Source organism: Desulfurivibrio modestus (assembly GCF_044068625.1).
GTDB lineage: Bacteria > Desulfobacterota > Desulfobulbia > Desulfobulbales > Desulfurivibrionaceae > Desulfurivibrio.
In genome coordinates this window covers 1-57,096 of record NZ_JBIPKH010000007.1, presented here as the reverse complement: position 1 = coordinate 57,096, position 57,096 = coordinate 1, and the positions used below count along the sequence as shown (strand labels likewise).

Here is a 57,096-nt window from a genome sequence, read left to right as displayed (position 1 = left end):
GCCATGATCCGGACTTGGGCTGCGCCGGTGCTGGTCCAACTTATTCTGGCCAGATCGCCTGGCGCGATAAACGGCGGGTCGACCTGCAACTCCATAGTGGGCCGAGGCAGGTAAGGCGACCAACTGATGCCCCAGACGAGATAGCCCGGTTCGGCTATCTTTCTCAGGGTACCGGGATCTCCATCGCTGCTTACCGTGAAAATGTTGCTGAGGTTGGTAAAGGCGATGGTTTGGCCATCCGGAGAAAATTTCGGTTCCAGGCAGCTTGCCGGTGAGCAATCCAGGATTTTCTCAAGATTGTTGCCGTTTTTGTCCATGATCCAGAGATCCAGCAATGCCATCCCGTCCGCTGCTGCGCCGCGGTCGCGGTTGGAACTGAAAATGATCCATTCCCCATCGGGCGACCAGTCCGGTAAGGTGTTGACGAAATCGTCATCCGTCAGGCGGATTTTGCCGGTTCCATCGGGGTTGATGCGAAAGAGGTCGAACTGACCTTCAATTTTCCCCGTGGCCTGGCTGTATTGCCGATCAAGATAGTAAACGATCTGGTTACCCTGCGGTGACCAGGCGGGCGAGCTGCCATCGTACCAGGTGCGAACCGGATCGTCGCCGGTATCGATAATCCAGCTATGGTCATTGATAAGATCGAAAACCACCAGGTTGCCATAGTTGCCGTAGCCGGTGGTCATTTTTTTCAATGCGACGATTCTATTGCCTTCCGGAGCAAACGCGGGAGCGGCAACGGGCGCGCCGTTGTAATTGAGTTGATGGATGATACTACCGGGAAACGGTTGATCGGAGAAGAGATCCATGACCATAATGTCCCGGCTGTAACCTGAAACACAAAAACCGTCATGGTCGCTCACGCTGCAGCTATGCTGTTCGAAGGCGAGCAGGGTGCCGCTTTTGTTCCATGTTGCATTAAAATACCGACTCGTCCGCAGAATTTGTGGGTATAGCTCTTTGAAAACAATCAGCTCCAGAACCTGAGCCCTGCCGGAGGCGAGGGCGGCAAAGCCGCTCCTTCGCCGTCGCCACCTTCAGGTTGAGCATGGAGGGCCGGGGCCGTCAAGGCTGCGCGCAGCGCACCCCCGCCAGGGGGCTTGGCCTTGACGGCCCCGGTTCTCCATGCTACGGCATCGGCAACTTCCGCTTCACAAAAAAAGCATCCTGTTTTACCCTGCCGGGAAAAGTTTCCACCACGAAACGGACCCAAACAAGGAGAAACAGGATGCTGATTCAAACTATCTTGAACCGGATCGAAAAACAACCCGGTTTTGTGTACGAGCGATGTAAATTGCGTCAAGATGGCCGTTTGACTCTGGAGATCACCCTGCGGCCCAAGCGCGGCAGCCGGCCGATTTGTTCGGGTTGCGGCAGAAAAGGACCGGGCTACGACACCCTGGCCCAGCGGCGCTTCGAGTTTGTCCCCTTGTGGGGGATTCTGGTCTTTTTCCTCTACCGTCCGCGCCGGGTTGATTGCCCGCGCTGCGGCAAGGCCAAGGTGGAAAAAATGCCGTGGGCCAGGGGCAAGAATCGGCTGACCACCACTTATGCCTGGTTTCTGGCTACCTGGGCCAAGCGAATGAGCTGGAAAGAGGTGGCGGTCTCTTTTATGACCAGTTGGGATTCGGTGGTCCGCTCGGTGAAAATGGCCGTTGAATGGGGTCTTGCCAACCGTGACCTGGAGGGCGTCACCGCCATCGGCACCGACGAAATCTGTTGGCGCAAGCGAACCAAAAACAAGTTCGTCACCCTGGTCTACCAGCTGGACGCCGGCAAAAAGCGCCTGCTGTGGATCGGCCCCAACCGGACCACCAAGGTGTTCCGGAGCTTCTTCGACTGGTTCGGACCGGAACGAAGTGGAAAACTGAAGTTTGTTTGCAGCGATATGTGGAAACCGTATCTGCGGGTGATTGCCGAGAAGGCCGTCAATGCGGTCAACGTCCTCGACCGCTTCCACGTGGCGAGCCACATGAGCAAGGCCATTGACCAGGTCAGGGCCGAAGAGACTCGGGAACTCAAGGCCAAAGGCAAAGAACCGGTGCTGACCAAAAGCCGCTGGTGCCTGCTCAAAAGGCCGGAGAATCTCACCGACAACCAGGTGGACAAGTTGAAAGATCTGCTGGCCTGCAACCTCAAAACCATCCGGGCCTACCTGCTCAAGGAGGACTTCCAGCGCTTCTGGGACTACGTCCACCCCGGCTGGGCCGGTTTTTTTCTCGACAAATGGTGCACCAGGACCATGCGTTCCCGGCTCAAGCCGATGAAAAAGGTGGCGAAGATGCTGAGGGCTCACCGGCCACTCCTGCTCAACTGGTTTCAGGCCCAAGGCGAGATCGACCTCGGCTGTGTCGAGGGGTTCAACAACAAAGCCAAGGTGATTACGAAACGAGCCTACGGCTTCAGGACTTATGATATGCTGAAAATCGCCTTGTATCATTCGCTTGGAGATCTACCCATGCCGAAGTTTACCCACAGATTTTGCTGAGGAACCAAAATACCAAGGGTTGGGAGTGGTTGCGTCGGTGACCGGGTAGGGGTGGGCTCCAGACGGCGAGATGACCATGATATTGCTGGTGTTGGGTTGCCCGCCCGGTTGGTGGAAGTATGCCAGCCGGGTATTGTCGAATTGGTAAACCTGAGCGGCGACCGCGCCGGCCTCGTTGCCCAGCGTGCCATTGAAAACCACGGTGAATGTAAAGTCGTAAGCATTGGCCGGTACGTTTTCCGGCAGGTTAACGGTGACAGGCACGTAGCCGTAATTGATGGCGTCCGCCGGCCCCGAAATTACGTAAATTGCTTGCCCAACCCGCCGGAAAAAGGGATCCCGATGGTCGGGCAGCTTGTAGCTGTAAGCCAGTTCGATTTTTCCTTCCGTCATCGGCTCCACGTTCCAGCCCGCTTCGATGGGGGCGGTACTGTTCTTCATGGCAAAACTAAGGCCGGTAATAGAGGAATCGGGGCCGATCAACTGTAATGGGCTTTTAATGTCGATACGGCCGCGGAAGAAATAATCGAGCAGGGAAGCTGAATAGCCGATGGCGCGCGGGATGAGTCGTTTGGCATATTCAAGGTAACACTGGTCGTCCAGGGTAAAGGCAAGGCGATATAGCGGCGGGTTGTCGGGCCAGCCGCCGCCGAATTTGAGATAGCGCGGTTTCAAAAATTTATCGATCTTTTCGCCGTGGTTGTTTTTTGCCACGTATATAACCTGGTCCAGTTGATCGTCCCGGGCCCAGACCTGATGCAGCCGGTAGTCGGCCAGTTCCGGATAGGCGGGATCAGCAACGCTTTCCCGATTGGGATATGGAAAGTAGTGATTCGTGTTTGATTCATCCTGGAATATGGTGGAATGACTGACAAAGTTGGTGTTGCTGTACTCGGCCAGACCGATGTCGAATCCGGTCTGGTAAGAGTTGGAACTGCGGACCGAACCGGTGTCCCAGAAGTTGGTCAGAACCCTTTCGCCGGTGAAGGGTTTGCTGATGATGGAAATCTCTTCATCGATCAGATCGAAATTATCCCGAACATATCCTTCGAAGGGATTGCCAATCCAGCCGGACAGACAGAACCCTCCGGGACAGCCAATAACCTGTATATGTCCTTGCGAAAAATCATTCCTGGTATGGGCCGGGACCGCCATGTCCTGAAGGAGGTGGAGTACGTGGCCTAAGGTCAAAAAGGTTCCGGCCAGGTAGTGTTCACGTTCGACTTGGCTGGAACTGGTTAGGGCGTGGTAAAACAGATCCCGGGCTACCGACCAGTTCCGGCCATTGTTAATATTGGAATCATTGTTCACGGGGGGATGCAGCGGTGTCTGATTCTCATCCACCATGCCGGTAGCCCAGACCAGGTTGGAATATCTTGAAGTTCCACAGTAAAGATTGAGATACCAGGTGGAATCCGTCAACATGGCCTCGGGCCAGGGTTTGGTCGGGTCATGGAAATGATTGCTGGCGCGGCAGCGCGGGTCGTCTTCTAGCTCGGCACCTCTCTTAAGCCAATCTATGATTGCAAATGTATCTATTCTATCAGACAATCTAGTACCAATGCCTCTCTCAATGCCGAGGTTTGCGATGAGAGTATCTTCGAGGATTGAGTGCCCAACAGCTGTTTCGGTAAAGGAAGGATGCGAACGTTTGTCGTCAAAGGCAAAGGCCAGAGAAGAGGAGATTAAGAACACTATGGCGAAACAAGAAAATATTTTTTTCATGGCTTACCTCTTCTTCCGAAAAGTTTCTCTTTCTTTAAAGCGAAACGCAACTTCATAATCTATAGCATTCCAATACTTCGATTCTTTCAGTCCAGCTTCCCGAAGATCCAAAGCCGGCCCGATGAAAGACCCATGACTTACAAAAGAATATTCCTCTTTCCAGGGCTCAAGATACAACTTCTGGCTCTTCATCCTGAAATTTTCTCGTCTTTGATATCGAGCCCTTGTTTTATCATCTTTTCTGCAACCCAGATAAATCAACTTGGAATCCCACCCCACGTAACCGGGCTTGTAAATCTTGAGATGGGGTTTATCCAGGGCAAACGTGCCGAAGCGCATGGGTATTCTCAGGAAGCCGTCGGCATCCGATTCCGCCTCCACGGCCTTGGCGGTATAAGTGGAAGATAGCCCGGGCAGACCCTTGGTTCGGTACCACATTGCTAAAGCCACCGCTCCCTCTATGGGCTCCTTGGTTTCGGCATCGAGCACTTGGAAGGTGGTCGGCCCAGCGCAGCCGTTTAAAAGTAATGCGCTGACCAAAAGGCTGACGCAGATAATAAATTTACGGCCCGTTCCCATCCCGTTAAAATGTCGAGCTATCTGGCTTAAAAATCCCTGATCCGCCATATTCCATCGTCCCCTTTTTTAGAGAAAGTAGTGCTTAGTGTTTGATTCATGCTGGAATATGGTGGAATAACTTACAAAGTTGGTGTTGCTGTACTCGGCCAGACCGATGTCGAATCCGGTCTGGTAAGAGTTGGAACTGCGGACCGACCCGGTGTCCCAGTAATTGGTCAGAACCTTTTCGCCGGTGAAGGGTTTACTGATGATGGAAATCTCTTCATCGATCAGATCGAAATTATCCCGCACATATCCTTCGAAGGGATTGCCAATCCAGTCGAGCCCGCACCGCCACCCCTCGGGACAGCCAATGTTTTGAGTATGTCCTTGCGAAAAATCATTCCTGGTATGGGCCGGGACCGCCATGTCCTGGAGGAGGTGGAGTACGTGGCCCAGGGTCAGAAAGGTTCCGGCCAGGTAGTGTTCACGTTCGACTTGGCTGGAACTGGTCAGGGCGTGGTAAAACAGATCCCGGGCTACTGACCAGTTCCGGCCATTGTTAATGTTGGGGTCATTGTTCACTGGGGGGTGCAGTGGTGTCTGGTTCTCGTCCACCATGCCGGTGGCCCAGACCAGGTTGGAATATCTTGAAGTTCCACAGCGAAGATTAAGATACCAGGTGGAATCCGTCAACATGGCCTCGGGCCAGGGTTTGGTGGGATCATGGAAATGATTGCTGGCGCGGCAGCGCGGGTCGTCTTCAAGGAAGGCACCTTCCCGAAGCCATTGTGTTGCAGTTCGGCTTGTAGAGCCAATTTTCAGGGCACTATTGTATCCGCCAGATAATGCTAATTGATTATCGAGAAAAAGCTCGAGTGATGAATGCTCAATTGCTAGTACAGTGAGTTCCCGATGGGTTTTCTTGTCGTCAAAGGGAAGTGCAATTGATGGAGGCAAACACAAAAAAAATGCAATAGAATAGCTGAATATCCTGTTCATCATTTCATCCTCTCCCTGCGCAATTTTCTCTCACTCTGGCTGCGCGGTGCCTCGTAATCATGAATTTTTGTAAGGTACTTCGAAGTGCTCAGGTCGATTTTGTCTCCTGGTATACTTAAGAAAAGTTCATGACTAACATGAGTATATTCCTCCCTCCAAGGCTCCAGATAAAGATCTTGGTCTTTCATCGCGAACGTCTCTCTTCTTTCGTAAACAGGGATCGTTGGGTTTTTTTCGCTGCGCCCCAGATAAATTAGTTTTGAGTCCCATCCAACATACCCTGGCTTGTAGACCTTGAGGTGGGGCTTCTGCAGGGCCAGGGTGCCGGCGACCCCGGGAATTCTGAAGAAGCCGTCGGCATCCGATTCCGCCTCCACGACCTTGGCGGTATAAGTGGAAGATAGCCCGGGGAGACCCTTGGTTCGGTACCACATTGCTATAGCCACTGCCCCCTCGATAGGCTCCTTGGTTTCGGCGTCGAGTACTCGGATGGTGGTTGGCCCAGCGCAGCCGTTTAAAAGTAATGCGCTGTGCAAAAGACTGGCGCAGATAATAAATTTACGGCCCGTTCCCATCCTGTTAAAATACCGGACTAACCGGTTTAAAAATCCCTGATCCGCCATATCCCGTCGACCCCTTTTTCAAAGTAGATATAGAAGGTAACAATCTCCGGCTCTCCCCTGAAGACCACCTCTCTTCTTATCCGATACTCGGCGGTGTTGTTTTTCTGGTGGATCATTTCAATATCCTGCATCTCCTGAGCAATCTGCGGCAACTCGGCTTTCATGATCGTAAAGATTTCCCGGAAGGTGTCCTGCTGCCACAGGGAGAAATGCTCAACCGCCGTGTCGATATCTCCGGCAATCAGTGCCTGCTTCATTCCTTCCCATTTGGCTTGAAGATTATGGTTGAGGGCCGTCCGGTCAATTGCCAGAACGGCCACCTGGTCGCTGAAAAAAGCGCCCTGTTCGTCTTGGACCGTAACGGTGAACTCATAGATGCCCGGTGCGTTCAATCTGAGTTCCCAGCCATCCGTTGAAGAGGAGACGATGTCGACCACTCCCGGTCCCAGGTAGGAAAGTTGCGGTTGTCCGGACCAGGAGAAACCGGCTTCCACCCCGAGCTTGATCTCCAGAGGGGCGGGGCCGGATTCCGCATTCGCATTCACGGTGATGTAGCGGGCAGCGGGGCTCGAGGTAAGATAAAGCGATTTCGCGGCATATTGGCCTTTGATGTCGATCGCTCCGACAATCAGGGTGTTGTCACCGGGCTGCAAGGGTACATCGGCGACAAAGGATCCGTTATGGACCAGGGCGGTTACTCCGTTGACCACGATCCCGGTTTCAAGCCCTTCGTTGTGGCTGATGGTTCCCTTGACCAGGACATTGGAACGGGGGATTGTTTCGTGCTGCTGGGGCGACAAGATTTGCAGGTTAAACAGGGCGATGGTCTCAAAGTTGTGGTTGCCCGAGGTTGTGGTCTGCCCCTCCTGGTTGCTGGATGAGACCCGGAAGTGGTGTTGCTGCCCGGAGTTAAGATCTGTCAGGGTAAAGCGATGGCTGGTGGTCGGTTCCGTGCTGCCAACGGTAAGTCCGTAAGCCGTGGTTTCGCCATACTCCACTTTACCGGTGGCCGGCTGATCCGTGCTCCAGGTAATGGTCGCCGAGTTGGCGGTAATATTCTCCACGGCGATGTTGCTGATTGTCGGAGAATCGTTGGTGCGGAACGTCAGGTCATCGCTTGATTGGCTGTCGCCATCGCTGTTGGTTGAGGTAATCCGAAAATGGTAATTCGACCCTGGTGCAAGGCCGGTTATGGTCAGGGTGTGAATGGTGGTAGGGTGGTCTTTAGATACAGTTTGCCCATAAGACTGGCTGGTCCCGTATTCCACCACGCTGTCTGCCGGTTGGTCGGTGATCCAGGCGATTGTGGCTGAGGTGCCAGTGATGTCCACCACCTCGATATTGCTGATTTCGGGAGGGTTAGATGATGTCTCGGTTTGCAAGGTCTGGTTGCTGGTTGACCGGCTGCTGCCGTCGCTGTTGGTTGAGATAAGCCGGAAGTGGTACGTCGTGCCCGGTTTGAGGTCGGCAAGTTCCATACTGTGGTTGAGTACCAGAGTGGCGTCGGCCACCGAGCTTCCATATGCGGAGGTTTCGCCATACTCCACCATACTGTCCGCCGGTTGATTGGTGGTCCAGATAACGGTGGCGGAGTTGGTGGTTATCTCGGTGATCCCGATGTTGCTTATAACCGGGGCAACCATTTTCAAGGCCATGTCGTGAACGAGGCTTTGGCCGCCGGCAATCTCCCCGGAAAAGGAGACCGGAAGATAATCGTGTCTGGACGCTGTAAGATAATAGGAGCCGGGGGGCAACCCCATCAACTCATAGCTTCCGTCCGGTCCCGAGTACACGGTCTGGTAAACAGGTGAAGACTGGGAAGCTCGCAACTGGATTGTCGTGCCCTGGATGGGCTGCCCGGTCGCCGTGGCGGTGACGACGCCGGTAATTTGCCCCATATCCAGCAGTACCTCAATAGTTGCCGTTCGGCTCTGCCCATACTGGTCGACAGCGGTCACGTTTATTACATATTCGCCATAACCCGCAGGATATAGGTTTGCCCGGTAATTTTCTCCATTTAGGGTCGCTGTTTGACCGTTTACCGTTACCTCCGCTTCATTGGTCACCGTTCCGGTGATCAGGAGAGGCCATCCAGTTACCTTTGCGCCATCATCGGGCGAGGTTATGGTTATCATGAGGGGCGGAGCCGGCTGGAGTTGGAAATCGCGTCGATGCGTTTCGCCGGCAATTATAGCGCCTGCGGTGTTCTCCGGATGATACCCTGCCTTATCGGCGGTAGCGTCGTAACTCCCGCTCTGGAGCCCGCTTATGCTGTATTGACCGCTTGCGTCGGTCTCGCCGCTATGGGTTGAGAGAAAATCAATGGCAAGATAGTCGGTGGCCAGAAACGGCATTGGGTGCTGCATGCTGGGAGTGTAGGTGATTCTGGTCTCGATCCAACCGTCGGAATCGTAGTAATCGGCGGAATTGTCGAGGATCAAGCCTGCCAGGGTAACATCGTCATAACCGAGTTCGTGTTGAGCGGTCTGCAGGTGATCCCACCGCTCGAGTTTATGGTTGTATGCATGCAGCTGCATCCTTCGGACGACAGATCCCTGGTTGGAAATCCCCGGACAGGATGAGCATTCGGCGACCTGGGCCTGATCCTCTTTCCCGTCAATAAAGGTTCTGAAGGCGAAGCTGCCCGATATGGGCTCCCATATGCCTTGTTTTCGCTGAAATCCCTCACCCCCCTTGTACGGGTCCGGTGTCTGGTAACGCCAGTAGACTCTGAACAGAACGTCGTCGAAAAAATCTTTCCTGTAAGTATCGCCGGCAAGTTCCAGCACATAATTTTGGCCCTTGATGAGCGCAGCAGGTTCCGAGAAAGAGAAATCCTCCCAAGCGCCGGATGTATCAAGATCCCTGGCAGCCACGGAGTTGCTCTCCGCGAGAACCGCATCCGAGTCCCCACCTGTCTGCGACTTCAGGAAGACCTTCACGTTGCCGAAAATGCGATCCTCAGCCCCGACCTCCCGTGCAAGCTTGAGGCTGACGCCGGTAAGCAAGCCGTTGTCGCCGGCGATGAAGCTCTGTCCCAGGACTTGATCGCGAGAGTCGCATCCCAGCCCGTTCCAGGTGATGCTGATTGGGTCGGGCGAAACAAAAGGATTTCTTGTTCTGAATATTTTTGAGGTGGAACCGGAATCGACCGCCTTGACATCGTTATTTTCACGGATCGCCTCAAATTCGGCGGGCCCCCAATTAGCAATATCATAATCCCCGGGGCTGAGGTGGATATCCCTGGCGTGTAATACGGAAACCAGGGCGCCGGCCAGCGGCTCACTGGTTTCCCTGCTGCTGACTGTGCCGGTGATAGCCGTATGGGGCCCGGATTCCGATTTGCCGACCAGGGAGACTTTGGTCAAGGGGCTGTCCGGGTCGTTCGAAGGGATAATGAGTTTTGCGCTATGGACTCCTTCAGCGGCAGGAGTGAAACCCAGCATGATAGTACATGTTGGGCCATGGGTATAAAGCACGGCGCCGGAACAATTGTCCTTACTTACCGAAAAAGGCGCTTCGAGAGAAGGTATGGCTCCCAGATCCAGCAGCCCGGTTCCATTGTTGGCGATCTCAAGGGACGCCCAATGGTAGCCGCCGGTATTGATCGTGCCGAAATCAACGGTATCTGATGACAAGGAGAGTTGGCCGTAGTAGGGGGTACCATCTGAGTCAACGCCTACTTGAATGTAGTTTTCCCGGAGCGCTGTGCCGGTATTGCCGAATGAGTCGGTTACGTTGAGGCGGACCGAGTAAAGCCCGATTTCGGTATAGGTATGGGTGGGGTTTTGCTCATAGGAATCGATCTGGCCGTTATTGTCGAAATCCCATGCCCATCCGATTATTGAAGCGCCGATGGCAGGGTAGCCATGGCCGGTAAACTGCACGGTCAAGGGAGCGCCCAGGCTCTGGGTAGGATGGGCACTGAACGAAGCCGAGGCAGTGGGATTGAGACTGGCATGCCAGTAGTGGTTTCCGGTGTTGGGCGCACCCCACGAGCTCAGCCAGGATCTCGACCCAAAGTCGATGATGTCTGGTCGGTGGTGGTTATAGAAACTCCAGCGCGCAACAAAGGAGCTGAGGTTGCCGTAGCCGTCCGGAATCCTGGCAATCAGCATTGGCTGGTCGAACCCCTTGCGCACCCAGAACTCATTATCGGTGACCCAGGTTGCATAAGCGGTATCCTCGAGCAGTACCAACCTGCTGTTTTGGCCGCCCTGCAACCCGGAATCGAGCAGTTCCCATCCCTGGCTCCAGGACTGAGTCGCATCGTGCAGATAATTTATGTAATTGCCGTTTAAGTCTGCAGCCACCCGGACATTGCCATTTTGGTGAATGACGAAGGAATGTCCGGTGCCTGTGCCGGTATAAGTGTCGAAAAAAGAAGGATTATTAGCGTTCCCCTTCAGCATTTGATTCCCTGCCAGGATGTAGGGGATGTTGTCTGGTCCGATGGCGATATCCGCGGGCGTGGCTTGACTTTGAGCTTCTACGGGTATCAGTGTGATCGTGCGCCATACGCCTTCAACGCGGTTCGCATAATGCAACGATGTATAGTAACTGCCCCGGTATTGCTCGCGAAGTTGATACAGCACATGCGGGACATCATTGGCGTCTATTGCTATGGAAGTGAGGCTGCCTGACGCCCCGGTCCGCAAGTCGAGTTGTTCGACGGCTCCCCAGGAATGAGACCCCGCAACGCTGTCAACTGTATTCAGTTGACGATAATATGGCCGCTGATTCCAGTTATAGGAGATCACATGGATTACATTTGTGCTGTCAATGGCCGCCGAGATACCATGGTGCCAATACCATTCATCTTGGGCACTGACCTTTTGCCACGAGTATCCCGTTTCGGAGGTATGCACCTCTATCCAGCCATCCCAGAAGCCAGTGTGTCCCGCGTTGCCATTCAGGTAATAAAGGCGTCCGGTAGAAGTGCGGACTATCTGTTTGGAACCGATGAACCCTGTATTCACATTGGCTCGGGTGACCCTGGCGGCAGAAGCAACCGGCGGAGGGTCTGAGGCCAGAATTATCGTAACGCTGTCCGAGGCGGAGCCTCCCGGTCCGCTGGCGGATATGGTGTAGGTTGTGGTTTCGGCCGGCGAGACGAGCAGGGAGCCGGTGATTTCTACTTCGCCGATGCCGTGATCGATGGAAACAGTATGGGCGTTGGTTGCCTCCCAACTCAGGGTGGCGGTATCGCCTTGGTCGATGGTTGCGGGCTGGGCCTCGATGAAGACGGTCGGCGGTTCTACAGGCAGCGGCTCGACGGTGATCTTGACGCTGTCGGAGGCGGAGCCTCCCGGTCCGCTGGCGGATATGGTGTAGGTTGTGGTTTCGGCCGGCGAGACGAGCAGGGAGCCGGTGATTTCTACTTCGCCGATGCCGTGATCGATGGAAACGGTATGGGCGTTGGCTGCCTCCCAGCTCAGAGTGGCGGTATCGCCCTGACTGATGGTTGCGGGCTGGGCCTCGATAAAGACGGTCGGCGGATCCCGCGGCTCTTGGCTGGTGCCTATGATCGCTATCGTAAGGAAGCTGCCCGGGGCGCCGAAGATGCGCACGGAAAAGGTGTTTGAGGAGCCCAGGGTGACTTCACGTGTAAGGTGCGCCACCTGTTGGCTAAGGTCGGACGGCTTGACGACATCTATCCCATTGATGGTGACAATGGCGCTTGAAACCCGATCTCCTCCCTCATTATTTCCATTGCGTATTTCCAGAAGATGCCCAAGTCCGGTTGTCAGACTCGGAAAAATTGTTGAATGGGTGTGGGGTCGCCCGTCATTCCTCTCGTATGTATGTGGTCCGAAGATGTGATCCCCTGCGAGGAGCCCCTGGGGACTTAAGAACAGAAGCAGAATAAAGATGAATAACCAGCGTGCTAAGGGATATTCGATTTGGTCGGATTTATCGGTTGATTTTGCCCGCTCCAGCGTACCATCGGTCATCGCAACTCCTCGCCTGATAGGATTTACTTATTGCGAAAATTACATAGTAGTTAAATCGCAAACAGTTTATGTTTTTTCGGCAAGGAAGGACGACGGTCGATCACAATTAAACCGTAATTTCGACTGGTTATGCAATTGATGAAATGAGGTCCGCCAGTTCTGCATCCTTCTGTTGCCTTGTATTACGGGGCACACTATCTAATAGTAGGAGCTGAATTTAAGTGATGTTTAACGTCAATTGTTTTTAAATGTCAACAGCAAATTTTGTCGACGTTGTCAAATTTTCATTCTCAAAAAGAGAATTACTGTCAGGCGTGGGGGGGGCGGCGGGCATGGTGTGGGGCGTTGCGTTAAGCGGTGGGCGGCGCTTTGATTCGTTCGTTTTGATTCTAATCAAAAAACCAAGTGGCGGGATCGGGGTAGGGCGCTCCCCGGTCCAGGTATTTTATCCCCTTGGCGCAACGGATGATCAGCCAGGCGGCCCAGAAGATGATGATCAGCCAGCCGATCCCCACCCCCGAGAGCAAAATTCCGCAAAAGAGATAGAGCAGGCCGATCCAGAAGGTTCTGATCTGGAAGCGATAGTGGCTGGCCAGCCAGGCCGGGGCGTCGCTTCTGTTGATGTAGGCGATGATCACTCCGATCAGGCCGGTCAGGCCGATCAGGATGGAGGCCAGGTAGAGGATGTAAACCACTTTGGCGGTGGTGGCCCCCGAGGTGCCGCCGCTAACCGATTCCGGCTGGTGGGGCATGGCTTCAACCATGGTTCGTCTCACTTGCCGCCTGCAATTCCGGCAGCGCGTTCTGTTCGGCCAGAATAAAGTTTTGGGTGAGAGCGCCCAGCACTTTGTAAAATTCAGCCCGGGCTTCCTCGATCACCAGTTCGGTGAAGGGCTCCACCCAGCGGCCCGGATGGCGGTTGAGGAAGGCTCGCTGCCGCAGCATGAACTGGCTGGCCGTTCCGGGATCCGCAGTCTGCAACTGGCAGTGGATCAGGAAAAACATGAACTCCAGCTCGGTGGCGATGAAGTCCGGGGGGTGTTTGAACTCGCCGCCGGGTTTCAGGCCCACCACCTGGTAATGCTGCTGGGCCTCCAGGGTGGTGGGCCCCATGGTGCGGCCCCCGTCCAGATAAAAAGAGCCGTAGGGGGCGGCCGCCAGGGGGCCGGGCCCCAGGAAGAGCCGGGTGTAATCATCCCGCAGTTCGCCGAGGTCCGCTTGCTCGCGGTATTCGGCCAGGAGGTCGTCGGCGTAGGGGGCCAGCTCGGGATAGCACCCCTCCAGGCCGCCCTTAAGGAGGGTCAGCACCTTCTCCAACGTTGCGGCGGGCGGATGGTAGAGGGCTGAAAGTCCCTGATAGGCCCGGCCCCGGGCGTCATGCCGGTTGAGGTCGTCGTTGCTGTTCACGGTGGGTTAACGGACGCTGATCGGATAACGTTTGTTTTGCCAGGCGGGAAATCCCGCCCGAAAGGTAAAGACGTTTTTGTGGCCGGCTTGTTGCGCCGCGACCGCGGCAGCGGGGGCCAGGCCTCAGTCATAGCCCCGACAGTAGAAAACCAGGGGGATATCCTTGTTTTCCGGCAGCAGGTGGGCCATCCGTTGAAACTGGTCGCTCTCCGGGGAAGAGATGTTGATGGCGCCGCTGATATGGCCCTGGCGGTACTCCTGGGCGGTTCTGGTATCCACCACCACGATCCGGCGAGGCTGATCCAGCCGCTGCTTCAGCTCATCGACGCTGAGGTCCCTGATCCCCTGGGCCATGGCCGCGGCGGCGGTGGTCATCAGCAACAGGCAGAGGCCCAGCCCCATGGCAACAATTTTGTGATACATCTTTTTCTCCTTGGTTCTTTGAAGGTTGAACGGTTACAAAGTGGGAATGCTATTCAATAGGGGGCCCGGTGTCAATGGGAAAGGGCGAAAACCATGGGCAAGCGGGCCAGGGTGCGGCGGGAGCGGCTGATGTGGCGATGGTTTAAAAACTGGCGGCGGCAAAGGCTGTTGCGGCGGGCGGCCCTGCCCGATAGCCTCTGGAGCCGGGCCCTGGTCCATCCCAAGGAGCTGTTCGCCGGGCTCGATGAGCGACAACGGCAGCGGCTGCGGGAGTTGGCCACCCTCTTTCTGGCCCGGAAGGAGTTCTACGGGGCCCACGGTTTCCAGATCACCCCCTTCATGCGGGTGGCCATCGCCGCCCAGGCCTGCGTGCCGATCCTCAACCTCGGTCTGGAATCCTATGCCGGCTGGACTTCGATGGTGATCTACCGGGACAGCTTTGTCGCCCCTCGGGAGGAGACCGATGAGGACGGTATCGTCCACAGCGGCCAAGAGGTGTTGGCCGGAGAATCGTGGGCCGGCGGGCCGGTGGTGCTCTCCTGGGCCGATTGCGCCCCGGGGGCCTATCCCCACGGTCCGGCCGGCAATGTGATCATTCATGAGTTCGCCCACAAGCTCGATATGGGCAGCGGCACGGTCAACGGCACTCCGCCGCTGCCCCGCGACATGGATGGGGGGGAGTGGGACGAGGTCATGGAGCAGGCTTATCAGGGGCTGCGGGCCGATCTGGATGATGGGGTCGAGCCCCCGCTGGACCCCTACGCCGCCCAGGACCCCGGTGAATTTTTCGCGGTTTGCAGTGAATATTTTTTCATGGCCCCGAGCCACCTGCGCCGAATTCTGCCCGAAGTTTACCGCCAGTTGACCCTCTATTACCGGCGGGACCCCGCCGGATTTAGAGCTTTTCCGCGGCCAGACAGAGGGCCAGATAGATCTTGACGGCGGTGAGAACCTCGCTCAGGGAGGTATGCTCCTCGGGGGTGTGGGCCACCTCCAGGGCGCCGGGGCCCAGAATCAGGGGATTGACCCCGGCCTGGCGGAAAAGGTTGCCGTCGGAATGGGAGCGGAAGGAGTCCTGGCTCCAGGGGATCTGGAGCTGGCCATAGGTTTGACGCAGTTGCTCGGTGAGGGGATTGTCCAGCTCCAGGCGGTAGCCCGGCGCGGAAAAATTGCACTCAAAATCCAGGTCCAACTCGGGAATCAGGGCCGGCGCCCCGGCCACCCGATTGCGGATCGCCGCTTCCACCAAGTCCGGATCCAACTGGGGAGGCAGATGCAGGTCGATCCAGGTTTCACAGCGGTCGGGGACCACGAAACCGGCCCGGGACGAGCTCATTTCCCGAATTGAATAGACGATCTGGGAGTTGCTGCGGTCGAAGAGGGGATCGCGCCCCAGATGGAGCAGGACCCGCAACATCGATTCCACCGCGTTGTGGCCCAGTTCCGGCAGGGAGGAGTGGGTCTGGCGGCCGCGCGTGGTGAACACCGCCTCCAGGTAGCCGTAGTGGGCGAAGTTGGGGACCAGGCCGGTGGGTTCGCCGATCACCACCCAGGGGGGGCGATAGCTCTCCAGAAAGGCGGCGCTGCCGTCGCCGTTCTCCTCCTCACCCACCACCAGAAGCAGGCCCACCGGCGGGCGCTGCTCCTGGGGCAGCACCTTGGCCAGGGTAAGGAAGGCGGCCACCATGGCCGCGCAACCGCCCTTCATGTCGGCGCTGCCCAGTCCGTAAAGACGATCGTTTTCCCACCGGGCCCCGTACTCCTCGAGGTCCCAGGCGGCGATGGTGTCGACGTGGCCCACCAGGTAGAGCTTGGGCTCCCGCCAGCCCAGGGGGACCACCAGATTACAGCGTTTCTCCTCCACCTCCTGCCGGTGAACGGCGAAGCCGCCGGCCTGCAGGGTCTCCTCCAGATAGAGTTGGATATCCTCCTCCTTGCCGGAGGGGGAATAGATGTCGATCATCTCCACCAGCAGCCGGCGCAGGCTCTCCTGGTCGATGGACTCCCACAGCTGACGCGGATCAGGGGTTGGCGGCATCCGGCTTCTCTTCCTTCTTTTTCTTTTTTTTCTTGGCCCGGCGATCCAAATTCAAGGTCATGTAAACATGTTCCTGGATGTTGCCGAAGCCCAGCTTGGTGAAAAAATCGATCCCCGCCCGGTTGTCGGCGTCGGTATCAACGATGATCATCCGCACCCCCTGGGCCCGCATCCGTCGTTTCATCTCCTTGAACAGATTCTGTCCCACCCGCAGTTTTTGGGCCTTGGGGCAGACCCCTAGCCAGACCAGGTAGCCGTATTTCCAGGCGGAATGATGTTTGTCCACCGTGGTGCCCAGGGCGAAGCCGACGATTCGGTCGCCGCTTTCCGCCACCAGGCAGAGTTCCGAGTCACTGTTGAACATGGAGATAACTTCATACTCGTCCCAGGTGCGGTAGAGGCTGGGGGAATATTCGGCGGTGAAGATCAATTCGCCGATGTGGAAAACCTCGGCCAGGTCATCCACGCCCATGGGCCGGATGCAGAGAGATTCCCGGTGGTTGATTTGGTTGCAAGTAGGCATGTTCCCGACAGATTTGGCAGGGGTTGGCGGTTGGGGTGGCGCAATCTTCTTTGCTGCTGGGTTTCTTCGGCTGTCCTCCACTTTACCACCATGTCGGTGGTGGTGAAAGTTAAGAATGGATGCATATTGCTTGAAATGTTGGGGTTAAAATGGGCATATAGGCAAGAGATGAAAGAAATGTCGATTTGGCGGCGGGGGATGATCCATGACGGAAAATGGCGCAAAGGAAGCGGAGCAGGGGAGGAAAGAGGAGGAGGCCCGCTTTGCCATCCAGATCCGGCCCGATCGGATGGCGGTGCATCTGGAGATTACCTACTGGCCCCGGGGTGGGGATCAAAAGTTTGGTGTGGCCGCCCTGCGGGAGGAGCTGAGCCAGCGAAAGGTGGTGTTCGGCTACGACGACGCCACCTTGGAGCAGGCGGTGGCGGAGGTGCGGCGACTGGCGGCGACGGGGGGTCGTGATAAAATTCTGCTGGCCCAGGGCCGACCCGCCGTGGATGGCGGCAATGGCCGTCTGGAATACCGGGTGGGGGAGGGGGCGGTCAACTCCGATCCCGCCGGGGCCGATCTGGTCCGGCCCGGCCAGGTGATCGTGGCCCGGATTGCCGCCGAATCGGGCACGCCGGGACAGAATGTGTTCGGCGAGGAGGTGGCCCCCCGCCCCGGCCATGAGCCTTCCCTGGCAGTGGGCGAAAATGTGCGTTTGGATGATGAGGGCCGCTCTTACCTGGCGGAGATTTACGGACGGGCCACGGTGGCCGGCGGTCTGGTCGCGGTCAGCCCCCTGGTGGAGATCGCCGGCGACGGGATGAGCGCCTGGCTGCCGATCTCTCCCAAAATGGCCGATGGCAGTCTTTTGCAAGTGGATGATTTGTTGCACAGCCTGAAGGTCGCCGGGGTGGTCCACGGGGTTTCCGAGGGGGCGATTCGAGCGGTGCTGGAGCAGGAGGTGGCCCTGCCCCGCTTTCTGGTGGCCAAAGGCGATCCGCCGGTGGATGGCCGGGATGCCGAGGTGAATTTCGCTTTCACCCTCAACGAAGAGGATCCCCTGCGGATCGATCGGACCCGTCAGGCCGGTAAGATTGCTTCCACCCCCCTGCGCAAGAGTCTGCTGCTGGGGGGGGAGACGGTGGCGGAAAAAAAACCGGCGGTGCCGGCGCTCCCCGGCCGCCGGGTGACCGGGGAGAGCTTCGGCGGCCGCGAGCCCCGGGATATCCCCCTGGTGGCGGGGGAAAACGTGGTTGAGGTCGGGGAGGGGCCGACCCTGGTGGTGGATAATACCCTGGTGGCCGGTTACGCCGATTACCGGGCCGGGGTGGTGACGGTGATCGACCCTCTGCAGGTTAGTGAGGACGAGATGCGGGCGGTGCTGGAGGTCCACCCCCCGGATGGGCAGGGCCGCCGGTTGACCGGTGAGTTGCTGCTCAAGCTGCTGGCCGATCACCGGGTCACCCACGGGGTGCGCAAGGAAACGATTCGGCGGGCCGTGGATCACGCGGCGTCCAAACGGCAGGTGCTGCGGGTGGTGGCGGCAGTGGGCCGGGAGCCGGTGGACGGGGATGACGCCGCCATTGAGGTGTTGGTCAGGGCCGGGAAAAGCGCCGGGCGGATCATGCAACCCACCGACAGTATCGATTTCCGGGAGCGCGATGCCATCAACTCGGTCAAGAAAGGTGAGGAGCTGGCCCGCCGGACGCCGCCGGAGCCGGGAGTGGACGGCTGGACGGTGCGCGGTATCCCCTTGCCGGCCAAGCCCGGCACCGATATCCAGTTTCAACCCCAGCCCAACGTAGTGATCCGTGACGACGGCTTAAGCCTGCTCTCGGATATCGACGGCATGGTGACGATCCTGGCCGATAACAAGATCGCGGTCTTTTCGGTTTATGAGGTCAAAGGGGACGTGGATTATCGGGTGGGCAACCTGGATATGGCCGGTTCCCTGATTATCTCCGGCTGGGTGCGGCCAGGTTTTACCCTCAAGGCCAGCGGCGAGATCAGGGTGGGGGGCGGCGTGGAGGATGCCACCCTGATCTCCGGCGGCGACATCCTGGTCAGCGGGGGGGTCCTCTCCCGGGGCCAGGGGCGGATCAGGTCCGGTGGCGATCTCCAGGCCCGCTTTCTGGAGTGGACCCGGGTTCATGCCGGTGGTAATATCCTGGTTCGGGACCAGATCATGCGCAGCCATGTTTTTGCCTGCGGCACCGTGGATGTTACCGCCGGCCTGGGCCGGATCCGAGGCGGGGTGGTTTCGGCGATTCATGGGGTCGAGGCCAACGAGATCGGCTCTCCGGCCGGGGTGCGCACGGTGGTAATGGTGGGGGTCAACCCCGCCCTGCGCCGCCGCCAGTTGCAGGTTGAACGGCAGTTGGCCGCCTTTGCCCGCCAGCGGGCCAAGCTGGACACGGTCCTGGGCCGCTGGCTCAATCATGGCCGCCAGGGGGCCCGGTTGCCGCCGGAGACCCAGGGTAAACTCTCCCGGCTGGCCAAACAGCGGCGGGCCCTGGTGCAGTCGGAACAGCGACTGGAGCGGCCCCGCCGGGAACTGGCCCGGGAACTGGCGGCCATCGATCCGCTAAAGGTGAGGGTCAGCGCCAGGAAAGCGGTTTTTGCCGGCACGGTGGTGGTGATCGGCCGGATCAAGCACAGGGTGCGGGAGGATCTGGCCCGGCCAGTGGTTTTCCGCCTGGATGGGGAGCGCCGGGAGGTTGCTCTTGAATAGCCCCAACAAATTGAATCGAATTGGGAGGACGCGGGTTTGATCGACATTAAGCAACTGCGGGTACGGGATCTGATGCAGCCGGTGGTGCAGACCGTGGAGCGCACCGCCTCCCTGGCGACGGCGGCCAGGATGATGCATGAGCGGCAATGCTCCAGCCTGGTGATCCTGCCGGCCGATGACGGCGACGCCTACGGGATCGTGACCCGCAAGGATATCCTCAATATCATGGTGATGGAGGTGCAGGATGAGTTTGTCTCCCAGATTGGCGATATCATGACCAAGCCTGCCATTACCGTAACTCCGGCCCTTTCCATCGAAAACTGTCTTTTGCTGATGCGGGTCACCGGTACCCGCCGCTTGCCGGTGGTGGAGGGAGATAAACTGGTGGGGATGATCAGTAATTCCGATGTCTTCAACCGCTTACTCGGCGAGTTGGGTTGAGGGGTATGAGATGATGCGTCCACCGCAGCAGCAGGGGCTTGACGATGTCATGGCCGCCGAACTCAAGCAGGAGATCGCCGGGCGTTACTTTGGCTTTCGCAAGCTGATTGAGGAGGATAGCCAGGATTACGCCCAGAAGGTGCGCGAGCATTCGTTTATCCTGGAAAAAAGGATCAGCTTCGATCTGATGCGGATCTATCTGCTGTTGCGCGATGAATCGCTGATCCAGGAGTTCATGGAACTGGTGGGGCTTAACGAACGGCTCTTCTTCGATCCCTACCTGCTGGAATCCCCCTCGCTCCAGGCGCGGGTTTTTGAGTGTCAGCGTTTCAAGGGCTGGACCAGAAAGGGCCGTTTTGTCCGTTACTTTTTTACCTGTTATGAAAACCTGGGCTTCCATGTCAAGGTGTATGACGGCAAAGTTCGAGAACTGGAAAGGATGCAGGGGGCCATCACCGAAGAGATCAAATATTTCTATCAGCAGAACAATATCAGCGCCATTATGGCCTTTTTGCGGACCCTGGGGGGCCAGCAGGCCACCGGCGCCATGCAGGGCGGGATGGAGATCGGTCTGGCCGAAGGGCTGGACAGCAAGCTGCAGATCAAGCCGCCGGCCCCGGTGGAGCAATTACTGCCAATGATCAAGCCCCTGCCGTCGGTAAACGCAATCAAACGGCCCCTGAAAAAACTGATCCTGACGGCCTACCGTCGCCAGGTTCCCCAACTGCTGGCCCTGTTCAACGAAAACAGCACCCCCTGCCCGGAACGGAACCTTTAAAGTCCGCTGTCCCGCGGCTTCATCTATTTTAGCCAACCCTCTCTTTCTCTTTCCTCACGGTTGGGTCATATCTCCGTCGCTGGCGTTAGTCTATCCTGATCAAGTTAGGTTTGACAAAAAAATCATTGACGACCGGGGCAGGATTGATTAATTAGTCACTCCTAACTTGATTGGTCCGACCTACAGGATGGGCCTGTCGGCGGCGGTTCAACTCCTGCTACGGGGGGTTGGCCAGAGATATCACCACGGAATTAGGGAGGTTGGTTATGGGACGATTGTTGGGGGGGCTGGCCCTGGCCGGTCAGTTGTTGTCGGTACCGTTGGCGACGGCGGCCGAGTCGATCCATGCGGCTTTCGCCCAGGGTGCTCTCGCCGGTCAAGTCGGGCTCTACGGCATCAGCGGCAAGGCCAGAGATGAAGAGCGGCAGGGTTTTATCAGCGGCAGGGCCTCGCTGGCATATCAGACCGCCCCCTGGCAACATTTAAGCCTGGGCTTGGGGGCTTGGGGCACCACCCGATTGCATGAAACCCGGGATGGCGACTACCGGGAAACCGTCGCCAGTGATGCTTTGATCCACCTGGCTTATCTTCACTTTGCCGGTGGAGATCGGGGCGAGCTCACCGCCGGTCGGCATCAGGTCGAGCAGGAGTGGCTAACCGACCATATCGTGGGGGTCAGCGCTCGCCTGATCCCTTTGGATAATCTGGAGTTAAGCTTCGGCTGGGCCCAGCGGCAGGCCGTGGTCGATCTTGATGAGGTCAGCGAGGGGTTTGCCAAAATGAATGAAGATAACGGGCTCTATTTTGGGGCCGCCCACTATTCTCCCTTGGCGTGGCTGACCCTCATGCCCTACTACTATCACGCGGCCGATCTTTACCGGGCCCCGGGCATGAAACTGACCGGCGCATGGGGGGTTGGGCAGCATCTGGAGGCCGCAACCATGATCCAGTATGTCCGATCCAACACCCCAGCGGGGCAGGAGGATGGCGATTTTTGGTGGTTGGAGCAGACTTTTGCTTACCAGGATTTTGGTTTCGGGGGCGGTTACATGCGAGCCCACCCCAGGGCGGGCAGTAATATCGCCGAATTTGGTGACCAGACCCCCTTCGAATATGGCGATAATATTTTCGCGGCCGATGCCCAAACCTGGTATCTGGCCTGGGAGTACGGAAGGGATGCCCTGAGCCTCTCCGCCCTCTACGGCCACACCCGCTATGCCGCCGGGACTGAAAGGCCCAGGACAAAAGAGCTGAACCTGATTGCCGGTTACGGCTGGAATCAGCACCTGGAGCTGGAGTTGATCTATGCCGCTGTGCGTAACAGCTCCGTCTCCGTGGCCGACTTCAATTCATTGAGCATGGCGCTTACCTACAGCTTTTAATTGCTCCTCCCTTTTCCTTGGGTGGGGGATCGGCATGGCTCTTTTGGGGCAAACAGGTTACACTTAGCCGTAAATCCTGTTTTTCTATTCACCCGTCCCGGGCCCTGGCCCAAAGGAGACAATTTGGCACGGATAAATTTCAACTACGAAAAACGCCAGAAGGAACTCGCTCGTCAGAAAAAAAAGGAGGAGAAACGGCAGCGCAAGCAGAATAAAAACAACCCGGAGTCCCCGGAGCAGTCAACGGTGGCGGTCACCGAAGAGAATGCCGCCGGGACTCCCCCCGCCCCCACCGACCAGTCCCAATAGGGGACTCTGTCCCCCGGTTTACCGGGGCGGCAGGGTCGCGTCCAGCATAGCGGGCAGCCCACCCCGTTCCTCCGGGGTGAAGCCGAACACCGCCTGCCAGATCGCGTCGTTTTCCATGCAGAGATAGATGCAGGTATGGCTTGCCGCCCCCCGGCTCAGCTCGTCGAGCAGCACCTGGTACATCCTGGTGCGCAGGGGGCGAAAATAGCGAAATTTTCCATCCAGGCCCGGGACAAACTCCTCATGGATGAAACGGGCTCGCGGGAAACGGCTGCTGATTACTCCCCGCAGGGCCGGTAGAAAGCGGAAAGCTCCCAGGCTGATCCAGGCAATGCTCTGGGCCGGAACCACCGCGAACAGGCGGCGGATGGTGGCCCGGTAGGCCTCTTCCCAGCCGGGGTGGCAGATAATCGGGTCGAAATGAAAGGCCAGGGGGTAGCCCCAGGCGGCGCACTGGGCGGCGGCGTTGAGCCGGGTCTCCAGGTCGGCGGTGTGCAGCTCCAGCTTGGCCATCACCTCGGCGCTGTTGAGCGACCAGGCCATGATGGTCCGGCCCCGGTGGTCCAGGTCGGCCAGGTGGTCCAGTACCACCGCCTTGGACTTCAACTCCAGCACCGCGTTGTCCCTTTGGGCCATATATTCGATCAGGGTGGCGCTGAGGCCGGTGAGCCGGTCCAGGGCCATGCTGTCGGTGAACTCGCCGGTGCCGATCCGGTGCAGGCTCCCGGGGCTGTCGGCCAGGGCCTGATCCAGTTCGCCCAGCAGGTCGTCGATATTGACGTAGAAGGAGAGCCAGGGGTTGTTGAGGTAGGCCTGGAGGATGCAGTAGGCGCAATCCATGGGGCAGTTGGCCCCGATATTGAGGACCTGGTAGTCACAGCAGCGGTACTGGCGGGTGGCGGGGCAGGGCTTGAGGAAGCGGCCCCGGTTGCGGCCCAGGTGCAGCAGGCGCTTGCCGGCGGTGAGGCTGTGGGGGTAGGGGACCGGGACTGGAGCGGGGTCGGGGCGGTCGGCCACCACCTCCACCGGTAGATCTCCGGCCCGGGCGATGATCCGCCGGGTCAGGGGCAGATCCAGGCAGGACTCCTCCACCCGGATCGCCTGGAGCCGGCGGCTGGGGTCGGCGGCGGGGAGGTTTTCAGGCATGGCGGCGGGCTTCGCCGATCAGGGTTTCCAGGCTGGGTGACGGGGCGGCCGCTTTCAGCAGCCGGTCGGTGATGGCCCGCAACCCCCTGGCATAGGGAGTGTCCGGCTGCTCCCGCAGAAAGACCTTGTTTTGCCGCACCGATTTGCGCACCGCCGGATCGTGGAAGAGCAGGCCCAAGGGCGAGCTGTTCATGGAGAGGTTTTGTTTCAGGGTGCCCTGGATCCGGCCGGCCACCCGCAGGTCTTCGGGTTGATCGGCCATGTTATAGACAAAGCGGGGGGTAAAGCGCTCCAGCCGTTGGCGGATCTGGCGGGCCAGCAAGGGGTCGTGGGCGGCCAGCAGGCCGTAAATCTCCTCGGCGGTCAGGTTGGCTCCGTCGGCTGAACGGCGATAGGCGTCCAGCAGCATTTTGCGGGTGGGCGCCCGCTCCGAGGCCAGACTGAGGATATTGGCGAAGGTGAAGTTGCGCAAGAAAACCAGGGCGTTCATCAGGGCCGGGGTGTCCAGGGTGGTGATGACGATGCCGTCCAGGGCCAGGCCGAAAAGGTTCATGGTGTTGATCGCCGAACCGGCGCCGAGATCAATGATGATGTAACGGGCCTTAAGTCGCAGCAGCTCATCCAGCAACTGCAGCCGTTGGCGGGTGGAGATATTGGCCATGAAGGGCGTTTTGCCGTCGCCGGGGAGAAAGCCGAGATTATCCACCGGAGTGGGGACCACCAGGTCGGAGAGGTTGGTCAGGCGCCGTTTCAGGAAATCGCCCACCCCCGGATTGGTGTTGGGCATTCCCAGGTAGGTGTGGAGGTTGGAGCCGCCCAGGTCCAGATCCACCGCCACCGTGGTCTCGCCCCGGCGGGCCAGGCTGATGGCCAGGCTGGCGGCGAAGATACTTTTTCCCACCCCGCCCTTGCCGCTGGCGATGGGGATGATCCGGGGACGTCCCGGCGGGGTAACCATCGTTCTCAGTGGGTCGGCACGGTGCCGAAGACCTTGCCGGCGATTATCTCCTGCCGCTCGGGTTCGGGGGCCGGCTCGATCCAGTGGATGAAGGATTCCCGCACCCGGATGTAAGCTCCGTCATCCTCCTTACACTGGTCGCAGACATTGAGAGAGTTGTCCCGGTAGATGATCACTTTGCTGGCCGGTTCGCCCTCCTTGTCCACCGCCGCCATCTTGCGGCAGCCGCAGGCCAGCCGCAGCACCGCCACCCCGACGGCATCCGGGCTGCCTTCAATGATGCCGCCGATCATCGCTTCTTCCGATTTCTCGGCGCTGATCGGCTTTTTTTGCTGCTTTTTTCCGTTTGCTTTTTTCAGTTGCTTCATGGGCTTCACCCTGGTGGGGGTTGATTTTTCTCACTCCGGAACGGTTTATCCATTGCCGTCGTGGCCAACGTACATTATATCCGGATTGGGGTCAACGGCGACCACGGCCCTCGGGGCTGCCGGTCGCCTTTTCTGTTGACAAAAAAAAGTCGGTGCATTAGAGGAAGGTGGTATTTATTTGTGTCGGTAGAAAACTGGCTGCTGGTGGAACATCTGGCGCGACAGCCTGGGTGAATCGCTTCAGTCTTACGGTAACTTATTCTGTTCAATGGAGGATCAAAACATGTGGCAAGTTGAAGTGGACAAAGACAAGTGCAGTGGTGATGAAGAGTGCGTAAACGCCTGCCCGGCTCAGGTTTTCGAGATGGTGGACGGCAAGGCTGATCCGGTTAACATGGACGAGTGCCTGGGTTGTGAGACCTGCGTGGAAGTATGCCCCGAGGGTGCCATCACCGTAACCGAGGTGTAATGTAATTCTTTATTTTGTGATTGCTGTTGCTGAATAGGCATATCCCTTTCAAACGGGGTATGCCTATTCTTGTTTATCGGCACCACTGCCGGGGCTGGGGCGCGATGTGCCTGTTTCCCCGGGGGGTAAACGAAGAGGTTGCCGCCCGTTATGCTGGCTAATGTCGTCCAACGCTGGAAACCGGGGGTTTCGGTCAGCACCCATCTGCTGGTTGCCGCCCTGCTTTGGAGTTTTATCGGCATATACCTGCTGGTCCGGGGGGTTTTGCTCTATGGTGCTGGCCTGTGGTGGCCCCCCTTGCTGGCCCTTCTGGCCGGCGCCCTGAAGGGCCACTATCTGCTGGCCCGTTCGGCCGGCAAAAATATCCTGCGGCTGCGGGCGATGAAGGACAACTCCTGTCTGGGCGCGGTCTATTCCCTGAAAATGTGGCTGCTGGTGCTGCTGATGATGCTTGCCGGCCGGGTTCTGCGGGTGGTGGGCATTCCCGAGCAGTGGGTGGCCTTGGTCTATCTGGCGGTGGGATTTGCCCTTTTCCTCTCCAGCCGCCTGTTTTGGCGGCAATGGCGGCCCTGAATCCATGGCCAGCGACCCCTACAGCAACGTGGTGGTTGACCTTGACGCTCTGCGGGGTAATTTCCTGGCCGTGCGCCGCTTGGTCGCTCCGGCCGTGCGGCTGATGGCGGTGGTCAAGGCCGATGCCTACGGACACGGTCTGGTGGCGGCGGCCGGGGCCTTTGCCCGGGCCGGGGCCGACTGTTTCGGGGTGGCGGAAGTTGAGGAGGGGGTCCGGTTGCGGCAGGCCGGGATTGCCGGTGAGATTGTGGTTCTGCTGGGGCTCCCCCCCCAGGGGATAGCCGAGGCGGTGGCTCGGGAGCTCAGCCCGGTGGTGTTCCAGCGGGCCCTGCTCGATCAGCTCTCCCGGCAGGCGGTGATTCAGGGCAAGGTGGTGGGGGTTCATCTCAAGCTTGACTTGGGGATGGGGCGTTTGGGGGTGGAACCCGCCGCCGCCGGTGAACTGGCGGCGGCAATCGCCAGCTTGCCCGGTTTGCGCCTGGCGGGAGTTCTGGCCCATTTCCCCCTGGCCGATGACCCGGGGGCGACCGAACTTTGCCGGGAGCAGTGGGAGCGGTTTCAACGGGTCGCCGCCGCCCTGCAGAATAATGGGCAGGCGGGGGAACGGCCGCTGCTGCACATGGCCAATTCGGCGGCCCTGTTCCGCTTCCCCGAAACCCACGCCGATATGGTGCGGCCGGGGATCAGCCTTTATGGTTATCCTCCAGCCGATCCCGCTCCTGTTGCCGTCGGGCAGGAGTTGAACCTGCGGCCCGCCATGAGTCTTTGCAGCCGGGTACTGCAGGTGAAGGAGCTCCCCGCTGGGCGCGGCATCAGCTATGGCCACCGTTTCATCACCACCCGGCCCACCCGGCTGGCGGTGCTGCCCCTGGGCTACGCCCACGGCTATCCCCGGGCCCTGAGTGACCGGGCCGAGGTGCTGATCGCCGGCCGGCGGGTCCCCCTGCGGGGTACCATCTGCATGAACGCCTGCATGGCCGATATCACCGAGCTGCCCGAGGTGGCGGTGGGGGATGAGGTGGTTTTCCTGGGCGGTCAGGGCGAGGAATTTATCGGTGCCGACGAGCTGGCGGCCCGGCACGATACCATCAGCTATGAAGTGCTCTGCCGCTTCGGAGCCGCCAACCGGCACCGGTTTGTGGGGGATGAGGCGGTTTAGGAATGGGTTGTTCTCTTTATAACAACAAGCATGAAAGGAACAGGTTACGATGATTAAGGCGCGGGTACGGGCCAAGGTGGATCACTGTTTTGCCCTGGGAGTGGAGCGGGGTTTGTGGAGTGAAGCTGCCGCCGGCAGTTATGCGGTGGAGGAGCCCAAACGGGCCGGGCAGGGCGATTTCGCCACCAATCTGGCCATGGTGGTGGCCGGCCGGGAGAAGCGCAACCCCCGGGAAATCGCCGCCGCTCTGGTGGAGCTGCTCACCGAAGCCACCGGCGGCGACTCGCTGTTTGCCAAGGTGGAAGTGGCCGGCCCCGGCTTTGTCAACTGCTTCCTCAAACCCCAGGTCTGGCAGTCGGTGATTCCGGAGATCAACCGGCGGGGCGCCGAATTCGGTCGCGGCACCGGCGGCCGGGGCCGCAAGGTGCTGGTGGAGTTTGTCAGCGCCAACCCCACCGGTCCCCTGAGTGTCGGCCATGGTCGCCAGGCGGTGCTGGGGGATGCCATCGCCCGCCTGCTGGAAGCCACCGGCCACGCGGTAACCCGGGAATACTACTATAATGACGCCGGCCGCCAGATGCGGGTGCTGGGCGAGTCCACCCGGGCCCGCTACCTGGAGCTGCTGGGGCTGCCTTCCACTTTCCCCGAGGATGGTTACCAGGGCGAATATATCCGTGAAATCGCCCGGGCCCTGATCGATGAACAGGGGGAGACCCTCAAGGATGAAAGCGACACCGCCCCCTTCACCAAAAAAGCGGAAGAGGTGATCTTCGCCGACATCAACAACACCCTGGCCCGGTTGGGAATCAGGTTCGACAACTATTACAACGAACACTCCCTCTACGAAAACGGCCTGGTGGATGACGTGGTCGCTTCCCTGCGGGAGAAGGGACTGGTTTATGAGCAGGACGGCGCGGTCTGGTTCAAGACCACCGCCCTGGGCCTGGAACAGGATCGGGTGATCATCAAATCCACCGGCGAGCCCACCTACCGACTCCCCGATATCGCCTACCACCGGGAGAAATTCCGCCGGGGTTTCGACTGGATGGTCAATGTGTTCGGCTCCGATCATATCGCCACCGTCCCCGATGTGCTGGCCGGGGTGCGCGCCCTGGGGTATGATGACGGCAAGGTCACCCCGGTGATTCACCAGTTTGTCACCCTGATGCGGGAGGGCCAGCAGGTCAAGATGTCCACCCGCAAGGCCAATTTCGTCACCGTGGATGAGCTGCTGGATGAGGTCGGTCCCGATGTGACCCGTTTCTTCTTCCTGATGCGTAAGGCCGACAGCCAACTGGAGTTCGACCTGGATCTGGCCACCAAGCAGAGCCAGGAGAACCCGGTTTACTACGTGCAGTACGCCCACGCCCGCCTCTGCAGCATCGCCCGTCAGGCCGCCGAGAAGGGGATGGCGGTCGGGGATGGGGAGCCCGACTTATCCCTGCTGATCGAAGAGGAGGAGCTGGCGCTGCTTCAGGCCATGGCCGGCCTGCCCTCCCTGCTGGAAAACGCCGCCCTGGCCTTGGAGCCCCATCGGATTGTTTTCTACCTGCAGGATCTGGCGGCCAAATTCCATGGCTACTACAACCGGCACCGGATCGTCGGAGACGACCCGGCTCTTAGCCGGGCTCGCCTGGCCCTGGCCGACGCCCTGCGGCAGGTGCTGGCCTCCAGCCTGGGCCTGATCGGAGTTGGCGCTCCGGAGACCATGTAGAGCACCATGGCGGCGACGCGGCGGAGCAAAAAAAAGGTGGCGGTGAAACTGGAGCTGGGCTGGGGTGGTCTGGTCAGTCTGGCGGTGGTGGCTTTCTGCATCTTTCTCTGGATGTTTCTGTTGGGACTTTGGGCCGGGCAGACGATTTTGACGCCGGTGGAGAGTGCCGCCCGGCCCGGTCTGACAACCCAGCTGCATCTTTTGGCGCGACAACCCGGGAGCGGTGAGTTATGACCCCTGATTCGTTCAAGATACGCAACGCCAGAATGGATGACGTGCGGGCGATCTACGCCCTGCTCCAGTTCTTTGCCGGCCGCAACCTGCTGCTGGGCCGTTCCCTCAGCTCGCTTTACGACCATCTGCGTGATTTCAAGGTGGCGGTGGCCGGTGAAGACCCCCAGCAGGTGCTGGGGGTTTGCTCCCTCCATATCTGCTGGGAAAATCTGGCCGAGATCCGCTCCCTGGCCATTGCCGAAAGTTACCAGGGGCGGGGGATCGGACGGGCCCTGGTGGAGCGCTGCCTGGCCGAGGCCCGCGACTTCGGAATCTCCCGGGTCTTTACCCTGACCTATCAACCGGGTTTTTTCAAGAAACTCCAGTTTTTGCCCGTCGACAAAAGTGAGTTGCCCCACAAGGTCTGGAGTGATTGTATAAATTGCCCGATGTTCCCCGACTGTAACGAGGAAGCCCTGATCTGGGACAAGGAGAAGGTTTGATGCTTGCAAATATGTTGAAAAAGATGTTCGGCAGCCAGAATGAGCGGCTGCTCAAAACCATGCAGCCGGTGGTGGAACGGATCAATGCCCTGGAGCCGGAAATCAAGGCCCTGGATGATGCCGCCCTGGTGGCCAAGACCGCCGAATTCCGCCAGCGCCTGGAGCAGGGAGCCACTTTGGATGAATTGTTGCCCGAGGCCTTTGCCGTGGTCCGCGAGGCCTCGGTCCGGGTGTTGGGTTTGCGCCATTTCGATGTTCAGTTGATCGGCGGGATGGTGCTGCACCAGGGCCGGATCGCCGAGATGAAAACCGGTGAGGGCAAGACCCTGGTGGCCACCCTGGCGGTGTATCTCAACGCCTTGGGCGGCCGGGGAGTGCATGTGGTCACGGTCAACGATTACCTGGCCCGCCGGGACTCGGAATGGATGGGGCAACTTTACACCTTCCTCGGCCTGACGGTGGGGGTGATCGTCCATGGCCTGGACGACCAGCAGCGCAAGGAGGCTTACGGCGCCGACGTCACCTACGGCACCAACAACGAGTTCGGCTTCGACTACCTGCGGGACAACATGAAGTTCCGGGTGGAGGATTTCTGCCAGCGGGAGTACAACTTCGCCATCGTTGACGAGGTGGACTCCATCCTGATCGACGAGGCCCGGACCCCGCTGATCATCTCCGGTCCGGCCGATGCCTCCACCGAGCTCTATGTCAAGGTCAACACCCTCTTGCCCCGCTTTAAGGCGGAGACCCACTTCACCGTCGATGAGAAGGCCAAATCGGTGGCCCTGACCGAGGAGGGGGTGGCCCTGGGCGAGGAGCTGCTGGGGGTGGAAAATCTTTATGACCCGCGCAATATCGAACAGTTGCATCACTTGACCCAGGCCCTCAAGGCCCACGTCCTTTTCAAACGCGATGTCGATTACCTGGTTCGGGACGATCAGGTGGTGATCGTCGATGAGTTCACCGGCCGGGCCATGGCCGGGCGCCGGTTCAGCGACGGTCTGCACCAGGCCCTGGAGGCCAAGGAGGGGGTGCGGGTGGAGCGGGAGAACCAGACCATGGCCTCCATCACCTTCCAGAACTATTTCCGGATGTACGAAAAGCTGGCGGGGATGACCGGCACCGCCGACACCGAGGCCGCCGAGTTCAAAAAGATCTACAACCTGGATGTGATGGTGATCCCCACCCATCACCCCATGATCCGGATCGACTACCCCGATGCCATCTACAAGACCCTGGCCGCCAAGTACCGGGCCATCGTCCGGGAGATCAAGGAGCTGCACGAGAAGGGGCAGCCGGTGCTGGTGGGCACCATCAATATCGATGTTTCCGAAAAAATTTCGGCCATGCTCAAGAAGCAGAAAATTCCCCACGCGGTCCTCAACGCCAAGCAGCACGATAAAGAGGCGGAGATTGTCGCCGATGCCGGCCAGCGGGGGAAGGTGACCATCGCCACCAACATGGCGGGCCGGGGTACCGATATCAAGCTGGGTGAGGGGGTGGCCGAGTTGGGCGGCCTCCATATCCTGGGCACCGGCCGGCACGAGTCGCGGCGGATCGACAACCAGTTGCGGGGCCGTTCCGGTCGCCAGGGCGACCCTGGCTCCTCGCGCTTCTTCCTCTCCCTGGAAGATGATCTGCTGCGGATTTTCGGTTCCGAACGGATCTCCGGGATCATGGATCGGCTGGGGATGGAGGAGGACGAGCCCATCGAACACAACATGATCAGCAAGGCGATCGAGAACGCCCAGCGCAAGGTGGAGGGGCACAACTTCGAAATCCGTAAGCACCTGCTGGAATATGATGACGTGATGAACAAGCAGCGCGAGGTGATTTACAGCCAGCGTCGCGAGGTGCTATCCAGCACCGACCTCAAGGAGGTGGTCTGGGAGATGGTTGAGGATCTGGTCCAGGGCCTGGTGGCCGAATTCGCCGACGAGAAGGTGCTCTCGGCGGATTGGGACTGGAACGGGCTTAACGAGCGCTGCACCATCCTCTTCGGTTTCGCCCCGGAGTGGGATGAGGAGGCCCGGGCCGATCTCAACGCCGAGCAGTTGACCGACCGCCTGCGGCAACTGCTCACCCAGCGCTATGAAGAGCGGGAGGCCCAGGTGGGGACGGAGAATATGCGCCAGCTGGAGCGGATCATCCTCTTACAGATGGTGGACAGCCACTGGAAGGAGCATCTGCTCAACATGGATCACCTCAAGGAGGGGATCGGCCTGCGGGGCTATGGGCAGAAAAACCCGCTGATCGAGTACAAGCGGGAAGGTTTTCAAATGTTTATGGAGATGATCGACCGGATGCGGGAGCAGACGGTCAGCACCCTCTTCCGGGTCCGCCTGGTGCGGGATGACGAGGTGGAGGCGATGGAAGCCCAGCAGCGCAACCGCCGTCCGCCCATGCAGTTGAGTCGGGAGGAGGCCGGGGCGCCGCGCCAGCCCACGGTGAACCGGCCCGAGGACAAGGTGGGGCGTAACGCTCCCTGCCCCTGCGGCAGCGGTAAAAAATACAAACGGTGCTGTGGCCGGCAGTAAATGATCTGATAAGAGGTGTGACCATGCTTGAGGTGCGGGGATTTCGGGCAGCGGCGGTAAAGTCGGGGATTCGGGGCAAGGATCGGCTTGATCTGGGTTTGATCGTCAGTGAGCGGCCGGCCGCCGCCGCCGGAGTCTTTACCACCAACACGGTCAAGGCGGCCCCGGTGCTGCTGGGGATGGAACGTCTCCGGAGCGGTCGGGCCCAGGCGATTCTGGTCAATTCCGGGATCGCCAACGCCTGCACCGGCGAGGAGGGGATGCGCGGCGCCCGCCTTTGTGGGGCGATGGCCGCCGACGCCCTGGGGATCGCTGAGGAACTGGTCCAGCTCTCCTCCACCGGGGTGATCGGCATGCAGCTTGATGTCGAATGTTTTCGCCTCGGCATCCCCCGCCTGGCCGCCGCCTTGGCCCCCGATGGTCTGGAGGCGGTGGGGCGGGCGATCATGACCACCGATACCGCGCCCAAGAGCGCGGTCCGGACCTTCGAGCTCGACGGGGTGGAGGTGCGGATCGCCGGCCTGGCCAAGGGAGCCGGGATGATCATGCCCAACATGGCCACCATGCTCTGCTTCATCCTCACCGATGCCGCCGTCGATCCGGCCCTGCTGCGGCGGATGCTGCGCCGGGCGGTCGAGACCTCCTTCAACCGGATCACCATCGATGGCGATACCAGCACCAACGACACCGTCCTGCTGCTGGCCAATGGCAGCTCAGGAGCGCCCCCCCTGGTGGAGGGTTCCCCCGTGCAACTGCTCTTTGAGGAGCAGTTGCACGCCCTCTGCCTGGATCTGGCCCGCCAGGTGGTGCGGGACGGTGAGGGGGCCAGCAAGCTGGTGACCATCCGGGTGGATGGGGCGGTCGATGGGGCCCAGGCCCGCCAGGCGGCCCGGACCATTGCCAACTCCAACCTGGTCAAGACCGCCTTCTTCGGCGAGGATGCCAACTGGGGCCGGATCATCGCCGCCCTGGGTCGTTCCGGGGCCACGTTCGACCAGAACGCGGTGAGTATCGCCTTCGACGATGTGGTGATGGTCAAGGGTGGGGTGGGGCAGGGGGCCGAGGTCGAGGCCCGGGCCACCGCGGTCCTGAAACAGCCGGAGTTCACGGTCACCGTCGATCTGCGGGCCGGTTCCGCCGCCGCCGATTACCTCACCTGCGATTTTTCCATCGATTACGTGAAGATTAACGCCGACTACCGCACTTGAAAAAGGGCTGTCTGGCCGAATAATCAGTCGTTGTATTTATCGTAGCAGGCCAGCAGAAACTCCTTTTCGGCGGCGACCAGGACCTCTTTGGCCTCGGCGGCGTCCTTGGCGATCTGGGCCGCCAGTTCGGCGGGGCTGTTGAATTTCCGTTCTCCGCGCAGGTGCTTGAGCAGGTTGATCTTGATCGGTTTGCCGTAGATATCCTGGTTGAAATCGAAGATATGGGTTTCCGCCGAGAGCTGCCCTTCGGCGAAGGTGGGGTTGTAACCGATGTTCAGCACCCCGCCGTAACATTTGCCGTTGTAAACCACCTGGGTGACGTAAACCCCGTGTTTGGGGCAGAGATCGTTTTCGTTGATGCTCAGGTTGGCGGTGGGGAAACCCAGGATGCTGCCCCCCCGCTTCTTGCCCATCTGCACCACCCCCCGCAACTGGTAGAAGCGGCCCAGCAGCTTGGTAACCGCCTCCATCCGGCCCGCCGCCACCAGCTCCCGCACCTTGCTGCTGCTCACCACCATGTCATCCACGGTGTAGGCCTCGATCACCCGGACCGTAAACCCCTTCTCCCGCCCCTGGGCCTTGAGGAATTCGGTGTCGCCCCGGCGGCCTTTGCCGAAGGCGTAGTCGTAGCCCACCACCAGCTCCCGCACCCCCAGGGTTTTGAGCAGGATCTCATCCACGAAACTTTCCGCCGCCATGGCCGCAAACTCGCGGGTGAAGGGCAGCACCAGCAGTTGATCCACCCCGGCCTGGGCGATCAGCTCCGCTTTCTGTTCATAGGTGGAGATCAGCTTGATGCCCCGTTCCGGACAGATCACTTGCAAGGGATGGGGGTCGAAGGTGATGGCCACGGCGGTGCCATGGTGCTGGTGGGCCAGACGCCGCACGGCGTCGAAGAGCTGCTGGTGGCCCAAATGGACCCCGTCGAAGTTGCCGATGGTAACGCAGGCGTGGGGAAAGGGGGCGCTGATTTGATCCAGACGGGTGTGAATTTCCATTATATTCCAGCTCTCTGTGGGATTGATTAATAAAAAAACGTAACCCCCGCCGGCAAATTGTCTTGACAACAGCGGCGGGAAGTCTATATTATCGCCTCTTCAAACACGGGGCCGAAGTGGCGGAACTGGTAGACGCGCTAGGTTCAGGGTCTAGTGGGGGTTTCCCCGTGGGAGTTCGAGTCTCCCCTTCGGCACCAGGTTAAACATCAGAAGCGTAATCCTTTCGGGGGTTACGCTTTTTTTGTTTGGCGACCGGGAATTTGGCCCCGTCATTGCCCGCCCTGGTGCGAAAGTGCCCGTTTTCTACAGAGCTTTCCGGGAAAAGTCAAGCGCCACTCCCGGCGCTTCCCGATATTTAGGGGTTGAATCATTGGGGGAAATCAGGCAAACTAGTGAGTCAACCTTTGGTCAACGCCCCAGATTCCACTTACCAGCAAAGAGGATTGTTTTATGGCATGGGATAATCAGCAGCCCCCTTGGGGGCAGCGTAAAGGAGGCCAGTCGCCGGAAGAGCAGTTGGCGGCCATGGTCAAGAAGATCAAAAGTTTTTTTGAAGGCGGAGGCTCGGGCAGCGGTGGTGGCAGCCAGCGTTCCGATGAGCCCGGCGGCGACGGGATCAAAGCCGGCAGCATCGCCATGGTGGTCGGAGTGGTGCTGGTCGGTTTTCTGCTCTTCTCCTCCTTCTACACCATCCGCCCCGGCGAACAGGGCGTGGTACTGCGGCTGGGCAAATACAACAAGACCACCATGCCGGGACTTAACTACAAGATTCCCCTGGCCGACGTGGTTCACAAGGTGGACATGGAGTCGGTCCGGAAGGAGCAGTTCGGCTTCCGTTCGCGGACGGTGGCCGACCGCACCCAGTATCAGAAGCAGGGTTACACCCAGGAATCGCTGATGCTGACCAGTGATCGTAACGTGATCGACATGGAGTGGGTGGTCCAGTACCGAGTGGACGAGCCCTACCACTTTCTCTTCCGGATTCGGGATGTGCCCCAGGCGGTTCGTGACGTCAGCGAGATGACCCTGCGCCGGCTGGTGGGTAATATGGATTTCGACGCGGTTCTCGATGGCCGGGCCATCCTGGCCGACGCCATGGCCCGTGAACTCCAGGAAACCCTCAATCGTTACGAAAGCGGGGTTCGGATCATCACCGTGCAGTTGCAGGATGTTAACCCTCCGGAGCCGGTCAAGCCCGCCTTCAACGAGGTCAACGAGGCCGATCAGGATATGAAGCGGCTGATCAACGAGGCCGAGGAGATTTACAACCGGGAAGTGCCTCGAGCCCGCGGTGATGCCCGCAAGACGGTGGAAGAGGCCCACGGTTACGCCACCGAACGGGTCAACCTGGCCCAGGGTGAAACCAGCCGTTTTCTGGCCCTGTTGGAGGAGTATCGGGGCGCCAAAGATGTCACCAGGCAGCGGCTCTATCTTGAAACCATGCAGCGGGTGCTGCCGGGAGTCAATGAGGTGGTGGTGATCGACAAGGAGCAGAAGTCGTTGTTACCCCTGCTGAACCTGGGCGCCACCGGCAAGAAGTAAACCAAGCAAAATTGCAAAACAACCCCCCGCGGAGGTTTTTGTTGTGAAAAATATCGTACGCACATTATTGCTCGTTCTGATCGCCGGCTTGGGCCTGGTGGTGGCCAACGGGGTCTATGTCCTGCCGGAGGACCGCCAGGCGGTGGTCACCCAGTTCGGCCGGCCGGTGGGAGAGCCGGTGACCGAGGCTGGCCTCAAGTTCAAGACCCCCTTTATTCAGGATGTCACCTTTTTCGATAAGCGGATTCAGATCTGGGACGGCGACCCCAACCAGATCCCCACCCGGGACAAAACCTTTGTCCATATCGACGCCACCGCCCGCTGGCGGATCGTCGATCCCCTGCGCTTCATGCAGTCGCTCCATGACGTTAACCGGGCCCAGGGGGTTTTGGACGCGATCATCGACGGTACCATTCGCGACTTTGTCAACCAGAACAATCTGGTGGAGTTTATTCGTAGCTCCGACTGGCAGCCCCAGGCGATGCGGGTCAGCATGCTGGAGCCCGACGAGATCGAGCATGTCGCTTTGGGCCGGGATGTGATCTCCAACATGATCCATGCCCGGGCCGCCGAGGTGGTGGAGCAGTACGGCATTGAACTGGTGGATGTGATGCTGCGCCGGGTCAACTATATCGATTCCGTGCAGCGCCGGGTCTTTGATCGGATGATCTCGGAGCGGAAGAGGATCGCCGCCGACCTGCGTTCCCGCGGCGAGGGCAACAAGTCGGAGATTCTGGGTAAGATGGAGCGCGATCTTTTGGAGATTCGCTCCGGGGCCACCAAGGAAGCCCTCACCCTGATGGGTAAGGCCGATGCCCAGGCCGCCCGGATCTACTCCGAGGCCTACGGTCGGGATCCCGATTTCTACACCTTTCACAAAACCCTGGAAACCTACCGGGCAACCCTGGGGGGCAACACCCGCCTGGTGTTGACCACCGATTCGCCCCTTTATCGCTATCTGGAAAATATCAAATAGTTAACCGGGAGCAGCCGCGCCGCCACCCGGGCGCGGCTGCTCCTCCTACTTGAGGAGCTCGATCAGCTCCCGGGTGGCGCCCGCCATGTCGTCGGCTCCGGTGATGGCGGTGACCACCGCCGGCCGGCGAACTCCGGCAGCCCGCAGCTCCGGCAGATGGTGCTTTTTGATCCCGCCCATCACCGTGAAGGGCAGGGTGGAGTGGCGGGAAAAGCGGGCGATCGCCTCGATCCCCAAAAACTCCTTGAGCCCCTCCTTGGTGCCGGTGGTAAAAAGCGGGCCGATATTGTAGTAGGAGGCGCCGCGGGCGGCGGCGCTGGCGGCCTGTTCTTCGGTGTTGCAGGAGACCCCGATCAGCAGTTGGGGGGCGAACCGGCGCACCTCTTCGGCGGGCAGATCGTCGTTGCCCAGATGGACCCCGTCGGCGCCGCTGAGCAGGGCGATATCCAGCCGGTCGTTGACGATGAACAGGGCTCCGGCTTCCCGGGTAGCCCGGCGGAAGGCGTGGGCTTTGGCCAGCAGGGCCCGGCCGCCGGACTCCTTGTCCCGCAGTTGGACGATTTTAGCGCCGCCGGCCAGCACCGCCGCCAGCCACTCCAGGTCGCTGCGTCCCCTGGCCAGCTTCTCGCAGGAAACCGGGTAGAGGCTGACCTCTTCGTTAAATTTCCTTAATCGTTCTTGATGACTATCCGTCATTCCCTGGCTCCGCCCCTTGATTAAGTTTCTTGAAAATACTCGGCGTTGGCGGTAGATTATCCGATTCGGTTTGAAACCACATCAGATTTTCCGGCCGCCAGGGCCGCTGAACCATAAGGAGTACCCGGCCATGCCTCACAACTATTATACCGGTGAAAAAGTAGAACTGAAGATCAACGGCCAACTCCATGAGCTGCCGGTGGTGGTCGGCACCGAGGGGGAAAAGGCGATCGATATCCGCACTCTGCGGGCCAGTACCGGCTATATCGCCCTGGATAACGGTTATGCCAATACCGGCTCCTGTATCAGCAACATCACCTACCTGGACGGCGAGAAGGGTATTCTCAGCTATCGCGGTTACGACATTGCCGATCTGGCGGAAAACTGCACCTTCGTCGAGGTGGCCTACCTGCTGGATCACGGCTCCCTGCCCACCCGCGACGAGTTGAGCCAGTTCAGCCAGATGCTCAACGACTTCGCGATGATCCACGAGGATATGCTCCGCTTTTTCGACGGCTATCCGGCCAAAAGTCCGCCCATGGCCATCCTCTCATCCATGGTCAACTCCCTGTGCAGCTTTTATCCCGAGATGACGGATAATCCGCTGGAAAATATCGACAAGATGTCGGCCCGCCTGGTCTCCAAGGTGCGGACCATTGCCGCCTTCTCCTACAAGAAGTCCATGGGCCACCCCCTGGTTTATCCGCGCCACGACCTCTCCTACTGCGCCAACTTTTTAAACATGATGTTCGACTCGCCGGTCAAGCCCTACGAGATCAACCACAAGGTGGTGGCGGCGCTCAATAAATTGTTGATTTTGCACGGCGATCATGAGCAGAACTGCTCCACCTCCACGGTGCGGATGGTGGGCAGCGCCCGGGTCAACCTCTACGCTTCGGTTTCCGCCGGGATCAGCGCCCTCTGGGGCCCGCTCCATGGCGGGGCCAACGAGGCGGTAATGGAGATGCTGGAGAGCATCCACCAGGGTGGCGGTAATTACCGCCAGTTCGTCGAGCGGGCCAAGGACCCCAAGGACCCCTTCCGCCTGGTGGGCTTCGGTCACCGGGTTTACAAGACCTTCGATCCCCGTTGCCGGATCATCAAGCAGGCCTGCGACGAGGTGCTGGATGACCTCAAGGTGGTGGATCCCCTGCTTGATATCGCCAAGGAGCTGGAGGAGGTGGCCCTCAGGGATGACTATTTCATCGAGCGCAGCCTCTATCCCAACGTTGATTTTTATTCCGGGATCATCTACCGGGCCATCGGGATCCCCACCAACATGTTCACGGTGATGTTCGCCCTGGGCAGGCTGCCCGGCTGGATCGCCCACTGGAAGGAGATGTGGGACGATCCGGGCTGGCGGATCAGCCGGCCTCGCCAGATCTACGTGGGGCCCCTCAGTCGTCCTTTCGTGCCCATGGATCAGCGCGGATAGTGATATTGCCTTGACGTGACCGGGGATTGCGTGGTTAAGATGCCGGGCTGGGCCGTCTATTTTACTACTTGATCATTATTAAGGAATTGGCATGCGTACCGACATTGTCCACATCGGCGCCGGAGAGTTGACCTACGAAATCCGTAATATCGTCAACGTCGGCGAAAAACTGCAGAAATTGGGGATCAAGACCTACTGGGAGAATATCGGCGACCCGGTGGCCAAAGGGGAAGAGATTCCCCTCTGGCTGAAAAAGCTGGTGGCCGAGTGCGCCATGGAGAACGCCTCCTACGGCTACAGCCCCACCCGCGGCATTCTGACCACCCGCGAATTTCTGGCCGCCGAGGTCAACCGCCGGGGCGGGGTCCAGATCGGGCCCGACGACATTCTCTTCTTCAACGGCCTGGGCGATGCCATCAGCAAGATTTACGGGATGCTGCGCCGCAACGCCCGAGTGGTGGTCTCTTCGCCCAGCTACACCACCCACTCCTCGGCCGAGGCGGCCCATGCCGGTGATCGGCCGGTGAGCTACCGGCTCGATCCGCGCAACAACTGGTTTCCCGATCTGGAAGATCTGGAGAACCGGATCAAGTACAATCCGGCGGTGGCCGGGATCCTGATGATCAACCCCGACAACCCCACCGGAGCGGTCTACCCCGAGGATACCCTGCGGGGGATCGTGGCCCTGGCCCGCAAGTATGATCTCTTTATCATCTGCGACGAGGTTTATCATCGGATCGTCTATAACGGCCGCAAAACCAAATCGCTGGCCGAGGTGATCGGCGACGTGCCGGCCATTGCCATGCGCGGGATCTCCAAGGAGATGCCCTGGCCCGGCTCCCGCTGCGGCTGGATCGAGGTGTATAACGGCGACAAAGACCCGATGTTCCAGAAGTATGTCGGCTCAATCCTCAACTCCAAGATGGTCGAGGTCTGCTCCACCACCTTGCCGCAGATGGTGCTGCCGGCCATCCTCACCCATCCCCAGTACAACGCCTACCTGGCCGAGCGGGTGGGGCGTTACGAGCGGGCCTCCAATATCGCTTACGATACCCTGAAGGAGGTGGAGGGCCTGATCGTCAACCGCACCGACGGCGCCTTCTACATGAGCGTGGCCTTCGAGCCCGGGATTCTCAACCACCGCCAGACCCTGCCCATCGAAAACAACGAGGTGCGGGAGCATGTGGAGCAGTTGGTGGCCCAGCCGGGCACCTCGCCGGACAAGCGCTTTGTTTATTACCTGCTGGGTTCCACCGGCATCTGTGTGGTGCCGCTGAGCTCTTTCGCCACCGAGCTGCAGGGCTTCCGCACCACCCTGCTGGAGCGCGACGAGGAGCGGTTCCGCAAGATCTGCGGTACCATGGCCGACGCCATCCGGCGGTATCTTGCCTCCTAAACCCCGCGTTGTCAGGGCCAGGCCGGCTGTGATACTATTGGCGGCATGGATGCCGTTGCCGCCAAAGCCGCCGGGCAAGTAGTCTTCCACGCCGAGGGATTGAGCAAAACCTACCGGATGGGCGAGGTCGAGGTGAAGGCCCTGGACGGGGTCGATCTCGATCTTTATCAGGGTGAATTTGTGGTCCTGCTGGGCCCTTCCGGCAGCGGCAAATCCACCCTGCTCAATATCCTGGGCGGGCTTGATTTCGCCACCGCCGGCACCGTCCTTTGCGGCGAGCACAACCTCACCGCCGCCTCGGAAGCCGAACTCACCGCCTTCCGCCGCCATCAGGTCGGCTTCGTTTTCCAGTTCTACAATCTGATCCCCAGCCTCACCGCCCGCGAAAATATCGCCATCGTCACCGAAATCGCCGAGAAACCCATGACCCCGGAAGAGGCCCTGGCCCTGGTAGGTCTGGGCCAGCGGCTGGACCACTTCCCGGCCCAGCTCTCGGGCGGCGAGCAGCAGCGGGTGGCCATCGCCCGGGCCATCGCCAAGCGCCCCCAGGTGCTGCTTTGCGACGAACCCACCGGCGCGCTGGATTCCCAGACCGGGGTGCTGGTGCTGGAGGTGCTGGAGCGGATCAACCGCGAGGTGGGCACCACCACCGTGGTGATCACCCATAACGCCGATATCGCCCGGATGGCCCACCGGGTGATCCAGTTGCGGGACGGCAAAATCGGCGAGATCGCCATAAACCAGCAGCGGGTGCCGGCCCGGGAGCTGCAGTGGTGAGCTTTAGCCCCGGCGGGGTGAACCGATGAAGGCCCTGCACTGGAAGCTGCTGCGCGAGCTTTGGCGGATGCGGGGCCAGGGGCTGGCCATCGCGGTGGTGATCGCCGGCGGAGTGGCCACCCTGCTGATGTCGCTGACCTCGCTGGATTCGCTGCACCAGAGCCGGGAGGGCTTCTACCGCGATTACCATTTCGCCGAGCTTTTTGCCGGACTCAAGAGGGCGCCCCAGGAGCTGGCAACCCGGATCGCCGCTCTGGACGGGGTGCAAACCCTGGAAACCCGGGTTATCGCCGCCGCCACCCTTATGGTGCCGGAGTTTGCCGATCAGATCAGCGCCCTGCTGGTCTCCCTGCCCGACGGGGAAAACTCCGAACTGAACCGCCTCTTTATCCGCCAGGGCCGGCTGCCCGAGGCCCACCGCCCCGAAGCGGTGGTCAGCGACGCCTTTGCCGAAGCCCACGGCCTGCAACCGGGCGACCGGCTGGCGGCGGTACTCAACGGTCGCTTGCAGCAGCTTACCATCAGCGGCATCGGCGGCAGCCCCGAGCATATCTACCAGCTCAAGGCCGGCGAGATCTTCCCCGATAATCTGCGTTACGGCATTCTCTGGCTCAACCGTTCACAACTGGCCGCCGCCTACGATCTGGACGGGGCCTTCAACAGCCTCTCCCTCACCCTGGCCCGCGGGGCGGTGGCGGCCGAGGTGATCGCCGCCCTGGATCGGCTGCTGGAACCCTACGGCGGCACCGGGGCCATTCAACGGGCCGACCAGCAGTCCCACGCCTACCTGGAGGCGGAATTCGAGCAGTTGGCCACCATGGCCCGGATCTTTCCGGTCATCTTCCTGGGGGTGGCCGCCTTCCTGCTCAACGTGGTCATGGCCCGGCTGATCGCCACCCAGCGGGAACAGATTGCCATCCTGAAGGCCTTTGGCTACAGCAACCGGGCGGTGGGGGTCCATTACGGCCAACTGGTGCTGCTGCTCTGCGCCGGCGGCCTGCTGCTGGGGCTTATCGGCGGTTATCTGATCGGCGAGGCCCTGGCCGGGATCTATGCCGACTACTTCCGTTTCCCGACCCTCGATTACCGGCTGGGCGGCCAGGTGATCGTCATCGCGGTGCTGGTGACCCTGGCCGCCGCCCTGGCCGGCACCTTCGGGGCCCTGCGGCGGGCCATGCGGCTGCCGCCCGCCGAGGCGATGCGGCCGGAGCCGCCGGGGGAGTACCGGCCCACCGTGGTGGAGCGGCTGGGGTTGCAGCAGCGGCTGGGCCAGCCCTCGCGGATGATCCTGCGCCACCTGGAACGCCGCCCCTTCAAGGCTCTGCTGGCGGTGATCGGCATTGCCATGACCTGCGCCATCCTGATGGTCGGCAACCTTTACGACGCCGTCGACCATATCATGAATGTCCAGTTCGGCCTGGCCCAGCGCTACGACCTGGCGGTCACTCTCCATGAGCCCGGCCCCCGCCGGGTGCTGCACGAGCTGGAATCCCTGGAGGGAGTCACCCTGGTCGAGGGCCGGCGGACGGTGCCGGTGCGGTTGCGCCACCAACATCGCAGCCACCGCACCGCCCTGTTCGGGCTCACCCCCGGGGCCGAACTGAGCCGGGTGCTGGATACCCGCCAGGAGCCCATGGTTCCGCCCACCGCCGGCCTCTTCCTCACCGATTACCTGGCCGAGATGCTCAACCTTGGGCCCGGCGATACCGTGACGGTGGAGAGCCTGATCGGCCGCCGCCAGGTGCTGGAGCTGCCGGTGAGCGGCCTGGTCACCGAGTATGTCGGGGTGGCGGCCTATATGGAGCTGGACGCCCTTAACCGGGCCCTGGGCGACGGGGAGGTGATCGACGGGGCCTATCTGGCGGTGGCGGCGGCCAACCGGGAACAGGTGGCGGCCCGCCTGGGCGAAAGCCCGGTGGTGGCGGGAGTGGCCCGCCGCCTGGCGGCCATGGAGAGCTACCAGGAGACGATGGATGAGACGATGCTGGTCTTCAGCTTTGTCAGCACCCTGCTGGCGGCCAGCATCGCCTTCGGGGTGGTCTATAATTCGGCCCGCATCGCGCTTTCCGAGCGGGGCCGGGAGCTGGCCTCGCTGCGGGTTCTGGGCTTGACCCGCGACGAGACCGACTATATTCTGCTGGGGGAACTGGCGCTGCTGACCATCCTGGCCATCCCCCTGGGCTGGCTGATCGGTACCGGTCTGAGCTGGTACCTGGCCCTGGGGATGCGCTCCGAACTCTACCGGATACCCATGGTCCTGGAGCCCTCCACCTTCGCCTTTGCCGCCCTGGTGGTGGCGATCTCAGCGGTGATTTCTGGTCTGCTGGTGCGGCGCAATCTGCATCGCCTCGACCTGGTGGAAGCCCTTAAGGCGCACGATTAAGGAGAGAACGATGGCTCAATTTTTCCGCCGCCACCTGGCCAAAATCCTGCTGGCCGCCGGCCTGCTGCTTCTGCTGCTGATCGCCCTGCGGCCCACGCCGCTGCTGGTGGATAGTGAAACGGTGGATATTGGGCCGGTGGTCCGAACCATCGAGGAGGAGGGCAAAACCCGGGTGGCGGCCCGCTTTCTGCTTTCGGCTCCGCTGGCGGCCGAGGCCCGGCGCATTACCCACGCCCCGGGCGATCCGGTGGCGGCGGGGGAGACGGTGGCGGTACTGGATGCCCTGGCGGCCCCGGCCCTGGATGCTCGGGAGATCGCCGCCGCCCGGGCTAGGGTGGAAGGGGCCGCCGCCGCTCTGGAGGCCACGGAAAGGGAGCGCCAGGCCCTGGCGGCCGGGGCGAAACTGGCGGCCGAGGAGCTGAAGCGCAGCCGCCAATTGGCCGATTCCGGGCTGATCGCGGCCAGCGAACTGGATGCGGCGACGGCCGAGGCCGAACGCAGCGCCGCCCTGGAACGCTCGGCCGCCCACCGGGTCCGGGTGGCCCGTTACGAGCTGGAGGCGGCCCGCACCGTTTTGGCCTATGCCGGCGAGCGCGACGCCGCCGCCGGCCGGGTGGAGATCAAAAGCCCGGTGGAGGGGGTGGTGCTGCGGCGCTATTTTGAAAGCGCCCGGGTGGTGACCCCCGGCGAGCCGATCATTGAGATCGCCGATCCCGCCTCTTTGGAGATTGAGGCCGATCTGCTCTCGGCCGATGCCGTCCGCCTGGAGCCAGGGATGCGGGTGCTGCTGGAGCGCTGGGGCGCCGATGACCCCCTGGAAGGGCGGGTCCGCCTAATCGAGCCGGGGGGCTTTACCCGGGTTTCCGCCCTGGGGGTGGAGGAGCAGCGGGTTCTGGTGATTGTCGATCTGATTTCGCCCCGCGAGCAGTGGCAGCGGTTGGGGGATGCCTACCGGGTTAATGCCCGTTTTATTCTCTGGGAGGCGGCCGAGATAATCCGGGTCCCGGCCGGAGCCCTGTTTCGGCATCGTCCTCCAGGGGGTGAACAGGCGAATCGGGAAGCGCCGCCGGCTTGGGCGGTGTTCGTGCTGGTAAACGGCCGCGCCCGCCTGCGCCCGGTCCAGATCGGCGAACGGGGCGGCCGCTACGCCCAGGTGTTGGCCGGCCTGGACCCCGGCGAAACGGTGATCATCCACCCGCCCCGCGACCTGGAAGAGGGCGACCGGGTCCGCCGCCGGGGAGGCGGCTGATGGGCGATAACCTGGTTTATCTGCGCTATCACTGGTTTGATCGGCAGATTCGCCAGGGTAGATTCCCCAACGCTCCGGCTTTGGTCGCCGAGTTTGAAATCTCCGAACGCACCGCCCAGCGAACCATCGAGGCGCTACGCCGCGATTTCGATGCCCCCCTGGAGTATCACCCCGGCCGTCGCGGCTTTTACTACAGCGACGACAGCTTCCACCTGCCGCCGGTCTGGCTTAACCAGCAGGAGATCTTCGCCGTTCTGCTGGCCAAAAACCTGCTCTCCTGCTGTGCCGACGGCCTGATCAGCCAGGACATCGACTCGCTGAACCGCAAGCTGTTGCGGCAGATCAAGGTCCGGGGCCTGGAGCCGGACCGGTTCGATGAACTGTTCTCCGCCACCTGGCAGGGCTACGCCCCGGCCCAGGCCGAAGTGTTCCGGCTGGCCGCCCAGGCCCTGGTCGAACGGCGCCGGTTCTCTTTCACCTACACCTCTCCCCAAGGCGAAAACAACTCCCACCCCCGCCAGGTGGAGCCCCACCACCTCCAGTATTATATGGGCACCTGGGTGCTGCTGGCCTGGTGCCCCCTGCGCCGCGACTGGCGCAAATTCCTGCTGGCTCGGATGGACAAGCCGGAACTGATCGACACCCCCTTCACCCCCCGTCCCCGCCAAGAGTGGCTGCCCCAACTGGAGGGCGCCTTCGGCATCTTCCAAGGCAAGGAAGTGGAGATGGCGGTGGTCCGCTTCACCCCCGAGTGGGCCCGCCGGGTAAAAGAGCAGGTCTGGCACCCCGACCAGCGCCTGGACCCCACCCCCGACGGCGGCCTGCTGCTGACCCTGCCGGTGGCCGACCTCCGCGAGATCAAACTGCGCCTGCTGCAATTCGGCGCCGAAGCCGAAGTGCTGCAACCCCCGGCCCTGCGTGCGGAAATTCAACGCGAAGCTGCGGCCATGGTCCGGCTTTATCGGACGGAAAAGAAATTTTAAAAAATATTATCCCCCGACACTGGTTGTCAGGGCAGTTATGGTATGAATGGCCGTGAAGGACATGGATAAGGAGGTTATCACAACTTGTGATGACCTCAAGCCGTTGAAATTTGCCGGGGGCCTAATGTTTTGAAATGGCACAAGGAGATGGCGGGATGGACAAGGAGGAACGGGGAGAAAGAGCCTTGGCGATAAGGAGTTCGGAGGGCGCCGGGTGCGGCCCGTCCGCCATGACGGCGAGTGGTGGTTCGCGATGGAGGATGTGGCTGCGGTCCTGACCGAGGGGCCGGACCCGGCCGACGCCTGGCAGCAGCTGAAGGAGCAGGAGCTGGCGGCCTGCGGCACTGATTTGTCGGAACTGTGCCGATGGCTGGAAATGGAACCCGTGACTGTGACATCCGCTCACGGGCTCAAAGTGGAAGCCGCTACTCTGGAGGGAATTTTGCGCATCGTCCAGGCCATTTTTTCGCCCAAGGCGGAAATTTTCAAGCGCTGGCTGGCAAGGGTGGCAGCGGAACCGGTAGCCCCGCGTGGTTATCGGACTAACCTCGACACGGTTTTTGCCCTGTTGGAAGATACAGCGACCGCCTTGATTGCTAATCGGCTGGATGACCAGGGCAACGCACAGGGAAGGGATAGCGGTGATGCCGCCCGGAAAGCAGCGCGGATTGCCGGGAAGGTAAGGGAACGATTGCAAGAGGACTTAGGCGAAAAAATAGAGACGGTGAAGGAAGTTATCAGTTAACAAGAGGCGCCACATGAGTGACGGAGATTTAATGAAATTGGCTCGTCCGGGCCAAACATTACGGAATCACCTTAAAGAGGTGGCCAGTTTGGCGAGGGATTTTGCCTCCGGTTTTCAGGGCGGCGACGAGGCCTGGTGGGCCGGGATGGTGCACGATCTTGGCAAATGCCGCCCGGAGTTTCAGGAATATCTGCTGGGGCGGCGCGATGGCGGGCCGGAGACCCACCATGCCCCGTACGGCGCGACCCTGGCTTTTCAGCGTGACTGGTTCGCCGCAGCCTTCGCCGTTGCCGGACACCATGCCGGCTTGCACAACCTGCATCAACTGCAAGGCATGGTTGATGATCCTGGATACCGCACAAGAGAGCGCCTTCCCGCACTGGAACAGTGGTTTATGGGGCAGTTTGGTGCTGTCCCGAACGGGGTGTTGTCGCCTGGTTTCCTCAATAATGAATCTCTTGCCCTGGAATATTACACCCGGATGATCTTCTCCTGTCTGGTTGACGCTGACCGGTTGGATGCGGGTCAGCACGGGGCTGGCCAGGGGAGGAAGGTTCAGCGGCTTGCCGATGTGGTTGATCTCCTCATCGAGCGGGTGACCAGGGAACGTCAGGGCAAATCCAGAGAAGGAGAGGTTAACGTCCTTCGCCACTCCGTTTTCGACCAGTGCCTGGCAGCGGCTAAGTGGGAACGGGGCTTCTTTGCGCTTACTGTGCCCACCGGCGGCGGCAAGACTCTGGCCAGCATGGCCTTTGCCCTTGCGCACGCCAAGCGATACGGCCTTGACCGGATAATCGTGGTCATCCCGTATCTGTCCATCATTGAACAGAACGCAGCCGAGTATCGCCGCATTCTCGATCCCGACAATCTCGGCCTGGTGGTGGAGCATCACTCTTCGGCAGCGGAGCGCGCCGACGATAATGGGGAAGGCGCGGATGAGCTCTCTCGGGCCGCCGACAACTGGGACGCGCCGCTCATCGTTACTACCTCGGTGCAATTCGTCGAGTCGCTGTTCGCCGCCGCCCCCGGCCGTTGCCGCAAGTTGCACAATATTGTGAATTCCCTGGTCATTTTCGATGAGGTGCAGACCCTGCCCGCCCATCTGCTGAATCCCCTGCTCAGTGTCTTGAAGGAACTGCGCCGTAACTACCTCGCAAGTTTTCTTTTCATGACCGCTACCCAGCCAGCCTTCCGGCGGGGATTTTCCCTGTCGGAAGGGTTTGAGCCCGGTGAGGTGCGGCAAATCATCCAGGATGCTGCGGGTCTTTTTGCCGCCCTTCAGCGAGTGGATTACCACCCCCCGACGGAAATGGAATGGCCGGATCTGGCCGCTCGCCTTGCCGCCTGCCCGCAGGCCCTCTGCGTGGTCAACGTCCGCCGGCACGCCGGCGAACTCTGGGAGGCTCTGCGGGATGCCGTGCCGTGTGAGGAAAGAGACTCGGTCTTCCATCTCTCTTCGTCCATGTGCGCCGCGCATCGGCTGGCTGTGCTGGGCGACAGCCAGAATCCGCAGTTGGGCAGCGTCCGCCACCGCTTGCGCAACGGCCTTCCCTGCCGGCTTGTAGCAACCCAGGTGGTGGAGGCAGGGGTGGACATCGATTTTCCTGTAGTCTATCGTGCCTTGGGGCCGTTGGATGCCATCGCCCAGGCAGCGGGACGCTGCAACCGGGAAGGCCGCCTGCGCGACGGCCAGGGCCGGCCGATACGGGGCCGGGTCTATCTGTTCAGGCCGAAAGACAGCGGCCTGCCCCCTGGCGTTTACACCACTGCCACCGGGATCAGCGCCGCCATGCTCGGGGAGTGTCTGGATTCGCTGGGCCGGACGCCGGATGTGTTCGGCCGGTATTTTTCACAGCTCTATCAAATGACAGCCACAGACCATAACCGCCGTGGAGAAAGCAGCATCCAGGAAGACCGTAGTCAGTTCCGCTATCGCGAGGTATCCCGAAAGGCGAGAGTGATCGCCGACGAGGGCCAGTCGGTGATCGTGCCCTTTGGTGACTGTACGGGGCGTATTCGGGAGATTCGTAAGCGTAAACGGCCGCCCGGCGAGCCACGATTTGACCGGCGCGATCTGCGGCGGCTTCAGCGCTGTATGGTGAACGCACGCGAGGCAGACTTTGAACGTTTGCGGCATCTTGGTATGATCACGCAGCTTCTGCCCAATCTTGACCTGTTCGTTTTGAACGAGGGATGCTACCATGAGCACCTGGGGCTAGTTCTCAATAACCGTCCAGTGGAGGACTTCATCCTATGAACGACAACACCGTGTCCATTCGCGTCTGGGGCGATTTCGCCTGTTTCACCCGGCCGGAGATGAAGGTCGAACGGGTGAGCTACCCCATCATCACTCCATCGGCGGCTCGGGGAATCTTTGAAGCCGTTTTCTGGGAACCGCAGGTCTTCTACATTATTGACGCGGTCCGGGTGGTGAACAAGGGCCGCTGGGTGAGTTTTAGGCGCAACGAGGTGACGGCCCAAGTGAGTATCAACAGCGCCGGGTCATGGATGAGGGAGCCAAGCAGGTTTTCGCCTATCCAAGCCGGTGGTGGCGCGGCCGATGGTACTCAACGTAATATGCTGGCCCTGGCTGGGGTGGAATACATCCTCACCGCCCAGGTCGGCTTGACCGAACTTGGCCGAGCGGGTCGTCATAACCTGAAGACTTACCGGGATGAGATTGAACGCCGGGCGAAAAAAGGTAAATGCTTTCACCGTCCTGCTCTGGGGGTACGGGAGTTCGCTGCCGATTTCGACTGGGAGCCTGATCCGCAGGCAGCTCTGGAGCGCCGGATTGCAGAAATAAAGCCTGACGGCGACTGGCGGCATGTCTGGCCGGAAGAAGACTTGGGGTTCATGCTCTACGATGTTTTTGATCATCGGCAGCGCGAAGCCGGATTCCGTTGGCTCACCGATGCGGAGCGCCGGGCACTGGCGGCGGCCGTGGTGGATGAAAGTGAGTCGAAGAAGGGGAAGAAAAAGACACCTGCCGCTGCTGTTCCGCGTAGCGAAGGAACTCTGGTCCGGCCCCAGGCCGCCTTTTTTCAGGCTTGCGTCCGGGAAAGCCGGATGGATTGTCACCCGGGCCGGGTCAAGATGATCACCAAACCGGTGGAGGGTGGATATGCTGCTTAGCGCCTTGCACGAATTTGCGCAGGAGCACGCGCTGTTTGACAATGTTCACCTTCAAGAGCGCGATCTTCATTTACTTATCCCGATCAACATGGACGGAGAATTGACGCAAGCCGAATTATTACCGCTTTATTCTCCTGATGCAGCAGGAAGAGAAGTGCTCGGTCAAAAGAAATTCCTTCCAAGGTTTCCAGGAGAAAATAATGGTGGGAAGGCATATTTTCTGGCCGAATCTTGTCTGGCAATTTTGGGAGTCGATAAAAAAAACGGAGAAAGTATTTCGTTCCCCCCTCAACGACAAAAGAATCCCGCCAAAACATTTGCCCACTTCTGGGATAGAGTAAATATAGCCCATGACGCTACTAATCTGCCGGAACTGTTGGCATTGTTGCGATTCAAGGAGAGATACCTTTATATAGAAGACGAAATACTTAAGCATAGGCTTCCGTTCATTGAGGTTCGCATTTCTCCCCGGAGAGGAGAACCAGAGGTTGGTGCAAAAGTAACAAGCGGCAGCTGGGAGAGGCTTGCGCAACTGACGCTCTCTTTTCAAGTCGATGGTTATCCTGTTTTCGACGGCAGGAATCACGATAACCCACTGGTGGCGTATTGGAGACAAATCTATACAAAGGAGGCATTCTCTGAAGATGAGATTGAGAACGGCGCTTCTTCTGTACAGACAGGGACATGCCTCGTGTCTGGGGCAACGGATATTGCAATCGCCCGTTCACACAAACCGAAGATTCTTGGCATACCTGGTGTATCCAGTGGTGGATATATTGTTTCCTTTGCCAAAGAGTGCCCGGCTTTTTCATCTTACGGGTTTGAAATGGGAGAAAATGCTCCTGTTTCGGAAGAGACCGCTGCAAGTTATGCGCTGGCGTTGCAGGCGCTTATTGATAACGAAAACACTTCGCTCAAGATAGGCCCTCTCAGAGTTTGCTTCTGGGCTAAAAAATCCAATGCCATCAACAATTCTTTCGCTCAGTTACTCCGTAAACCAGATCCCCTACAGGTGGCTGCCTTCCTGCGATCACCATGGGCAGTTATAGATCGCCACGCGGCAAAACTTGAACAGTTCTATTCCGTTACTCTGTGCGGTAACGCTGGCCGGATTGCGGTGCGCCACTGGATGCAGAGCACGGTGGAGGAGGCCAGGGTGAATTTTGCCCAATGGTTCCGTGACCTCGAAATCACCGATATTCCGCTGCCACCGGTAAAGAAAAAAGGGCGGGGCAAGCGCGGCGGTGATAAGGACACCGTTGTTGACCAAGATGCCGACAAAATGCCGCCTTTCGCCCTCTTCCGGCTTGCCTGCGCCACCGTGCGGGAGGCCAAGGACCTGCGGCCCGAGGTGCCGGCCCAGCTCTACCAGGCAGCTCTGGAAGGCACAGCCCCATCCATCATGCTGATCAAGCCGATCCTGCACCGCTTGGAGGCAGATTTGCAGCGTTACGGCATGAAGACCCTTTTTAATCTATCCCGTTTTGCCCTTTTGAAGCTCATCCTCAACCGCAACAGCAAGGAAGGTGACCCCATGATCGAAGCAAAAGTGTTCGAAACTGAGGACAAGGCCTACAACTGCGGCCGTCTGCTGGCCGTGCTCGCCGAGACCCAGGCCAAGGCCCACGATTACAAGTTGGAAGGCGCCGGGGTGGCGGAACGTTATTTCGGCACAGCCTCGGTGTCGCCGGCTTCGGTATTTCCTCTGCTGTTGCGCCTGAACCGGCATCACCTGGACAAGATCAGAAAGTCAAACAAGTACGGCGGGCACGCCCGCTTCATCGAGGAGAGCATGCAGGCGATTCTTGTCCTGCTCAAACCGGACGCTCAAGGCGCGGCCCCCGAGTTTCCCCGGCATCTGTCCCTGCAGGAGCAGGGCCGCTTCGCTATCGGCTTTTATCAGCAGAAGGCGGAAAATGAGCAGCAAAAACAGGCCGCAAGGGCGGAAAACCAGGGGGCAGCTCATGATGACCAAGGATGAGCATGTCGCCTACTGGCTTACCGAGACGGCCAAAGACATAGCGGTCATGGAAAGCCTGTTTGCAAGCGGCCATTACACCTGGGCACTCTTTGTCGGTCACCTGACTCTGGAAAAAGTGCTGAAGGCGGTATACGCAAGGCGGGTGGATGTCCAGGTTCCGCGTATCCATCATCTTCTGAAGATCGCCAGGGATTGCAAACTGTCGCTTACCGATGACCAGCAGGATTTTCTGCTGGAGGTCACCACCTACAACCTCAAAGCCCGGTATCCGGATTACAAGCAGAGCTTTGCCCGCAAGGCGACTCGCGAGTTCACCGCAACCCGAATCGAACGAATCAAGGAGATGCAGCAATGGCTGAAACAGCAAGCAGAAGCGTGATAGATGAGCAGATTCGGCACTATATCGAAACCTTACTAAAGAATAGAATCGCGGTCTGGCGGCTTTACCTTTTCGGTTCCCGCGCGAAGGGTATGGCGCAGGAGAACAGCGATATCGACCTGGCCGTGTTCTGGGACCGGGACGAGATTGACGGCTTTGACGAGGATGTGGCTCTTATGCGCCTGACCCGCGACGTGGACCTGCGTATCGAGCCGCACTCCTTTTCCCGCAAGGATTTCGATAATCCCGATCCATTCGTGCGGGAGATTCTTGCGACGGGCCAACGCCTTTTGTAGTGACACAGAAGCGCGGACCAGAGCGCCGCGTAAATTGATTTTGCCGTTATCCGTCAACCAACAGCAATGGAGAAGACAACATGAACAGCATCGTAGCCAACCGTCACGACATTCTCGTCCTTTTCGATGTGACTCAGGGCAATCCCAACGGTGACCCTGACGCCGGCAACATGCCACGCATCGAGCCCAACAGCAACCGGGGCATTGTCTCGGATGTCTGCCTGAAACGCAAAATCAGGAATTATATCGAACTGCTAAATCCGGAGCGTAGCACGGACCCGGATCAAGGATATTCAATCCTGGTGAAACAGGGGGCAGTGCTGAATAATGAGATCGACAAAGGTATAAAGGAAGCGACCGAAGGGATGAGAGAGGCTGACAAAACTAAAAAAGCCGAGGCCGCCATGCATTGGCTCTGCCGTGAGTTTTACGATATTCGCACTTTCGGTGCGGTTCTCTCAACCGGTGATGATGTTATGAAAGGATCCGCCTACGGACAGGTGCGTGGGCCGGTGCAGTTCACCTTCGGCCAAAGTTTTCATCCCATCGCCCCGCTGGAAATCACGGTGACCCGCTGCGCGGTGACCAAGGAGGAGGATGCCACCAAAGAACGGACCATGGGCCACAAGCACATCGTTCCCTACGCTCTTTATGCCGCCAAGTGCTATATCTCGCCGCCTTTCGCCAAGCGCACCGGTTTTTCCACCCGCGACCTCGACCTCTTTTTCGAGGCATTAAGCGAGATGTTCACCCACGACCGTTCCGCTGCCCGGGGCGAAATGGTGGTGCGCGGCATCTACGACTTCGAGCATGTGGGCTCCCAGCACCCTAACAACGCCGCGCAGAACGAAAGGGAGGCCCGGCTGGGTTGCTACCACGCCCACAAGCTTTTCGAAGGCATTCAGGTAAGCTTGGAGGACGGCAAGTCCTTCCCGGAATCCTTTGATGATTATCGGGTGGTCAGCACCTGGACGGAAGAGAACCTGCCCAAGGGAGTGGTGCTTCATGAGCGTCACGAACTCCCCTGCAAGACCATGAAATTCAAATTTTAGAGGAGCTTGTGGGCATCTATTTGGAAGATGATCTGCTGCCCCTGTCCGTCCTCGCCGATCTTGTTTTTTGTGAGCGCCGGGCCGCCCTGCACCAGATCGAAACCATCTGGGAAGACAACCTTTTCACCGTGGAGGGGACGCATCTGCACAAGAAGGTTGACGATGACCTGCCGGTGGAGTCGCGGGGCGATGTGCGAATATCCCGTGGGCTCATGTTGCGCTCGTTCAGGTTGGGCCTTGTCGGCAAGACGGACGTGGTTGAATTTCACCGTTTGACTGGAGAAGCGATCACGCCTCTTGTCGGCATGGCGGCGGGCGTGACTCTTGACGAAGCAACCGGGCTACGGCGGCCCTTTCCCGTTGAATACAAACGGGGCAGGTTGCGGCGAGAGAAGGGTTTTGAAGTTCAACTCTGTGCCCAGGCCCTCTGCCTGGAAGAGATGCTCCATTGCCCGGTGCCGGAGGGGGCGCTTTTTTACGGCAAGAACCGGCGACGGCAAGTAGTGCGCTTCGATGACGAGTTGCTGCGACGGGAAACCGAGGTGGCAGCCAAACGGTTGCATGAACTGGTTCGTTCCGGCATCACCCCGCAGGCCCGCTACGCGAAGAAATGTGAAAGCTGCTCACTGATCAACCTTTGCGTGCCCAAGGTTGCCGGAGCCGGCAAAAGCGTGGGCCGGTATCTTTCCCGGATGTTGGCGGAGGAGGTGGTTAAATGAAATCCGATCTTGGCGAGATCATTATGTATCAGTCCGAGGACGGCACCAACGCTATTGATGTGCATCTCAAGGACGAGACGGTCTGGCTGACCCAGGCCCAGATGGTGGAATTGTTCCAAAGAGATCAGTCCGTTATCTCCCGTCATGTCAATAGTGTCTTCCGGGAGGGAGAGCTCAGTTCGCAGGGCAATATGCAAAAAATGCATATTGCCTCTTCCGACAAGCCGGTCGCATCCTACAGCCTCGATGTTGTCATATCGGTCGGCTACCGGGTGAAGTCGCAACGCGGCACCCAGTTCCGCATCTGGGCCACCGGGATTTTGAAGGACCACCTGGTGCGGGGCTATACCGTTAACCAGCGGCGGCTGGCCGAGAAAGGCGTTGCCGAATTGAAGCAGGCCATGGCTTTGCTGGCTACCACTCTGGAGGGTCATGAACTGGTCAGTGACCAGGGACGGGCGGTGCTGGAAGTGGTCAGCCGTTATGCCCGCACTTGGCAGCTTTTGCTTGAATACGACGAGGAACGGTTGGCAGTCCCGGCGGTGCGGCATGGGGTAAAGGCCGGAGTTAAGCTCGATGAGGTCCGCCGGGCCATCGCTGCCCTGAAAAAAGAATTGGCAGCGCGGGGCGAGGCCACCGATCTTTTCGGCCAGGAGCGGGGGCATGGGCTTGCCGGTATCCTCGGCGCTATCGAGCAGAGCTTCGGTGGCCAGGACCTTTACCCAAGTGTCGAGGAAAAGGCCGCCCATCTTCTCTACTTCGTCATCAAGGACCATCCCTTCAGCGACGGCAACAAGCGGATTGGTTCTTTCCTTTTCGTGCTCTATCTGCGGCAGAACGGCCTTGTCGGTTTTGATAATCGCTCCCTGGTGGCCTTAGCGTTGCTCACGGCGGCCAGCGAACCGGGGCATAAGGATCTGCTGGTGCGGCTGATCGTGAATCTGATTGGTGAGGTGGGATGAAGAAACTCCTCAACACCCTCTATGTCACCACCCAGGGCGCCTATCTGGCGCGGGAGGGCGAGACCATCCTGGTGCGGGTGGAGAAGGAAACCCGGCTTCAGGTGCCGATTCATACCCTCTCAGGGATTGTCTGTTTCGGTAGGGTCTCGTGTAGCCCGTTTCTGCTCGGGTTGTGCGCGGAGCGCGGGGTGGGGTTCAGTATGCTCACCGAAAACGGCCGTTTTCTGGCCCGGATGCAGGGGCCGGTTTGCGGCAATGTTCTGTTGCGACGGCAGCAGTACCGCTGGGCCGACGACCAGGAAAGATCGGCCACGTTGGGCCGCGCTTTCCTGGTTGGCAAAATTGCCAACAGCCGCACCGTGCTCCAACGGGCTCTACGCGATCATGCGGAGAAGCCGGGTGCCGAAAGGATGGTGGATGCCTCGGCGCGGTTGCGCTTTTCACTTGAACAACTCCCGGTGGCCTCGTCCCTGGATGCGCTGCGCGGTCTTGAGGGTGATGCGGCCGGCACTTATTTTGGGGTGTTCAATCACCTGATCACCAACCAGAAGGAAGAGTTTCAGTTTCATGAGCGCAGCCGGCGGCCGCCGTTGGACAAAGTTAACTGCCTGCTTTCCTTCCTCTATACCCTGCTCATGCACGACATCCGCAGCGCCTTGGAGTCGGTGGGGCTGGACCCGGCGGTAGGTTTTCTGCATCGCGACCGGCCGGGCCGGGCCAGCCTGGCCCTGGACCTGATGGAAGAATTTCGGCCGGTGCTGGCGGATCGGTTGGCGCTTTCCCTGATCAATCTCGGAGTGGTGAAGAAATCCGGCTTCCGACAGGCGGAAACCGGCGGGGTGACGATGGATGCCGATACTCGCAAGGCCCTGCTGGTCGCTTATCAGAAGCGGAAACAGGAAGAGATTAATCATCCGTTTTTGAACGAAAAGGTGGAAATCGGTTTGCTCCCCTTTGCCCAGTCCCTGTTGTTGGCTCGGCATGTGCGGGGTGACCTTGATGGATATCCACCGTTTATCTGGAGGTGATGTTAGCGATGTTCGTGCTGGTGAGCTATGACGTGGCCACATCGGAGCCGGGTGGCCAGAGGCGATTGCGGCGGGTGGCAAAAGCATGCAAGAATTACGGGCAGCGGGTGCAGTTTTCGGTCTTTGAGTGCATTGTGGATCCGGCCCAGTGGACGGCGCTTCGGCAGCGTTTGGAAGCCGAAATCAACCCGGAAACGGACAGCTTGCGCTACTATTTTCTGGGTTCAAATTGGCGGCACCGAGTTGAGCATGTGGGGGCCAAGGCTACTTTTGACCAAGAGGGTCCGCTCATTGTTTGAAAGGCGGCGCGAACCCCTAGCGAACCGGAAAACCCAGGCAGGTTCGCGCATTTTATAACTTGTTGATATTGTTAGTCGTGCAGACTGTCTGTCAATGGCAGAAACTGTTAAAAAATGTCGCCGGAAGGAGGTTCGCGAAGCCCCGGCGTACAATCCTTTGATCGCAAAGGATAACGAAGTAACAGTCGCCCCCCGCGCGGGGGGCGTGGATTGAAACCAAACGCTGCCGCCGGGGCTGTTGATCCGGAGGTCGTCGCCCCCCGCGCGGGGGGCGTGGATTGAAACTCCACCTGCCCAAGCTGTTCACCCGGCGGGAAACCGTCGCCCCCCGCGCGGGGGGCGTGGATTGAAACCATTTCCAGGCTTTTCAGCAGGGTCTCCAGGGCGGTCGCCCCCCGCGCGGGGGGCGTGGATTGAAACGGGTTGATCCTCGAACCAGTCGCGGCGCACTTCCTCGTCGCCCCCCGCGCGGGGGGCGTGGATTGAAACGGTCCACCACTTTTGCCGAGTGATCTGGGAGATGGTCGCCCCCCGCGCGGGGGGCGTGGATTGAAACCCGTTGGTGTTGCCGTCCAGGGAGGCCAGATCGCGTCGCCCCCCGCGCGGGGGGCGTGGATTGAAACATGACCCAGTTGCGGGGCATGATGGCGGCGGTGAGTCGCCCCCCGCGCGGGGGGCGTGGATTGAAACACCGCCACGATGCTCAGGGCCTCGGGCACCAGCGGGTCGCCCCCCGCGCGGGGGGCGTGGATTGAAACTGTCGCCGGCGGTGGCGTCGCAATCTTCGGCGAGGTCGCCCCCCGCGCGGGGGGCGTGGATTGAAACATCGATAAAATCGAAGAGC

The 57,096-nt window shown here is 59.9% G+C and carries 50 protein-coding genes, 1 tRNA gene and 1 CRISPR repeat array (1 of these 52 only partly in view); of the genes, 35 read left to right on the top strand and 16 right to left on the bottom strand.

The annotated features are described in order from the left end of the window. Window positions 1-866 carry the 5' portion of a TolB family protein gene (locus ACHHRT_RS06175; RefSeq protein ID WP_395498797.1) on the bottom strand. The gene continues 133 nt to the left of window position 1, outside the view, so 866 of the gene's 999 nt are visible here — the first part of the coding sequence; the start codon lies at window positions 864-866; its stop codon lies off the left edge, out of view. 365 nt (window positions 867-1,231) lie between these two features. Here ACHHRT_RS06175 and ACHHRT_RS06170 point away from each other — a divergent pair, with 365 nt between their 5' ends. Continuing rightward, on the top strand, window positions 1,232-2,491 hold the full coding sequence (locus tag ACHHRT_RS06170) for an ISL3 family transposase (protein WP_395498795.1): 1,260 nt from the start codon (window positions 1,232-1,234) through the stop codon (window positions 2,489-2,491). On the opposite strand, the gene ACHHRT_RS06165 is transcribed toward ACHHRT_RS06170, so the two are convergent. The 8 genes from ACHHRT_RS06165 to ACHHRT_RS06130 all read right to left on the bottom strand — a co-directional run bounded on the left by ACHHRT_RS06165 (window position 2,456) and on the right by ACHHRT_RS06130 (window position 14,183). Beyond that, window positions 2,456-4,216: a phospholipase C/P1 nuclease family protein gene (locus tag ACHHRT_RS06165; protein ID WP_395498793.1), complete on the bottom strand. Its 1,761-nt coding sequence runs from the start codon at window positions 4,214-4,216 to the stop codon at window positions 2,456-2,458. The two genes, ACHHRT_RS06170 and ACHHRT_RS06165, sit on opposite strands and share 36 nt — an antisense overlap. A 3-nt stretch (window positions 4,217-4,219) precedes the next feature. Further along, window positions 4,220-4,843 carry a hypothetical protein gene (locus ACHHRT_RS06160; protein ID WP_395498791.1) on the bottom strand — a complete coding sequence of 208 codons (624 nt, stop codon included), beginning with the start codon at window positions 4,841-4,843 and terminating at the stop codon, window positions 4,220-4,222. 18 nt (window positions 4,844-4,861) lie between these two features. Then, window positions 4,862-5,779 carry a phospholipase C/P1 nuclease family protein gene (locus tag ACHHRT_RS06155; RefSeq protein ID WP_395498789.1) on the bottom strand — a complete coding sequence of 306 codons (918 nt, stop codon included), beginning with the start codon at window positions 5,777-5,779 and terminating at the stop codon, window positions 4,862-4,864. Continuing rightward, a complete protein-coding gene (locus tag ACHHRT_RS06150; protein WP_395498787.1) occupies window positions 5,776-6,351 on the bottom strand; it encodes a carboxypeptidase-like regulatory domain-containing protein in 576 nt (191 codons plus the stop codon). The genes ACHHRT_RS06155 and ACHHRT_RS06150 overlap by 4 nt, the downstream gene beginning before the upstream one ends. Before the next feature lie 26 nt (window positions 6,352-6,377). Next, entirely contained in the window at window positions 6,378-12,353 is a 5,976-nt protein-coding gene (locus ACHHRT_RS06145; protein ID WP_395498785.1) for a fibronectin type III domain-containing protein, read from the bottom strand. 389 nt (window positions 12,354-12,742) lie between these two features. Next, the gene (locus tag ACHHRT_RS06140) at window positions 12,743-13,117 is read right to left on the bottom strand and encodes a DUF4870 family protein (RefSeq protein ID WP_395498783.1); all 375 of its coding nucleotides are present in this window, start codon (window positions 13,115-13,117) and stop codon (window positions 12,743-12,745) included. Continuing rightward, window positions 13,110-13,760 carry a TorD/DmsD family molecular chaperone gene (locus tag ACHHRT_RS06135; RefSeq protein WP_395498781.1) on the bottom strand — a complete coding sequence of 217 codons (651 nt, stop codon included), beginning with the start codon at window positions 13,758-13,760 and terminating at the stop codon, window positions 13,110-13,112. Before ACHHRT_RS06135 ends, ACHHRT_RS06140 begins: the two co-directional genes overlap by 8 nt. A 6-nt stretch (window positions 13,761-13,766) precedes the next feature. Then, window positions 13,767-14,183, bottom strand: coding sequence for a rhodanese-like domain-containing protein (locus ACHHRT_RS06130; protein ID WP_462348131.1), 417 nt, complete (start codon window positions 14,181-14,183; stop codon window positions 13,767-13,769). A 93-nt stretch (window positions 14,184-14,276) separates the two neighbouring features. Between ACHHRT_RS06130 and ACHHRT_RS06125 the strand changes: the two genes are divergently transcribed. Continuing rightward, entirely contained in the window at window positions 14,277-15,122 is an 846-nt protein-coding gene (locus ACHHRT_RS06125) for a M90 family metallopeptidase (protein ID WP_395498777.1), read from the top strand. Here ACHHRT_RS06125 and ACHHRT_RS06120 read toward each other — a convergent pair. Continuing rightward, window positions 15,079-16,221: a M20 family metallopeptidase gene (locus ACHHRT_RS06120; protein ID WP_395498775.1), complete on the bottom strand. Its 1,143-nt coding sequence runs from the start codon at window positions 16,219-16,221 to the stop codon at window positions 15,079-15,081. The genes ACHHRT_RS06125 and ACHHRT_RS06120 overlap by 44 nt on opposite strands. Then, entirely contained in the window at window positions 16,205-16,744 is a 540-nt protein-coding gene (locus ACHHRT_RS06115; protein ID WP_395498773.1) for a GNAT family N-acetyltransferase, read from the bottom strand. Before ACHHRT_RS06115 ends, ACHHRT_RS06120 begins: the two co-directional genes overlap by 17 nt. A gap of 205 nt (window positions 16,745-16,949) precedes the next feature. Between ACHHRT_RS06115 and ACHHRT_RS06110 the strand changes: the two genes are divergently transcribed. The 5 genes from ACHHRT_RS06110 to ACHHRT_RS06090 all read left to right on the top strand — a co-directional run bounded on the left by ACHHRT_RS06110 (window position 16,950) and on the right by ACHHRT_RS06090 (window position 22,373). Continuing rightward, the gene (locus ACHHRT_RS06110; RefSeq protein WP_395498771.1) at window positions 16,950-19,463 is read left to right on the top strand and encodes a flagellar assembly protein A; all 2,514 of its coding nucleotides are present in this window, start codon (window positions 16,950-16,952) and stop codon (window positions 19,461-19,463) included. Window positions 19,464-19,499: 36 nt separating this feature from the next. Then, a complete protein-coding gene (locus tag ACHHRT_RS06105; protein ID WP_395498769.1) occupies window positions 19,500-19,904 on the top strand; it encodes a CBS domain-containing protein in 405 nt (134 codons plus the stop codon). 10 nt (window positions 19,905-19,914) lie between these two features. Continuing rightward, entirely contained in the window at window positions 19,915-20,682 is a 768-nt protein-coding gene (locus tag ACHHRT_RS06100; RefSeq protein ID WP_395498767.1) for a hypothetical protein, read from the top strand. Window positions 20,683-20,948: 266 nt separating this feature from the next. Further along, complete coding sequence (locus tag ACHHRT_RS06095) at window positions 20,949-22,064, top strand: Opr family porin (RefSeq protein WP_395498765.1); 1,116 nt, start codon at window positions 20,949-20,951, stop codon at window positions 22,062-22,064. A gap of 123 nt (window positions 22,065-22,187) precedes the next feature. Beyond that, complete coding sequence (locus tag ACHHRT_RS06090) at window positions 22,188-22,373, top strand: hypothetical protein (RefSeq protein ID WP_395498763.1); 186 nt, start codon at window positions 22,188-22,190, stop codon at window positions 22,371-22,373. Between the two features lie 18 nt (window positions 22,374-22,391). Here ACHHRT_RS06090 and ACHHRT_RS06085 read toward each other — a convergent pair whose 3' ends face one another. Genes ACHHRT_RS06085 through ACHHRT_RS06075 form a run of 3 tightly spaced genes read right to left on the bottom strand, consistent with a single transcriptional unit; the run spans window position 22,392 to window position 24,845 of the window. Next, window positions 22,392-23,519 (bottom strand): SPL family radical SAM protein, encoded by a 1,128-nt coding sequence (locus ACHHRT_RS06085; protein WP_395498761.1) that lies wholly within the window; start codon window positions 23,517-23,519, stop codon window positions 22,392-22,394. Beyond that, complete coding sequence (locus ACHHRT_RS06080) at window positions 23,512-24,477, bottom strand: P-loop NTPase (RefSeq protein ID WP_395498759.1); 966 nt, start codon at window positions 24,475-24,477, stop codon at window positions 23,512-23,514. Before ACHHRT_RS06080 ends, ACHHRT_RS06085 begins: the two co-directional genes overlap by 8 nt. 5 nt (window positions 24,478-24,482) lie before the next feature. Further along, window positions 24,483-24,845: a hypothetical protein gene (locus tag ACHHRT_RS06075; protein WP_395498757.1), complete on the bottom strand. Its 363-nt coding sequence runs from the start codon at window positions 24,843-24,845 to the stop codon at window positions 24,483-24,485. 283 nt (window positions 24,846-25,128) lie between these two features. Here ACHHRT_RS06075 and ACHHRT_RS06070 point away from each other — a divergent pair, with 283 nt between their 5' ends. The 8 genes from ACHHRT_RS06070 to argJ all read left to right on the top strand — a co-directional run bounded on the left by ACHHRT_RS06070 (window position 25,129) and on the right by argJ (window position 33,221). Continuing rightward, window positions 25,129-25,314: an indolepyruvate ferredoxin oxidoreductase subunit alpha gene (locus ACHHRT_RS06070; protein WP_395498755.1), complete on the top strand. Its 186-nt coding sequence runs from the start codon at window positions 25,129-25,131 to the stop codon at window positions 25,312-25,314. A 150-nt stretch (window positions 25,315-25,464) separates the two neighbouring features. Beyond that, on the top strand, window positions 25,465-25,887 hold the full coding sequence (locus tag ACHHRT_RS06065; RefSeq protein WP_395498753.1) for a hypothetical protein: 423 nt from the start codon (window positions 25,465-25,467) through the stop codon (window positions 25,885-25,887). A gap of 4 nt (window positions 25,888-25,891) precedes the next feature. After that, window positions 25,892-27,046 (top strand): alanine racemase, encoded by a 1,155-nt coding sequence (gene alr, locus ACHHRT_RS06060; protein WP_395498751.1) that lies wholly within the window; start codon window positions 25,892-25,894, stop codon window positions 27,044-27,046. 49 nt (window positions 27,047-27,095) lie between these two features. Then, a complete protein-coding gene (argS, locus tag ACHHRT_RS06055; RefSeq protein ID WP_395498749.1) occupies window positions 27,096-28,760 on the top strand; it encodes an arginine--tRNA ligase in 1,665 nt (554 codons plus the stop codon). Window positions 28,761-28,766: 6 nt separating this feature from the next. Next, a complete protein-coding gene (locus tag ACHHRT_RS06050) occupies window positions 28,767-28,994 on the top strand; it encodes a hypothetical protein (protein WP_395498747.1) in 228 nt (75 codons plus the stop codon). After that, window positions 28,991-29,476: an N-acetyltransferase gene (locus ACHHRT_RS06045; protein ID WP_395498745.1), complete on the top strand. Its 486-nt coding sequence runs from the start codon at window positions 28,991-28,993 to the stop codon at window positions 29,474-29,476. Before ACHHRT_RS06050 ends, ACHHRT_RS06045 begins: the two co-directional genes overlap by 4 nt. Further along, window positions 29,476-32,013: a preprotein translocase subunit SecA gene (gene secA, locus ACHHRT_RS06040; RefSeq protein WP_395498743.1), complete on the top strand. Its 2,538-nt coding sequence runs from the start codon at window positions 29,476-29,478 to the stop codon at window positions 32,011-32,013. Before ACHHRT_RS06045 ends, secA begins: the two co-directional genes overlap by 1 nt. A 23-nt stretch (window positions 32,014-32,036) precedes the next feature. Beyond that, entirely contained in the window at window positions 32,037-33,221 is a 1,185-nt protein-coding gene (argJ, locus tag ACHHRT_RS06035) for a bifunctional glutamate N-acetyltransferase/amino-acid acetyltransferase ArgJ (RefSeq protein ID WP_395498741.1), read from the top strand. Window positions 33,222-33,244: 23 nt separating this feature from the next. Here the strand turns inward: argJ and ACHHRT_RS06030 are convergent, their stop codons facing one another. Beyond that, window positions 33,245-34,219, bottom strand: a complete 975-nt coding sequence (locus tag ACHHRT_RS06030; protein WP_395498740.1) for a bifunctional riboflavin kinase/FAD synthetase — start codon at window positions 34,217-34,219, stop codon at window positions 33,245-33,247. A 110-nt stretch (window positions 34,220-34,329) separates the two neighbouring features. Here ACHHRT_RS06030 and ACHHRT_RS06025 point away from each other — a divergent pair. From ACHHRT_RS06025 to hflC, 3 genes are all read left to right on the top strand, one after another. Then, window positions 34,330-34,416: transfer RNA gene (locus ACHHRT_RS06025), tRNA-Leu, on the top strand. Window positions 34,417-34,669: 253 nt separating this feature from the next. Beyond that, window positions 34,670-35,761, top strand: coding sequence for an FtsH protease activity modulator HflK (hflK, locus tag ACHHRT_RS06020; protein WP_395498738.1), 1,092 nt, complete (start codon window positions 34,670-34,672; stop codon window positions 35,759-35,761). Between the two features lie 43 nt (window positions 35,762-35,804). Then, entirely contained in the window at window positions 35,805-36,737 is a 933-nt protein-coding gene (gene hflC, locus ACHHRT_RS06015) for a protease modulator HflC (RefSeq protein WP_395498736.1), read from the top strand. A gap of 45 nt (window positions 36,738-36,782) precedes the next feature. Here hflC and thiE read toward each other — a convergent pair whose 3' ends face one another. Beyond that, window positions 36,783-37,433 (bottom strand): thiamine phosphate synthase, encoded by a 651-nt coding sequence (thiE, locus tag ACHHRT_RS06010; protein ID WP_395498734.1) that lies wholly within the window; start codon window positions 37,431-37,433, stop codon window positions 36,783-36,785. 130 nt (window positions 37,434-37,563) lie between these two features. On the opposite strand from thiE, the gene ACHHRT_RS06005 reads away from it, so the two are divergent. The 17 genes from ACHHRT_RS06005 (at window position 37,564) to cas2 (ending at window position 56,252) form a co-directional block, all read left to right on the top strand. Further along, complete coding sequence (locus ACHHRT_RS06005) at window positions 37,564-38,868, top strand: citrate synthase (protein WP_395498732.1); 1,305 nt, start codon at window positions 37,564-37,566, stop codon at window positions 38,866-38,868. A 91-nt stretch (window positions 38,869-38,959) separates the two neighbouring features. Next, a complete protein-coding gene (locus tag ACHHRT_RS06000; protein ID WP_395498730.1) occupies window positions 38,960-40,264 on the top strand; it encodes a pyridoxal phosphate-dependent aminotransferase in 1,305 nt (434 codons plus the stop codon). Window positions 40,265-40,309: 45 nt separating this feature from the next. Continuing rightward, window positions 40,310-41,041: an ABC transporter ATP-binding protein gene (locus ACHHRT_RS05995; protein ID WP_395498728.1), complete on the top strand. Its 732-nt coding sequence runs from the start codon at window positions 40,310-40,312 to the stop codon at window positions 41,039-41,041. Between the two features lie 25 nt (window positions 41,042-41,066). Beyond that, window positions 41,067-43,424, top strand: a complete 2,358-nt coding sequence (locus ACHHRT_RS05990) for an ABC transporter permease (protein ID WP_395498726.1) — start codon at window positions 41,067-41,069, stop codon at window positions 43,422-43,424. Between the two features lie 10 nt (window positions 43,425-43,434). Beyond that, a complete protein-coding gene (locus ACHHRT_RS05985; protein ID WP_395498724.1) occupies window positions 43,435-44,673 on the top strand; it encodes an efflux RND transporter periplasmic adaptor subunit in 1,239 nt (412 codons plus the stop codon). After that, complete coding sequence (locus tag ACHHRT_RS05980) at window positions 44,673-45,656, top strand: helix-turn-helix transcriptional regulator (RefSeq protein WP_395498722.1); 984 nt, start codon at window positions 44,673-44,675, stop codon at window positions 45,654-45,656. The genes ACHHRT_RS05985 and ACHHRT_RS05980 overlap by 1 nt, the downstream gene beginning before the upstream one ends. A gap of 214 nt (window positions 45,657-45,870) precedes the next feature. Beyond that, a complete protein-coding gene (locus ACHHRT_RS05975) occupies window positions 45,871-46,401 on the top strand; it encodes a BRO family protein (protein WP_395498720.1) in 531 nt (176 codons plus the stop codon). Between the two features lie 31 nt (window positions 46,402-46,432). Continuing rightward, window positions 46,433-48,658 (top strand): CRISPR-associated helicase Cas3', encoded by a 2,226-nt coding sequence (cas3, locus tag ACHHRT_RS05970; protein WP_395498718.1) that lies wholly within the window; start codon window positions 46,433-46,435, stop codon window positions 48,656-48,658. Continuing rightward, window positions 48,655-49,536 (top strand): type I-C CRISPR-associated protein Cas5c, encoded by an 882-nt coding sequence (cas5c, locus tag ACHHRT_RS05965; protein WP_395498716.1) that lies wholly within the window; start codon window positions 48,655-48,657, stop codon window positions 49,534-49,536. Before cas3 ends, cas5c begins: the two co-directional genes overlap by 4 nt. Beyond that, window positions 49,526-51,517 (top strand): type I-C CRISPR-associated protein Cas8c/Csd1, encoded by a 1,992-nt coding sequence (gene cas8c, locus ACHHRT_RS05960; RefSeq protein ID WP_395498714.1) that lies wholly within the window; start codon window positions 49,526-49,528, stop codon window positions 51,515-51,517. The genes cas5c and cas8c overlap by 11 nt, the downstream gene beginning before the upstream one ends. Next, window positions 51,501-51,896, top strand: coding sequence for a HEPN domain-containing protein (locus ACHHRT_RS05955; RefSeq protein ID WP_395498712.1), 396 nt, complete (start codon window positions 51,501-51,503; stop codon window positions 51,894-51,896). Before cas8c ends, ACHHRT_RS05955 begins: the two co-directional genes overlap by 17 nt. Further along, window positions 51,869-52,192, top strand: coding sequence for a nucleotidyltransferase domain-containing protein (locus ACHHRT_RS05950; RefSeq protein ID WP_395498710.1), 324 nt, complete (start codon window positions 51,869-51,871; stop codon window positions 52,190-52,192). The genes ACHHRT_RS05955 and ACHHRT_RS05950 overlap by 28 nt, the downstream gene beginning before the upstream one ends. Before the next feature lie 80 nt (window positions 52,193-52,272). Continuing rightward, window positions 52,273-53,244, top strand: coding sequence for a type I-C CRISPR-associated protein Cas7/Csd2 (cas7c, locus tag ACHHRT_RS05945; protein WP_395498708.1), 972 nt, complete (start codon window positions 52,273-52,275; stop codon window positions 53,242-53,244). An 8-nt stretch (window positions 53,245-53,252) separates the two neighbouring features. After that, window positions 53,253-53,963 carry a CRISPR-associated protein Cas4 gene (cas4, locus tag ACHHRT_RS05940; protein WP_395498706.1) on the top strand — a complete coding sequence of 237 codons (711 nt, stop codon included), beginning with the start codon at window positions 53,253-53,255 and terminating at the stop codon, window positions 53,961-53,963. Further along, window positions 53,960-54,925, top strand: a complete 966-nt coding sequence (gene rhuM, locus ACHHRT_RS05935) for a RhuM family protein (RefSeq protein ID WP_395498704.1) — start codon at window positions 53,960-53,962, stop codon at window positions 54,923-54,925. The genes cas4 and rhuM overlap by 4 nt, the downstream gene beginning before the upstream one ends. Continuing rightward, entirely contained in the window at window positions 54,922-55,953 is a 1,032-nt protein-coding gene (gene cas1c / locus ACHHRT_RS05930; protein ID WP_395498702.1) for a type I-C CRISPR-associated endonuclease Cas1c, read from the top strand. The genes rhuM and cas1c overlap by 4 nt, the downstream gene beginning before the upstream one ends. 8 nt (window positions 55,954-55,961) lie before the next feature. Continuing rightward, complete coding sequence (cas2, locus tag ACHHRT_RS05925) at window positions 55,962-56,252, top strand: CRISPR-associated endonuclease Cas2 (protein ID WP_395498700.1); 291 nt, start codon at window positions 55,962-55,964, stop codon at window positions 56,250-56,252. A 184-nt stretch (window positions 56,253-56,436) separates the two neighbouring features. After that, window positions 56,437-57,077: direct repeats of the CRISPR family, unit length 33 nt; unit sequence GTCGCCCCCCGCGCGGGGGGCGTGGATTGAAAC. Between the last annotated feature and the right edge of the window lie 19 nt (window positions 57,078-57,096).

What these genes read in the sequence shown, in the direction of transcription:
- ACHHRT_RS06170 (WP_395498795.1), top strand. Translation starts at nt 1,232, where the DNA reads ATGCTGATTCAAACTATCTTGAACCGGATCGAAAAACAACCCGGTTTT.
- ACHHRT_RS06165 (WP_395498793.1), bottom strand. Translation starts at nt 4,216, where the DNA reads ATGAAAAAAATATTTTCTTGTTTCGCCATAGTGTTCTTAATCTCCTCT.
- ACHHRT_RS06160 (WP_395498791.1), bottom strand. Translation starts at nt 4,843, where the DNA reads ATGGCGGATCAGGGATTTTTAAGCCAGATAGCTCGACATTTTAACGGG.
- ACHHRT_RS06155 (WP_395498789.1), bottom strand. Translation starts at nt 5,779, where the DNA reads ATGATGAACAGGATATTCAGCTATTCTATTGCATTTTTTTTGTGTTTG.
- ACHHRT_RS06150 (WP_395498787.1), bottom strand. Translation starts at nt 6,351, where the DNA reads ATGGGAACGGGCCGTAAATTTATTATCTGCGCCAGTCTTTTGCACAGC.
- ACHHRT_RS06145 (WP_395498785.1), bottom strand. Translation starts at nt 12,353, where the DNA reads ATGACCGATGGTACGCTGGAGCGGGCAAAATCAACCGATAAATCCGAC.
- ACHHRT_RS06140 (WP_395498783.1), bottom strand. Translation starts at nt 13,117, where the DNA reads ATGGTTGAAGCCATGCCCCACCAGCCGGAATCGGTTAGCGGCGGCACC.
- ACHHRT_RS06125 (WP_395498777.1), top strand. Translation starts at nt 14,277, where the DNA reads ATGGGCAAGCGGGCCAGGGTGCGGCGGGAGCGGCTGATGTGGCGATGG.
- ACHHRT_RS06120 (WP_395498775.1), bottom strand. Translation starts at nt 16,221, where the DNA reads ATGCCGCCAACCCCTGATCCGCGTCAGCTGTGGGAGTCCATCGACCAG.
- ACHHRT_RS06115 (WP_395498773.1), bottom strand. Translation starts at nt 16,744, where the DNA reads ATGCCTACTTGCAACCAAATCAACCACCGGGAATCTCTCTGCATCCGG.
- ACHHRT_RS06110 (WP_395498771.1), top strand. Translation starts at nt 16,950, where the DNA reads ATGACGGAAAATGGCGCAAAGGAAGCGGAGCAGGGGAGGAAAGAGGAG.
- ACHHRT_RS06100 (WP_395498767.1), top strand. Translation starts at nt 19,915, where the DNA reads ATGATGCGTCCACCGCAGCAGCAGGGGCTTGACGATGTCATGGCCGCC.
- ACHHRT_RS06095 (WP_395498765.1), top strand. Translation starts at nt 20,949, where the DNA reads ATGGGACGATTGTTGGGGGGGCTGGCCCTGGCCGGTCAGTTGTTGTCG.
- ACHHRT_RS06085 (WP_395498761.1), bottom strand. Translation starts at nt 23,519, where the DNA reads ATGCCTGAAAACCTCCCCGCCGCCGACCCCAGCCGCCGGCTCCAGGCG.
- ACHHRT_RS06080 (WP_395498759.1), bottom strand. Translation starts at nt 24,477, where the DNA reads ATGGTTACCCCGCCGGGACGTCCCCGGATCATCCCCATCGCCAGCGGC.
- ACHHRT_RS06075 (WP_395498757.1), bottom strand. Translation starts at nt 24,845, where the DNA reads ATGAAGCAACTGAAAAAAGCAAACGGAAAAAAGCAGCAAAAAAAGCCG.
- ACHHRT_RS06070 (WP_395498755.1), top strand. Translation starts at nt 25,129, where the DNA reads ATGTGGCAAGTTGAAGTGGACAAAGACAAGTGCAGTGGTGATGAAGAG.
- ACHHRT_RS06065 (WP_395498753.1), top strand. Translation starts at nt 25,465, where the DNA reads ATGCTGGCTAATGTCGTCCAACGCTGGAAACCGGGGGTTTCGGTCAGC.
- alr (WP_395498751.1), top strand. Translation starts at nt 25,892, where the DNA reads ATGGCCAGCGACCCCTACAGCAACGTGGTGGTTGACCTTGACGCTCTG.
- argS (WP_395498749.1), top strand. Translation starts at nt 27,096, where the DNA reads ATGATTAAGGCGCGGGTACGGGCCAAGGTGGATCACTGTTTTGCCCTG.
- ACHHRT_RS06050 (WP_395498747.1), top strand. Translation starts at nt 28,767, where the DNA reads ATGGCGGCGACGCGGCGGAGCAAAAAAAAGGTGGCGGTGAAACTGGAG.
- ACHHRT_RS06045 (WP_395498745.1), top strand. Translation starts at nt 28,991, where the DNA reads ATGACCCCTGATTCGTTCAAGATACGCAACGCCAGAATGGATGACGTG.
- secA (WP_395498743.1), top strand. Translation starts at nt 29,476, where the DNA reads ATGCTTGCAAATATGTTGAAAAAGATGTTCGGCAGCCAGAATGAGCGG.
- argJ (WP_395498741.1), top strand. Translation starts at nt 32,037, where the DNA reads ATGCTTGAGGTGCGGGGATTTCGGGCAGCGGCGGTAAAGTCGGGGATT.
- ACHHRT_RS06030 (WP_395498740.1), bottom strand. Translation starts at nt 34,219, where the DNA reads ATGGAAATTCACACCCGTCTGGATCAAATCAGCGCCCCCTTTCCCCAC.
- hflK (WP_395498738.1), top strand. Translation starts at nt 34,670, where the DNA reads ATGGCATGGGATAATCAGCAGCCCCCTTGGGGGCAGCGTAAAGGAGGC.
- thiE (WP_395498734.1), bottom strand. Translation starts at nt 37,433, where the DNA reads ATGACGGATAGTCATCAAGAACGATTAAGGAAATTTAACGAAGAGGTC.
- ACHHRT_RS06005 (WP_395498732.1), top strand. Translation starts at nt 37,564, where the DNA reads ATGCCTCACAACTATTATACCGGTGAAAAAGTAGAACTGAAGATCAAC.
- ACHHRT_RS06000 (WP_395498730.1), top strand. Translation starts at nt 38,960, where the DNA reads ATGCGTACCGACATTGTCCACATCGGCGCCGGAGAGTTGACCTACGAA.
- ACHHRT_RS05995 (WP_395498728.1), top strand. Translation starts at nt 40,310, where the DNA reads ATGGATGCCGTTGCCGCCAAAGCCGCCGGGCAAGTAGTCTTCCACGCC.
- ACHHRT_RS05990 (WP_395498726.1), top strand. Translation starts at nt 41,067, where the DNA reads ATGAAGGCCCTGCACTGGAAGCTGCTGCGCGAGCTTTGGCGGATGCGG.
- ACHHRT_RS05985 (WP_395498724.1), top strand. Translation starts at nt 43,435, where the DNA reads ATGGCTCAATTTTTCCGCCGCCACCTGGCCAAAATCCTGCTGGCCGCC.
- ACHHRT_RS05980 (WP_395498722.1), top strand. Translation starts at nt 44,673, where the DNA reads ATGGGCGATAACCTGGTTTATCTGCGCTATCACTGGTTTGATCGGCAG.
- cas3 (WP_395498718.1), top strand. Translation starts at nt 46,433, where the DNA reads ATGAAATTGGCTCGTCCGGGCCAAACATTACGGAATCACCTTAAAGAG.
- cas5c (WP_395498716.1), top strand. Translation starts at nt 48,655, where the DNA reads ATGAACGACAACACCGTGTCCATTCGCGTCTGGGGCGATTTCGCCTGT.
- cas8c (WP_395498714.1), top strand. Translation starts at nt 49,526, where the DNA reads ATGCTGCTTAGCGCCTTGCACGAATTTGCGCAGGAGCACGCGCTGTTT.
- ACHHRT_RS05955 (WP_395498712.1), top strand. Translation starts at nt 51,501, where the DNA reads ATGATGACCAAGGATGAGCATGTCGCCTACTGGCTTACCGAGACGGCC.
- ACHHRT_RS05950 (WP_395498710.1), top strand. Translation starts at nt 51,869, where the DNA reads ATGGCTGAAACAGCAAGCAGAAGCGTGATAGATGAGCAGATTCGGCAC.
- cas7c (WP_395498708.1), top strand. Translation starts at nt 52,273, where the DNA reads ATGAACAGCATCGTAGCCAACCGTCACGACATTCTCGTCCTTTTCGAT.
- rhuM (WP_395498704.1), top strand. Translation starts at nt 53,960, where the DNA reads ATGAAATCCGATCTTGGCGAGATCATTATGTATCAGTCCGAGGACGGC.
- cas1c (WP_395498702.1), top strand. Translation starts at nt 54,922, where the DNA reads ATGAAGAAACTCCTCAACACCCTCTATGTCACCACCCAGGGCGCCTAT.
- cas2 (WP_395498700.1), top strand. Translation starts at nt 55,962, where the DNA reads ATGTTCGTGCTGGTGAGCTATGACGTGGCCACATCGGAGCCGGGTGGC.